This is a genomic window from Rothia sp. HMSC072B03 (assembly GCF_001809565.1).
Classification (GTDB): domain Bacteria; phylum Actinomycetota; class Actinomycetes; order Actinomycetales; family Micrococcaceae; genus Rothia; species Rothia mucilaginosa_A.
Map to the genome: position 1 here is coordinate 59,636 of NZ_KV797969.1, position 41,518 is coordinate 101,153.

Annotated in this window: 36 protein-coding genes and 2 tRNA genes; 26 read left to right on the plus strand and 12 right to left on the minus strand. The window is 63.3% G+C overall.

Features of this window, described 5'->3' with window-relative positions; genetic code table 11:
- On the plus strand, positions 1–444 hold a 444-nt coding region (locus tag HMPREF2630_RS03640), incomplete at its 5' end, for a hypothetical protein (protein WP_168162476.1).
- A gap of 162 nt (positions 445–606) precedes the next feature.
- On the plus strand, positions 607–1,074 hold the full coding sequence (locus tag HMPREF2630_RS03645) for a hypothetical protein (RefSeq protein ID WP_070483442.1): 468 nt from the start codon (positions 607–609) through the stop codon (positions 1,072–1,074).
- Between the two features lie 101 nt (positions 1,075–1,175).
- Here HMPREF2630_RS03645 and HMPREF2630_RS03650 read toward each other — a convergent pair.
- A tRNA-Ser gene (locus HMPREF2630_RS03650) sits at positions 1,176–1,263 on the minus strand.
- A gap of 125 nt (positions 1,264–1,388) precedes the next feature.
- On the opposite strand from HMPREF2630_RS03650, the gene HMPREF2630_RS03655 reads away from it, so the two are divergent.
- The 3 genes from HMPREF2630_RS03655 to HMPREF2630_RS03665 all read left to right on the plus strand — a co-directional run bounded on the left by HMPREF2630_RS03655 (position 1,389) and on the right by HMPREF2630_RS03665 (position 4,229).
- Positions 1,389–2,399 carry an NAD(P)H-quinone oxidoreductase gene (locus tag HMPREF2630_RS03655; RefSeq protein ID WP_070483443.1) on the plus strand — a complete coding sequence of 337 codons (1,011 nt, stop codon included), beginning with the start codon at positions 1,389–1,391 and terminating at the stop codon, positions 2,397–2,399.
- A gap of 232 nt (positions 2,400–2,631) precedes the next feature.
- Positions 2,632–3,171, plus strand: a complete 540-nt coding sequence (locus tag HMPREF2630_RS03660) for a dehydrogenase (protein ID WP_070483445.1) — start codon at positions 2,632–2,634, stop codon at positions 3,169–3,171.
- A gap of 182 nt (positions 3,172–3,353) precedes the next feature.
- Complete coding sequence (locus HMPREF2630_RS03665) at positions 3,354–4,229, plus strand: HpcH/HpaI aldolase/citrate lyase family protein (protein WP_049344249.1); 876 nt, start codon at positions 3,354–3,356, stop codon at positions 4,227–4,229.
- A 107-nt stretch (positions 4,230–4,336) separates the two neighbouring features.
- On the opposite strand, the gene HMPREF2630_RS03670 is transcribed toward HMPREF2630_RS03665, so the two are convergent.
- Together HMPREF2630_RS03670 and HMPREF2630_RS03675 are read right to left on the minus strand one after the other, a co-directional pair.
- Positions 4,337–4,573 (minus strand): hypothetical protein, encoded by a 237-nt coding sequence (locus HMPREF2630_RS03670; RefSeq protein WP_049331448.1) that lies wholly within the window; start codon positions 4,571–4,573, stop codon positions 4,337–4,339.
- Positions 4,574–4,694: 121 nt separating this feature from the next.
- Positions 4,695–4,769, minus strand: a tRNA-Thr gene (locus HMPREF2630_RS03675).
- Positions 4,770–4,986: 217 nt separating this feature from the next.
- On the opposite strand from HMPREF2630_RS03675, the gene HMPREF2630_RS03680 reads away from it, so the two are divergent.
- Both HMPREF2630_RS03680 and HMPREF2630_RS03685 read left to right on the plus strand, forming a co-directional pair.
- A complete protein-coding gene (locus HMPREF2630_RS03680; protein ID WP_049344253.1) occupies positions 4,987–5,760 on the plus strand; it encodes a DsbA family protein in 774 nt (257 codons plus the stop codon).
- Complete coding sequence (locus HMPREF2630_RS03685) at positions 5,760–6,545, plus strand: spermidine synthase (RefSeq protein ID WP_049344257.1); 786 nt, start codon at positions 5,760–5,762, stop codon at positions 6,543–6,545. Before HMPREF2630_RS03680 ends, HMPREF2630_RS03685 begins: the two co-directional genes overlap by 1 nt.
- 105 nt (positions 6,546–6,650) lie before the next feature.
- Here HMPREF2630_RS03685 and HMPREF2630_RS03690 read toward each other — a convergent pair whose 3' ends face one another.
- Both HMPREF2630_RS03690 and HMPREF2630_RS03695 read right to left on the minus strand, forming a co-directional pair.
- Positions 6,651–7,085 carry an EamA family transporter gene (locus HMPREF2630_RS03690; protein ID WP_239663124.1) on the minus strand — a complete coding sequence of 145 codons (435 nt, stop codon included), beginning with the start codon at positions 7,083–7,085 and terminating at the stop codon, positions 6,651–6,653.
- 88 nt (positions 7,086–7,173) lie between these two features.
- On the minus strand, positions 7,174–8,235 hold the full coding sequence (locus HMPREF2630_RS03695) for an EamA family transporter (RefSeq protein ID WP_049343130.1): 1,062 nt from the start codon (positions 8,233–8,235) through the stop codon (positions 7,174–7,176).
- 299 nt (positions 8,236–8,534) lie between these two features.
- Between HMPREF2630_RS03695 and HMPREF2630_RS03700 the strand changes: the two genes are divergently transcribed.
- Positions 8,535–9,446 (plus strand): hypothetical protein, encoded by a 912-nt coding sequence (locus tag HMPREF2630_RS03700; protein ID WP_049343131.1) that lies wholly within the window; start codon positions 8,535–8,537, stop codon positions 9,444–9,446.
- Between the two features lie 116 nt (positions 9,447–9,562).
- Here HMPREF2630_RS03700 and purB read toward each other — a convergent pair whose 3' ends face one another.
- Positions 9,563–10,996, minus strand: coding sequence for an adenylosuccinate lyase (purB, locus tag HMPREF2630_RS03705; protein ID WP_049331463.1), 1,434 nt, complete (start codon positions 10,994–10,996; stop codon positions 9,563–9,565).
- 426 nt (positions 10,997–11,422) lie between these two features.
- Here purB and HMPREF2630_RS03710 point away from each other — a divergent pair, with 426 nt between their 5' ends.
- The 6 genes from HMPREF2630_RS03710 (at position 11,423) to HMPREF2630_RS03735 (ending at position 19,763) form a co-directional block, all read left to right on the plus strand.
- Positions 11,423–12,028, plus strand: a complete 606-nt coding sequence (locus HMPREF2630_RS03710; RefSeq protein WP_049343132.1) for a hypothetical protein — start codon at positions 11,423–11,425, stop codon at positions 12,026–12,028.
- Positions 12,029–12,078: 50 nt separating this feature from the next.
- Entirely contained in the window at positions 12,079–14,361 is a 2,283-nt protein-coding gene (locus HMPREF2630_RS03715; RefSeq protein WP_053090102.1) for a hypothetical protein, read from the plus strand.
- A 119-nt stretch (positions 14,362–14,480) separates the two neighbouring features.
- Positions 14,481–15,608 carry a histidinol-phosphate transaminase gene (locus HMPREF2630_RS03720; protein WP_049343133.1) on the plus strand — a complete coding sequence of 376 codons (1,128 nt, stop codon included), beginning with the start codon at positions 14,481–14,483 and terminating at the stop codon, positions 15,606–15,608.
- A 373-nt stretch (positions 15,609–15,981) separates the two neighbouring features.
- Positions 15,982–17,148, plus strand: coding sequence for a thiamine pyrophosphate-dependent enzyme (locus HMPREF2630_RS03725; RefSeq protein ID WP_049343134.1), 1,167 nt, complete (start codon positions 15,982–15,984; stop codon positions 17,146–17,148).
- Between the two features lie 2 nt (positions 17,149–17,150).
- Positions 17,151–18,137, plus strand: a complete 987-nt coding sequence (locus HMPREF2630_RS03730) for an alpha-ketoacid dehydrogenase subunit beta (RefSeq protein WP_049343135.1) — start codon at positions 17,151–17,153, stop codon at positions 18,135–18,137.
- A gap of 147 nt (positions 18,138–18,284) precedes the next feature.
- Positions 18,285–19,763: a dihydrolipoamide acetyltransferase family protein gene (locus HMPREF2630_RS03735; protein ID WP_070483447.1), complete on the plus strand. Its 1,479-nt coding sequence runs from the start codon at positions 18,285–18,287 to the stop codon at positions 19,761–19,763.
- A gap of 119 nt (positions 19,764–19,882) precedes the next feature.
- Here the strand turns inward: HMPREF2630_RS03735 and HMPREF2630_RS03740 are convergent, their stop codons facing one another.
- The 3 genes from HMPREF2630_RS03740 to HMPREF2630_RS09180 form a co-directional block, all read right to left on the minus strand.
- Positions 19,883–20,998: a hypothetical protein gene (locus HMPREF2630_RS03740; protein WP_070483449.1), complete on the minus strand. Its 1,116-nt coding sequence runs from the start codon at positions 20,996–20,998 to the stop codon at positions 19,883–19,885.
- 77 nt (positions 20,999–21,075) lie between these two features.
- Complete coding sequence (locus HMPREF2630_RS03745) at positions 21,076–21,738, minus strand: sugar O-acetyltransferase (RefSeq protein WP_070483451.1); 663 nt, start codon at positions 21,736–21,738, stop codon at positions 21,076–21,078.
- The gene (locus HMPREF2630_RS09180; RefSeq protein ID WP_168162477.1) at positions 21,738–21,887 is read right to left on the minus strand and encodes a hypothetical protein; all 150 of its coding nucleotides are present in this window, start codon (positions 21,885–21,887) and stop codon (positions 21,738–21,740) included. The genes HMPREF2630_RS03745 and HMPREF2630_RS09180 overlap by 1 nt, the downstream gene beginning before the upstream one ends.
- A 144-nt stretch (positions 21,888–22,031) precedes the next feature.
- On the opposite strand from HMPREF2630_RS09180, the gene HMPREF2630_RS03750 reads away from it, so the two are divergent.
- The 4 genes from HMPREF2630_RS03750 to HMPREF2630_RS03765 all read left to right on the plus strand — a co-directional run bounded on the left by HMPREF2630_RS03750 (position 22,032) and on the right by HMPREF2630_RS03765 (position 26,902).
- On the plus strand, positions 22,032–23,810 hold the full coding sequence (locus tag HMPREF2630_RS03750) for a long-chain-fatty-acid--CoA ligase (RefSeq protein ID WP_143131589.1): 1,779 nt from the start codon (positions 22,032–22,034) through the stop codon (positions 23,808–23,810).
- Between the two features lie 315 nt (positions 23,811–24,125).
- Positions 24,126–25,001, plus strand: coding sequence for a MetQ/NlpA family ABC transporter substrate-binding protein (locus tag HMPREF2630_RS03755; RefSeq protein ID WP_070483453.1), 876 nt, complete (start codon positions 24,126–24,128; stop codon positions 24,999–25,001).
- Between the two features lie 146 nt (positions 25,002–25,147).
- On the plus strand, positions 25,148–26,206 hold the full coding sequence (locus HMPREF2630_RS03760; RefSeq protein WP_070483456.1) for a methionine ABC transporter ATP-binding protein: 1,059 nt from the start codon (positions 25,148–25,150) through the stop codon (positions 26,204–26,206).
- Positions 26,207–26,902: a methionine ABC transporter permease gene (locus HMPREF2630_RS03765; RefSeq protein WP_005504487.1), complete on the plus strand. Its 696-nt coding sequence runs from the start codon at positions 26,207–26,209 to the stop codon at positions 26,900–26,902.
- 136 nt (positions 26,903–27,038) lie between these two features.
- On the opposite strand, the gene HMPREF2630_RS03770 is transcribed toward HMPREF2630_RS03765, so the two are convergent.
- The 3 genes from HMPREF2630_RS03770 to HMPREF2630_RS03780 all read right to left on the minus strand — a co-directional run bounded on the left by HMPREF2630_RS03770 (position 27,039) and on the right by HMPREF2630_RS03780 (position 30,362).
- Entirely contained in the window at positions 27,039–27,803 is a 765-nt protein-coding gene (locus HMPREF2630_RS03770) for an HAD family hydrolase (RefSeq protein ID WP_049343140.1), read from the minus strand.
- 172 nt (positions 27,804–27,975) lie between these two features.
- Positions 27,976–29,397, minus strand: coding sequence for an FtsX-like permease family protein (locus HMPREF2630_RS03775; protein ID WP_070483458.1), 1,422 nt, complete (start codon positions 29,395–29,397; stop codon positions 27,976–27,978).
- Positions 29,397–30,362 carry an ABC transporter ATP-binding protein gene (locus tag HMPREF2630_RS03780; RefSeq protein ID WP_070483460.1) on the minus strand — a complete coding sequence of 322 codons (966 nt, stop codon included), beginning with the start codon at positions 30,360–30,362 and terminating at the stop codon, positions 29,397–29,399. The genes HMPREF2630_RS03775 and HMPREF2630_RS03780 overlap by 1 nt, the downstream gene beginning before the upstream one ends.
- A gap of 239 nt (positions 30,363–30,601) precedes the next feature.
- On the opposite strand from HMPREF2630_RS03780, the gene HMPREF2630_RS03785 reads away from it, so the two are divergent.
- From HMPREF2630_RS03785 to HMPREF2630_RS03820, 8 genes are all read left to right on the plus strand, one after another.
- Positions 30,602–31,888 (plus strand): histidine phosphatase family protein, encoded by a 1,287-nt coding sequence (locus HMPREF2630_RS03785; protein ID WP_070483462.1) that lies wholly within the window; start codon positions 30,602–30,604, stop codon positions 31,886–31,888.
- Complete coding sequence (locus HMPREF2630_RS03790; RefSeq protein ID WP_246822751.1) at positions 31,878–32,426, plus strand: VanZ family protein; 549 nt, start codon at positions 31,878–31,880, stop codon at positions 32,424–32,426. Before HMPREF2630_RS03785 ends, HMPREF2630_RS03790 begins: the two co-directional genes overlap by 11 nt.
- A 339-nt stretch (positions 32,427–32,765) precedes the next feature.
- Complete coding sequence (locus tag HMPREF2630_RS03795) at positions 32,766–33,557, plus strand: DeoR/GlpR family DNA-binding transcription regulator (protein ID WP_049331499.1); 792 nt, start codon at positions 32,766–32,768, stop codon at positions 33,555–33,557.
- Positions 33,557–34,507: a 1-phosphofructokinase family hexose kinase gene (locus HMPREF2630_RS03800; protein ID WP_049343142.1), complete on the plus strand. Its 951-nt coding sequence runs from the start codon at positions 33,557–33,559 to the stop codon at positions 34,505–34,507. Before HMPREF2630_RS03795 ends, HMPREF2630_RS03800 begins: the two co-directional genes overlap by 1 nt.
- A gap of 134 nt (positions 34,508–34,641) precedes the next feature.
- Positions 34,642–36,660: a PTS fructose transporter subunit IIABC gene (locus tag HMPREF2630_RS03805; RefSeq protein ID WP_049343143.1), complete on the plus strand. Its 2,019-nt coding sequence runs from the start codon at positions 34,642–34,644 to the stop codon at positions 36,658–36,660.
- Between the two features lie 98 nt (positions 36,661–36,758).
- Complete coding sequence (gene ptsP / locus HMPREF2630_RS03810; protein ID WP_049345860.1) at positions 36,759–38,453, plus strand: phosphoenolpyruvate--protein phosphotransferase; 1,695 nt, start codon at positions 36,759–36,761, stop codon at positions 38,451–38,453.
- A gap of 240 nt (positions 38,454–38,693) precedes the next feature.
- A complete protein-coding gene (locus HMPREF2630_RS03815) occupies positions 38,694–38,972 on the plus strand; it encodes an HPr family phosphocarrier protein (RefSeq protein WP_005504506.1) in 279 nt (92 codons plus the stop codon).
- Between the two features lie 266 nt (positions 38,973–39,238).
- Positions 39,239–41,449, plus strand: a complete 2,211-nt coding sequence (locus tag HMPREF2630_RS03820; protein ID WP_049343145.1) for a threonine/serine exporter family protein — start codon at positions 39,239–39,241, stop codon at positions 41,447–41,449.
- The last annotated feature ends 69 nt before the right edge of the window (positions 41,450–41,518 follow it).

The following is a 41,518-nucleotide window of genomic DNA, read 5'->3' on the forward strand; positions in this document are numbered from 1 at the left end:
GAATACGCCAAGCTCTACCAGGAAGATGACAGCGTACAGTCCGACGCTGATGATATGGACGACAAGCTGCTACGTGCAAGCGAGCCCCCTTCCAATGTGCGGAGGGCGCAAGCCGGTGAAAGAGCAGCGAACTTCTCCCTGCTTTTCGGTGCCCTCGGCCTGCTATCTCTCTTCATAGGGTTTTGGTGGTCTGCCGATGGCATTGAAATCGGTATACTCCTGGTCATCGTCGCACCATTCCTGAGTATCTTAGGTCTCCGACAGGCATTCGTGGCACGACGGCACGGTAAGCACGCCATCGGGGGCATGATTCTCAGCGCGATGGGTATAGTCGTTGTCCTTGCTATCGTCGCCCTCATCATAATGATTCTGAGCGCCTTGTCCGGATTAAATGATGCAGGCCCGTCGAGGAGCCTGAACGCTCTTATGCTGTACTGGAACTAGCCTCGAGATAAATACAGAAAAGTCCTGCCCCTCATTGTGAGGAGCAGGACTTTTCTGTGTATATGCCGTATGTTTCGGCAGGTGGAGCCTGACATGCTTGTTCCCTCTGATGGAAAGGTCTAGGGTGAAGGTAACACCCGGTATTGAAAGGTTGTGGATGCGATGTCGCAGCTACCCCAAAACAACGAAGCCTTCGATTACAACCCCGAATACGCCAAGCTCTACCAGGAAGATGACAGCGAACAGTCTAGCCCGGATGCTTCTGACGAACAGCTACTATCCGCAAACGAGTCCCCGGATGACTCTTCGGATGGTTCTCCGGATGAGCCCGCAGATCAAGCGGTCGGTAAGGGAATGGCGAACTTCTCCATACTCTTTGGCTTCCTCGGTCCCCTGTCTTTCTTCCTAGGGGGTTGGCTAATTGTCCAAGGTTTTGGAGAAAATGGTACGCAGGTAGTTATCTTTTCACCGTTGCTGAGCATCCTGGGTCTCTGCCTGGGGATCTCGGCAAGACGGCACGGTGCTCGTGCCACCGGTGGTCTGGTTCTTAACGGTCTGGGGATATGCTTTTTCCTCTGTATCGCCTTCCTCATCATGATAATTGCGAACGCGTTGTCGGGTATTAACTAACGGCGCCTCCGGTAACTTGAACCGGTATATGTAAAAGCCCCGTTCCTCGAATTGAGGAACGGGGCTCTTCGCGCTCCACACGTGGAGCAGAAGCTAAAACGCGGATGGTAAGGGATTTGAACCCTTGAGACGGGGTTACCGCCTACTGGTTTTCAAGACCAGCTCCTTCGGCCGCTCGGACAACCATCCATACGCACCAGAGACCGGCATTTTATGGCAATACCGTGCCGCAGGGCACTACGAGATTATCTCACGATGTATGCTTTCTGTAAATCGAGTGCCGATGAGGGCACATCCGCTCAGGAGGAGGGCTCATGCGAGCAATTATTGAGGAAAACCACGGCGGTCCCGAGGCGCTTCGGGTCAGCGAGATTCCCGCCCCCGTTCCCCGCTCGCGTGAGGTGCTCATCCGCGTTCGCGCCGCCGGAATCAACCGTGCGGATGCCCTGCAACGCCGCGGATTCTACCCGCCCCCTCCTGGATCAAGCTCCATCTACGGCCTGGAAGTGGCCGGGGAAATCGAAGCCGTTGGCGAGGGGGCATCCGTTGAGAACTGCGGTCGCCCCGTGATGGCTCTGCTCCCCGGAGGTGGGTACGCCGACTACGCGACGGTTCCGGTGGATCTGCTGCTGCCGAAGCCCGAGAACCTGAGCTTTGAAGAGGCCGCGGCGCTACCCGAGGTGGCCGCCACGGTCTACTCCAACCTAGTACTGACCTGCGGCATGAGCATGGATCCCGCCGAGAACCTGCGCGAGGACGGGCAGAGCGCCACGGTGCTGGTGCACGGTGGCACCGGGGGCATCGGGGTGCACGCCATTCAGGTGGCCCTGGCCGCGGGAACCCGCGTATTCGCCACGGTTGGGACCGAAGAGAAGGCGGAGTACGTGCGCTCGCTGGGTGCTGAACCCATCGTGTATCGGGAACATTCGTTCCGGGATGTCGTTCTGTCGGAGACCGGAGGACGCGGCGCGGACTACATCCTGGACGTCGTGGGCGGGCGGTACTTTGAGGATAACCTGCACACCCTCGCCGACGGTGGGCACCTGTGCATCATCGGGTTGCAGGGCGGACGAAAGGCCGAGCTGGACCTCGCGTACGCACTCACGCACCGGCTCTCAGTGCACGCCACGAGCCTGCGCAGCCGCCCCGAGGCCCAGAAAGCCGAAATTCTGCGCGGCGTGCGCGAGCAGGTCCTCCCGCTGGTCGAGTCGGGTCGCATCGGCGTGGGTCTTGACCGGGTATTCCCCCTGGAGGCCGCGGCCGAGGCGCACGAGTACTTTGATTCTGGTCTGCACCGCGGCAAGGTGGTGCTACGGGTCGATTAGACAGGTTTCCGTGGGGTGCGGAGAAAACCTTGTTGCCGCGCTCCGCGAAACGTGACATAAATGCTCATATTTCCCTGACGATCCGTCACCAAAAGAAGATTTAGGGTAACCTAAGTATAGATGGGTTTGTAGCTCGCCGCGGAAGGTGATGTACGCATCCGACGCTCACCGGCCGCGAGCGACTCCCACCCGATAACCGTTCACGGCACACACCTAACGTAGAGGAGGACTCATGGGACTCAAAAGCTACCTGCAATCGCGCCGAGACGACGCCGAGCTCGGCAAGGGCATCTGGCGGCGCTCCCACGACCGCTTTATTCGCGGCATCGACCGATTCCACCAGGTGCTCGAGCGTCTGGCGGGCACCGAGTCCTCTGCCTCCATGATTGAGCTCATCGTGCCGGACGCCAACGAGCTTGCCGACCTCATCCCCCGGGTGCGTGCCGTGGCCATGGAGGCCCACCGCCTCGCCCCCAGCGACGGCGATATCCCCGCCTCGCAATTCGGCACCTACTCCGACCTCAACCGCGCCCTCTCCAAGGCCGGCAACGCCGTGGCCCTCTGCGCCGAGGCCCTGGCCATGGCCCGCTGCTTCGGCGAGTGCACCACCGGATGCGACCGCCAGGTGAGCGTGCACCGCCGCGTTGAGACCGTGGTGCAGCACGTGCAAGAGGCCGAACGCCTCATCCAGCGCGCCCAGAAGGAAGCGGCCGGCGAGCTGACCTTCGACGACGGAATCCCCGTGGGACGGACCGAACTCGTCGAGGCCTAGTGGTGCGTCAGTTTGATGCTCCACCGGGCACACGATACGCTTAAAAGAGAGGTGCATGACACCCCGCAAGCGGTTCAGTCACAATGGATGTGACGATGGTACGCAATCGAGAATCGCAGCTCGGTCCAGGCCCTCTACGGCACAACCAATGCATTAACGATTGACGGAAGAAGTCACACACCATGTTTGAATTCCATCGGAACGAGCGCGCGCGCCAGCTGCGCCCCAGCCTCTCCCGCTCCTGGTTGCTCGTTCGCGCCAACGCCAGCGAAGACGTTTTTGAGCAGGCCTTCGAATCCGAGGCCGATTCCATCATTATTGACCTCGAGGACGGTTGCCCGCCCGAAGAGAAGGACGCCTCCCGCGAACAGGTCGTCCGCATGCTGAACTCCGGCGTGGTTGCCTGGGTTCGTATCAACGCCATCACCACCGAGCACTGGTGGAAAGACGTCAAGGCCCTCAAGAACGTGAAGGGTTTGCGAGGCGTCATGCTCGCCACCGCCGAGCACGCCACCGACATCGACCGTACCTCAGCTGAGCTGCCCGCCGGTACCCCCATCATCGCGCTGATTGAATCGGCCCTGGGTGTGCACCACTCGGTCGAGATTGCTCGCGCCATCGGTACCTTCCGCCTGGCCTTCGGCGCGGGCGACTACCGCCGCGACACCGGTTCCTCCGCAACCCCCATGGCCCTGGCCTACGTGCGTTCGCAGCTGGTCATCGCCTCCACCCTGGGTGGCCTGCCCGGCCCCATCGACGGCCCGACCCTCGGCGCCTACGGCGGGGACCTCTCCAAGGCCTGCGGCTTCGCGAGCGACCACGGCATGACCGGCAAGATTACCCTGGATATCCGCCAGGCAGAGACTATCAACGCGGCCTTCTCGCCCAGCGAGGTTGAGATCGAAGAGGCCCACCAGATGCTCGACGTGCCCATCGACGGCCCCCGCGACGGTTCCTACCTGCCGCGTTACCTGCGCGCAAAGAAGGTCAAGGAACTCGCCAAGGTTTACGGCCTGTGGGGCAAGACCGACAGCGACTTCCAGCGCGCATCCAAGTAACGCGCCGGCCCTATAGCGATGGCCGCGCATCCGACCCCTCGGAGGGATTCGGATGCGCGGCCTTTGGTTTAACGCTCCGGCCACCGACCGGCGGACGGGCTTGGCGACTAGTTGCGCGGGGAACGGCCGCCCGTAAGGGCGTGCGCGGCAACGTAGGACGTCGCCAGGGAAATCACGATGGGCACCAGGAACGAGGTGTCGTCCTCGTAGACGGCGCGGTAGAAGAACCAAACCGCCAGCGAAATCACGAGCGCCAGCACGTAGACGATGGCGAAGCGCACGGTGGGGGTGAACGGGGCGCGCTGCGAGGAGCCCTTGCGGGCGGAGGTGCGGGACGAAGACATGAGGCCTCCCGGGATAGAGCGAGCTGTCGGACGCCTCGGAACGGGGTCGGGGCCTCGCGTGCCGAAGACGATACTAAAAACCGCCGCAACACACCGGAAACCGGCCTTGTTACGGCGGATGTGGAGCCCCCAGTGGGATTCGAACCCACGACCTTTTCTTTACGAGGGAAATGCTCTACCCCTGAGCTATAGAGGCACATACGCTACCTGCCGCGTTGAGACGGGCTTTCCGCGGAACAGTGCATACCCCGCAATAGTACCAAAAAGGCGGGGGAGAGGCGAATCATCGCGTTGCTACGGCGGCTCCGCGCAAGAGCCCCGCGCGGACGCGTCATGCACCCGCCGCGCCGGCGGGATAAGATGAACCTAAGCGTTATCCGTGCGCCCCGGCACCGATTCTTAGGAGGAATACCATGACCTCACCCTTTACCCGCCGCGCCCTGCTCATCGGCGCGCTTCCCGCCGCCGCACTGGGCCTGAGCGCCTGCGGCTCATCCCGGGCCTCCTCTACCGCCTCCGCGAGCGGTTCGGCAGGCGGCTCAGCGAGCGCCACCTCGGAGAGCACCGCCGCAGCATCGGCGAGCGCATCCGCTACTCCCTCGAGCTCGGCTTCGGAGACCGCTTCCGCATCGGCTACCGCGGATGACGGTTACGTCGGCTTCCGCCTCAACCGCGAAGTACCCGGCGCGGGCACCGCAACCCTGTACACCGACTTCCAGTGCCCCTACTGCGCCAAGGCAGAACCCAAGTTCGAGGAGGCCGCCAAGAAGCTCGACGGCGTGCTGAACGTGACCGCCCGCCACATGCCCCTGAGCATGCACGCCAACGCCGTGCCGGCCGCCCTGGCCGTGCAGGCCGCAGAGGCGCAGGGTAAGCACCTCGAAATGGCCGATAAGCTCTTCGCCACCCAGAACGACTGGAAGGGCATCAAGGAGCGCGATAAGCTTCGCACCCTCTTCAACGACTACGCCAAGGAACTGGGCCTGAATACCGAAGAATTCGACAAGGTCCTACTCGCCTCCGACACCGTCAAGCCCATCCAGCGCGACTACGAGCACGCCGTCAAGATTGGCGTGAAGGGAACCCCCACCTTCGCCGTGAACGATAAGGTCATCGAGGGCCTGGATTCTTCCTCCTCGGTGGATGACCTGGTCAGCACCTTCAAGCGTGAAGCTGGCGTGAAGTAGTGGCACACATTCAGCTTTCCGGCGGGCAGCGCGCCGAAATTCACCCCGACGGGTTCAGCGAGCACGGCCACGTCCTCGAAATCGGTGGCGCCGAGCAGTCCCACGTGGATACCGCGGATCCCTCCTACGTGTTCTACGAGTACCTGCGCCGCATCGCGAACGCGGTGGATGCGCTCGCCCCCGCCGGCGAGCCCATTACCGCCGCGCACCTGGGCGCGGGGGCGCTGACCCTCGTGCGCTATATTCAGGCGACCCGCCCCGGCTCCCGCCAGGTTGCCGTGGATATTGAACCCGAGCTCATGGGTTTTGTAACGGACCGCCTGCCGCTACCCGCCGGAACCGACTGCCAGCTCGTGGTGGGCGATGCCCGCGAGCAGCTGGCAAACCTGCCCGAACTGCTGGGCGTGCCCGGCTTCGACGCGATTATCCTCGATATTTTCACCGGCATGGATGCACCCGCCCATCTGGCGAACCGCGACTTCTACCGCGAACTCAAGGACGTCCTGAGTGAACGCGGCATGGTCGCCATCAACGTGGGTGACGACGCGGGTTTGCCCTTCTTCCAGCTGCAGGCGGCCGCCATGCTCGAGGTCTTCGATTATGTGTGGTGCCTGTGCGAAAGTTCGATGCTCAGCGGCGAGAACGAGGGAAACCTCGTACTGATCGGTACCTCCTGCGAGCTGGACGAGGACACCCAGGACCTACTGTACGCAATGGGACCGCATCCGGCGGAGGTGCTTACCACCGACGAGCTGCGCGACCTGCTGGACAGCCTGGAGGCTTAGGCGCGAGATTTAAACCGTTGAGGCGGGTACCGACCGGGTACCCGCCTCAACGGTTTTCTATATGCCGTGCACCGGCGACCCCGGGCCGTCGCCCGCGGGCGGGGCCTATTCGGGCAGCGGCATGGGAACGGGCTCCTCGCCCTCATCCTGCTGCTTGGAAGAGCCGCTCTGCGCGGTGGTCAGCGTAATGCCCACGCTCGCCGTCATGAGCAGGCAGATCGCCACCCAACGAATCGGGCCCGTCTCCTGGTTTAGCAGCGCCCAGCCGGCAATCGCCGCGATGGCGGGCTCCATGCTCATCAACACGCTAAACACCTGCTGCGGCAGGTTGCGCAGGGCCATCAGCTCCGCGCTGTAGGGAATCACCGAGGCGAACATCGCGGTACCGAAAATCATGAGGAGTAGCACCGGGTCCTGAGCCGCGTTCCACAGCGGCTGGGATGCCGGAACAACCGCCGCCGCCGGGGCAATGAACGCGGCGCCGACCAGCATCGCCACCGCCAGGCCGCTTGCACCCGGAACCAGGGCACCCCCGGGCACGAGATACTATCCTACGTGCTACCCGGGGGTGCGAGAAAGAAGAGACATGCTCTCCAGCGCAATATTCAGCTGGGCTCTCTACGGCTACCTAGAGGCCCTTCGCCTCGCGGTCGGCCCTAATCTGCTCGGCCGATGGAAGCGTAATGGAACTGGTCGCCATCTGTGCGATATCCACCGCGTGCGCATCCACCGCACCAGGGAGGTAGCGATCCATCTCCTCGCTATCACCGCGCTCCTGGGCCCGTTTTTGGGCGCGGGCGTGCGAAATGGAGATGCCGATACTCGCCAGCACCAGCAGCGAGATGGCCAGCCAGCGAACCGCATCCGTCGGCTCGGCCAGCATAATGACGCCCACCAGCGCGGCAATCGCCGGTTCCAGCGAAAGCACCACACTGTAGATGTGCGCCGGCAGCAGGCGCAGGGAAGAGACCTCACCCAGGGCCGGGATGGCCGAGGCCAGCAGGCCCATCAGACAGCCAATTGCCAGCAGGTGAACGTCCTGAGTCACCTTCAACAGGTTATTGCCACTCAGAATAAACGGGAACGGCAGCACCAGCAGCGTGGATACGGCGTTGCCCATCACCATGCCGCCCATACCCGGGATGAGCGCGCCCACCTTCTCCGTCGCCAGGATGTAGGCGGCACGCGAAATCGCCGTCAGCACCGCGAAGAACACGCCCACCAGGGCAAAGTCCTCAGGCTTGGCCTGTGATTCGGCCGTCAGAATCGCCATGCCGCTAAAGGACAGGGCAATCCATACCAGGTCCAGCTTGCGGCGGGACATAACGGTCGCCAACACCAGCGGGCCCATAAACTCGATTGCCACGGCAATCGCCAGCGGAACCTGCTCAATCGCCACGTAGAAGAAGGCGTTCGCGCCGGTGAGGGCCACGCCCAGCACGATGACCGCGGTCCATTGCGCGCGCGTCCACGCGAGAATATTCGGGCGGAAGAACACGTACAGCAGGATGGTGGAAGTCAGCAGACGTAGCGCCACCACACCCCAGGGCCCCAAATCACCCATGAGCTGCTTCGCGAGGGCTGAACCGAATTGCGCGGAAATAATCGCGCCGGTCGCGTAGGCGACACCCAGCCCCTGAGTGGCCAGGGGAGAACGCGCAGCCGTGGGCGTGCTGGCGGAAGAAGTCATGGTAATCCTTTACAGCATGAAGCGTAAGCAAGTATCGGCGGTACAGCCCAACCCGAATCGCCGTGAAACGGGTCACGCATTATGCAGACAATGAATAGTGTGTAACCTAGGACAATTTTACGCGGTTTAAAAAAGGGCGCAAATAAATGGGAAGCGATTTCAGAAGCGCCGCCGCGCCGGCTGGACGACCGCGCTCAAGCCCTCGGTGAACTCAAGCCCTCGGTGAACAAGGCTCTTCCAGCCCGCCGGAAGGCCCGCCCGTTCAGGAAATATTCACCCGACCGTGCTTTACTAAAGACATGATTGACCCGAAGAAGTCTCTATTCGATGAGGACGGCAACCCCCGTCCCGCGCTAACCACCACCCTCGACAACGTACTGCGCATGCAACGACCGCTCGCGCTGTCCATCGTCAAGAAGCTGCGCGAAGCGCACCCCGACGAAACCCCCGCACAGATTCACAAGCGCCTCGACCGCGCCTACCTGCGCGACATCACCGCCATCGGTGGCGTGACCGGCGCATCCGCATTCGTGCCCGGCGTCGGCACCATTACCTCCATGAGCCTCTCGGCGCTCGCCGTGGGCGGTTACATGGAGCGCACCGCCCTCTACGCCCAGGCCGTCGCCGAGCTGCACGGCGTGCACGTGCACGACCCCGAAACCGCCCGCTCCATGGTCATGGCCATCATGCTCGGCGAGGAGGGCTCGCAGCTCATGAACACCGTGCTGCTGCAGACCGGTAAGGCAAGCGGCGTATCCAACAAGTGGGGTATGCTGCTGGGCAATTCCTCCGGCGGCAAGATGTTCAGCGTCGAGCGCACCATCCGAAACATGTTCATCCGCCGCTTCCTCACCCGCCAGACCGGTGCACTGCTCGGCCGTGCCCTGCCCTTCGGCGTGGGCGCAGTCGTTGGCGGTGGCGCGAACCTGACCCTCGGCAAGGACGTCGTGCGCAACACCCGCCGAGCCTTCGGCGACGCACCCGCCTACTTCCCCACGGAGCTCATGATTACCCCGCGCGCACCGCGCGTAAAGTCCGAAGAGGATGAGTCCCCGGAGAGCACCCGCGGCGAACGAGGCCAGCTCGTGGATAAGGCCGGTTCGATTCTCAAGGGTGCGGGCAAGGTCGCTAGTAAGGCTGCCGGAAAGGTCTTCACCCGCGGCAAGGGCCACGACACTGAGACCGAAAACCGCCCCATGCTCGAGCGCTAAAACCCTCGCTGGTTAGCAGACATAGCAAAGCCCCAACACGTTGAAGACCCCGGATCCCTGAACTCAGGGACCCGGGGTCTTCAGCGTTAAGGCCGGCGTTCAGCCGATGCTACCGACTACGCGTTCTTCGCGTGATCGAGCAGCTGAGCCGCAATGCCGTTGTAGGTGTGCGGGGTCAGGTTCGACAGACGCTCCTCGGCCTCGGGGGAAAGGCCCAGGGTTGCCACAAACTCCTTGAGGCGAGCCGCATCCACGCGGTGACCACGAGTCAGCTCCTTCAGACGCTCGTAGGGGTTCTCCATGCCGGGAACACCCGCGATAGCCTCCGCGCGCATCACCATCTGGATTGCCTCGGCCAGAACCTCCCAGTTGGAGTCCAGGTCGGCGGAAATCACGTCGGCCGCGATGTCCAGGCGCTTCAGGCCCTTCACCACGTTCGAGATGGCCAGGACCGAGTGACCGAAGGCCACGCCGATGTTGCGCTGAGCCGAGGAATCGGTCAGGTCGCGCTGCCAGCGGGAGGTCACCAGGGTCGAGCCCAGCGAATCCAGCAGGGCGTTGGAGAGCTCCAGGTTAGCCTCCGCGTTCTCGAAGCGAATCGGGTTAACCTTGTGCGGCATGGTGGACGAACCGGTCGCACCGGCCACCGGAATCTGGCGGAAGAAACCAATCGAAATGTAGCTCCACACGTCGGTGCAGAGGTTGTGCAGCACGCGGTTGAAGTGCGCGATATCCGAGTACAGCTCGGCCTGCCAGTCGTGCGACTCAATCTGGGTGGTCAGCGGGTTCCAGGTCAGGCCCAGGTGCTCAACGAAACCGCGAGAAATCTTCTGCCAATCGGCGGTGGGCACCGAGGCGTAGTGCGCGGCATAGGTGCCGGTCGCACCATTGATCTTGCCGAGGAACTCGGTCGCCTTCACATGCTTGACCTGGCGCTTCAGGCGATAGGCGAGCACGCCCATCTCCTTGCCCAGGGTGGTCGGGGTTGCGGGCTGACCGTGGGTGCGCGAGAGCATGGGAACCTCGCGGCCCTCCTCGGCCAGGTTCAGCAGAACCTCAATCAGCTCCTCGGCTGCGGGGATCCACACGTTCTGCACGGCATCCTTGATGCCCAGGGCGTAGGAGAGGTTGTTGATGTCTTCGGAGGTGCAGCCGAAGTGAACCAGCGGCACCAGGTGGTCCAGGCCCAGGCCCTTCAGACGGCGACCGATGTAGTACTCGACGGCCTTCACGTCGTGTACGGTCACGGCCTCAATCTCGGCCAGCTCGGCCACGGATTCGGCGTTGAAATCGGTCACGATGGCGCGCAAGCCCTTCTTCTGCTCCTCGCTCAGCGGGGACAGGCCCGGCAGCACCTTGTGCTCGCACAGGTAGATGAACCACTCGACCTCGACGTGGATGCGGTCGCGGTTCAGGGCGGCCTCGGAGAGGTAGTTCGTCAGGGGTGCGGTGACGGATGCGTAGCGTCCGTCCAGGGGGCCCAGAGCGAGTTCGCCGGTGCCCAAATCGATACGGCCAGAAGGCAGGATGGTGTTATTGGTGTGAGACATAACTCCATTTTCGCATGGATCGCCGGAAAATGCGGGCGGGGTGCGGGGCGGTGGGCGGTTGGAGGGTGCTCTGGATAGTGGTTTGGGCGAAGGCCCCGACTGCGGTCCGGGTGGTGTCGGGGATGGTCCGGGCGGCGCTCGCCGCGGGCGCGCCGACTCCAACGGGTGGGCGCTTTTTCGGTTCCGAAGCGGTTTCGGAGTGGCTTCGAGGCAATCTTTGCGCGGAAATATGACGGCGGCGGAAGCTGTGGATAAAGCATTTTGCGGGTTCTGCAGCTCAAATCCGTGCGGATTTTTCGTTTTGTGGGGTCGCTATCCACAGGTGGCTAAAAGCCGGGGGGAGCAACGCCGGCCCGCCCATAGGCTGGAACCAAAGTCCACCCGCTAAGCCGGTATCCGTAACCGGCTCCTCCGAAAGGACGCGCCGTGCCTACCTTCGTCGATTCCACACCGCCATCTGCGCCTCCGGGAACCCCCAACCCGCCCAGCACCGCGGATATTCTGCGTGCCGCCGGCCATATGGGCATCGGCTCCGCGGCCGGACGCGCGTTCGCCGCCTCGCTCCTCGCGGCAGCCGCCTTGGCCCGCACCAAGGGTGCCGAGCTTTCCGCACGCATGCGCGCCGAAGCCCACGAGATACAGGGGGTCTACGCGCGCACCGGCGAGCTCGGAACAGAGCACTGGGCCTCGGAGGCGGGCCGCGCCTTCCGCAGACAGCTCGAAAGGCACCGCGACAGTATTCGAGACAGGGCACAGATTGCCGAGAACGCGGCGGCCGATATTGCCGCCGCCGCTGAAGAGCTCGCCGCCGAACTGACCGCCAAAGCCCAGGCCGTTACCGCCGCGGCCGGTGCCCTCGACAGCCTTCTCGGGTCCCTCACGGATACCGCCGCCGATATCCTCGACCCCGGAAAACTGGAGGACCTCGTGGCCCGCCACGCGGGGTCCGCGCAACACGAGCTTGATTCCCTCATGCACGTCACCCTCCCCGAGGGGCTCAACGCGCTCGTTACCCGCCAAACCGGCTATTAGACCGCTACTCACTGCTAGTCGTCGCTAGGAGAACCCATCTAGGAGAACCCATGACCAACGCAACGTACGCCCTTCCCATCGAGGGGAGCGGCTCGGCCCCCACAGGGGCGACCATCACCGTCACACTGGAAGAGATGCCCGCCATCGCCGATTCCCTCGCCCACGCCAGCCAGCGCTGCGCTGAACGTCCGGTGCCCATCTCGAGCATTGGCGCAGAGACGATGCTCTTTCTCGGGGTCAACGCGCGCGCCCGTCTGGCCAGCGGCCAGTGCACCATGTTGGCCGCCGGGATGGGCGAAAGCGCCGCCGATCTGGTGGCCACGGCGGTGGCCGTGCGCCTCGCCCACAGCGCCTACCTGCAGGTCGAGAACATGGTAGCCGGCTGGTTCGAATCGCTCGGTATCGCCCAGGACGGTAAGCTCCCTGACGGGCTGACGGTGCGAACCCACATCCGCGGCGCCCTCGCCGGCGACCCCGACGAGGTCCGGTACCTTATCCGGCTGACGCTGCCCGAGCTCGGGTACTATAGCGCATCAATAGCGATGCCCTATTCACCCCTCGTCGCGGCGGTACTTTTCGGAGCGACAGCCTATCTTGACGCCCGACTCAACCCCGAGATTGCCCGCCGGCGAGTGGCTGGACGGCTGTCCAGGATCACCGGAATCCCCGCGAAAATCATTGAGAAATTCATCGGGAGGGCCACCCTATCGTTGAAGAGAGAGAATACGTGGCGGGACGTGGGCAGCACGGCACACAACGTGCGTACCGCTTCGGCTGATGAGTACGGGGTCGCGGCGCACCGGGGAGAGAAAAATCAGCTTTCCGTAGGCTCCAGCTCGGAACGTTTGCAGGCGGCTGCCAAAGCCCAGGACCAGGAATTCGAGCGTTCTCAGCAGGACCCGACGAAGGGCGAACGCGGCGCCGTGATGGTCACCGTCATGTACGAAGAAGGCCACGAGGGTGACCCCGCCTACGCCCTGTACGTGGTGAGTATTCCGGGGACTAACTTTGACTCCTGGGGCGGCTCTCCCATGGACCCTGCGGGTGCTGTGCGTGAAACGTTAGGTGAAGATACCACGAGGAACCCCGCCTATCGGATGGTTCTTCAGGCTTTGCGTGATGCCGGTGCGCCGCAGGGGGCCCGCGTGTACCTGGAAGGGTTCAGCCAGGGAGCCATGATTGCCTACAACATGGCTAATAGTTTCGAGGTCGCCAAAGAAATCAACATCGTCGGTATCTACGCCCAAGGTGCTCCGCTACGAGGTTTGCCCGCCAAACGCCGAGACTTCGCCGTGGACTATGTGGAAGGCGAAGGCGATATTGTTCCGGATAGTGCACGGCGGGAAGAGGGCGGCTGGCGTCCTGACGACCGTGATACAGCAATTACCATCCAGAACCCTGTACACGATGGCGAAAAATACCGAGAAGCTCTAGAGCGTGAGGGGCATAGTAACGCGGTTTTTGGTGGCATGCGTGCGGCGATGGATGGTAAGGAATACGTGCTGGGGGAGCAGAAGGTTACCTCGGGTTCTGCTATGCCGGACGGATACAGCCTAGCTGAGCGAAGGGACGTAACGATCTCACGTATCGGAATCTACTCGCGACAGGCCTACAAATCGGGGGTTAGGTTTGACGAGAAGGGTGTAGACGAAGCGATTGAACATGGAACAGGTGGAATGATCAAGGGCGTTCAGGACGCCAAAGATAAGGGGGAACGGATCCAAAAAGCAGCCCAAGATACGTGGGAGAGCGCCGAACGGCGTCTCCCTCACCCGGGCCCTAAACCGTCGCAGGAGCCGGGGAGCCCGAAGCCGACCTGGCCCGAGATGCCTGCACCGCAGACGCCCAAAACACCTCCCCTGCAGGGATACGACCCGCAGAATGTTCCGTCCGCCATCAACTTGCCGGCGGACCTGAGCGGCCCGGAGCCTGCCCCTATCAAATTGCCCGCTCGAGTCGAGCCGGAGGGTCCACCACCCCCTGCAGATTTGCTCCCGCCGGACCTTCTACCAGAGCCCGCAGGCTCACAGGCAAACATCGGAAAGGTTATTAATCAGCCAACCATCGATGACCTGCCACTCCCTAAAATTGGTTCTGCGTTTGCGGGCACATTCCTCGGGCCCCGACAGGGCGGGGACTACGATGGTGAGGAATCGCTTACCCCCGACCTACCAGAGCTGAAGCCTGTTCCCATGCCCGTGGCGCCGGCCGAGGACATCGACCCGGGGTTCCACACGCCGATTCCTCCCGAGGAGATCGACCCGGGGTTGATACACCCCGCACCGGAGCCTCGGCGCGCCGTCACCGTTGAGCGGGAGCCGGTATTTGCCTAGTGGGGAGCCCGGCCGGTGAGGTGGCGGAGACCGGCATGGGGATGGCTCGTCCTGTCCCCATGCTGGTCTTCACCCCGATAGCGCTGGCTCCGCGGCGCTCGCAGGCACATACTAAAGCTATGAGCCACTCAGAAGAACCCACCAGCATCCCGGTCCGCCCCGTCTTCGACACCCTGCCCAGCTACGCCGCGGGCAAGCCTCCCGTTCCCGTCGAGGGCCTGACCCGGTACAAGCTTTCCTCTAACGAGAACCCGCTGGGCCCCGTGCCCGAGGTGGCGCGCGTGCTGGCCGAATTCGATGCGGTGCACCGCTATCCCGACCCCCTCTCAACCGCCCTGCGCACCGCCCTCGCCGGGCAGCTGGGCGTGGATGCCGAGGATATCGTGACCGGCGCCGGCAGCCTCGGCGCGCTCAACCAGATTCTCAAAACCTTCGCGGGCGTTAACGCCGACGGCGTGCAGGACGAGGTCATCTACGCGTGGCGTTCCTTCGAGGCCTACCCCATTCTGGTTGGCATCATGGGCGCTCGTAGCGTGCAGGTGCCGAACCTGCCCGACGGCGCGCACGACCTGGACGCTATGGCCGCGGCCGTCACCGACCGCACCCGCCTGATTCTGGTGTGCACCCCCAATAACCCGACCGGTCCCGCCGTGACCGAGAGCCAGATTCGCTCCTTCCTCGCGAAGGTGCCGGCTACCGTTCCCGTGGTCATCGACGAGGCCTACTTCGAGTTCTGCGCGGCCTCCTCCATTCCGGAGGGGGAAGAGCCCCCACTGAACGGCCTGGACATCTACCGTGACTACCCGAACGTCATCATTCTGCGCACTTTCTCCAAGGCGCAGGGCCTGGCGGGTTTGCGCGTGGGCTACTCGATTTCGCATCCGCAGATTACCCGCCACCTGCGGGTTGCCGCGACGCCCTTTGCCGTGTCCGCCCTGGCCGAGCGGGCCGCCGTCGCCTCCATCGAGCACCAGGAGGCCGTCATGGCGCGGGTCAGGCACATCGTGGCCGAGCGTGAGCGCGTCACGGCCCGTCTACGCGAACTGGGCTACGAGTTCCCGGGCACCTACGCAAACTTTGTGTGGCTGCCCCTGGGGGAGCGGACCGGTGACTTCGTTGACCTCATGAACCGGAACGCTCTCTCGGTGCGTGCCTTCGGGTCCGAGGGCGTGCGCGTGAGCATCGGCGAGGTCGAGGCAAACGACCGTTTCCTGTCCCTGTGCGAGCTCTTCGCGCAGGAGGGCTAATCTCGCTCAACATCGCTGGATAAGCTTGAATCGTATAGCGGTCCTGAGCGGATGAAGATGAAGGAACCCTCCTATATATTCTGATTATCGAATATATAGGAGGGTTCCTTTGGCCATTAAACGCAATTGGTAGCGCCGCCGGTTTTCGCCTGCTCATATGCTGAATGACGGGGCGCAATACGCGGTGTTCCAGGCGTGTTCCGAGCGTGCACGTTATTGCCGAGAGCCTGAAATAGTAAACTGGTAGGTATATATGCCCAGTCCTGATGGTGCACCGGCCGTAAATCAGCCTCTCAACCCTCCACCTTTCGTGGAGAATGAGGCTTGGCCCCGGTAGCCCGCAGGCGAAGCCATCGTCACGTGTGGAGGTTAGATGCACGAGAACGACAAGTACCCGGGAGTGCCCGAGCGCATCCAGCTCATGGATGAGAACGGCACCGTCCACGAACACCGCACCTTTAGCCGATACGTCAAAGACGTCGATGGTGATACCCTGCGCGAGGCCTACCGCCTCATGTACACCACCCGCCGCTTCGACGACGAGGCGACCGCCCTGCAGCGCCAGGGCCAGCTCGCCCTGTGGGTTCCTAGCCGAGGCCAGGAGGCCGCGCAGGTCGGCTCCGCACTGGCCTACGCCCCCAACGACTACATCTTCCCCTCCTATCGTGAGCACGCCGTCGCCCTGGCGCGCGGTGTGGATTTCCGCGATCTGATTACCATCTTCCGCGGCACCACCACCCACGGTTGGGACATGAAGGCCCACAACTTCCACACCTACACCAAGGTGCTGGCCGCCCAGACCCTGCACGCCGTCGGCTACGCCATGGGCCTGAACTTCGATGCCGATATCGAGGCTGAAACCGGCAAGCGCCCCACCGGCCAGGGCCAGGCCACCGACCCCGCAACCGACGCGCAGAAGCCCGCCGTCGCGGTCTACTTCGGCGACGGCTCCTCTAGCGAGGGCGACGTTCACGAATCCATGGTCTTCGCGGCCTCCTACGACGCCCCGGTGCTCTTCTTCGTGCAGAACAACCGCTGGGCCATCTCGGTTCCCTTCGAGGTGCAGTCGCGCGTGCCGATTTCGACCCGAGCCGCCGGTTACGGCTTCGAGGGCCTGCGCGTGGACGGCAATGACATCCTGGGCGTGCTCGCCGCAACCCGCTACGCCATGGAGAAGATCCGCGCCGGCGAGGGCCCCGTGCTCATCGAGGCCGAGACCTACCGCCTGGGCCCGCACACCACCGCCGACGACCCCACGAAGTACCGCACCGAGGCCGACCTTGAGGGACCGCTGCACCGCGACCCCATGATTCGCCTCGAGAAGTACCTGCGCGAGCAGGGCTACGCCGACGATGCCTTCTTCGAGGAGGTTGCCGAGTCTGCCCAGAAGGTCGCCTCCGGCGTTCGCGATGCCGTACTGTCCGCCGAGGTGGCAGACTTTGAGCACTTCTTCGACCGCGTCTACGCCCAGGAACACCAGCAGGTTGAGGACGACCGCGAATTCTACCGCACCTACAACGCAGGCTTTGAAGAGGAGTAAAGATGAGCGAAAACATTGAGCGTTTGACCCTCGCCAAGGCCATTACTCGCGGCCTGGAGGATGCCCTGGAGGCTGACCGCACCGTGGTTCTGCTCGGTGAGGATATCGGCAAGCTTGGCGGCGTGTACCGCGTGACCGAGGGCTTGCAGGCCCGCTTCGGCAACCGCCGCGTCATGGATAGCCCGCTGGGGGAGTCCGGCATTATCGGCACCTCCATCGGCATGGCGCTGCGCGGGTACCGCCCCGTTCCCGAGATTCAGTTCGACGGCTTCGTTTTCCCCGCCTTCAACCAAATCACGAGCCAGCTTGCGAAGATTCACAACCGCACCGATAAGCAGTACATCGTGCCGGTGACGATTCGTATTCCCTACGGCGGCGTGATTGGCTCGGTGGAGCACCACTCCGAGTCACCCGAGGCGCTGTTCGCCCACACCGCCGGCCTGCGCATCGTGACTCCCTCGAGCCCGCACGAGGCCTATTGGATGACCCGCAAGGCGATTGAGTGCCCGGATCCGGTCATTATCTTTGAGCCCAAGCGCCGCTACTGGCTCAAGGGGGACGTGGACCTGAACGACACCTCCTTCGACCCGTTTAGCGCCAAGGTCGTGCGCGAGGGTACCGACGCCACGATCGTTGCGTACGGTCCGCTGGTTCCGGTTGCTCTGGCAGCCGCGGAGGCCGCGGTTGAGGATGGCCGCTCGATTGAGGTTATTGACCTGCGCTCGATTTCTCCGCTGGATGTGCCGACCGTGGCCGCCTCGGTGGCGAAGACCGGTCGACTGATTATTGCCCACGAGGCCCCCACCTTCGGTGGCATGGGTGGTGAGCTGGCGTCCGCGATTACGGAGCGTTGCTTCTACAGTCTGCAGGCCCCGGTGATTCGCGTGGGTGGCTACTACATGCCGTACCCGGTGTCCCGTGTTGAGGAGGAGTACGTGCCCGATATTGACCGTATTCTTGAGGCGGTTGACCGCGCTTTCGATTACTAGGCGCGGTTTCGGGGTTGGTATGTGCACCCCGCTTCTTGACGCTTCGTTCTGAGGTGTGTCGCCGGCCCGAAACCGACGGCACGCTCGCGGCGGATAGGACCGCCCATAATATTCCATGTAGGGTATATGCCCTAGTGAGAGGTAAATATGTCCCAGATTTTTTCGCTTCCCGACGTGGGCGAAGGCCTGACCGAGGCTGAAATCCTCAGCTGGAAGGTCGCAACCGGCACCGAGGTCGCCATCAACGATGTGCTGGTCGAGATTGAGACCGCCAAGAGCGTTGTCGAACTGCCCTCGCCCTACGCTGGCACCGTCGAGGCGCTGCTCGTTGCCGAAGGCGAAACCGTTGATGTGGGTACCCCCATCATCCGCATCTCCGGTGGCGACGGCGCGGCCCCGGCCGCCCCCGCCGCGCCGCAGCAGGAGACCGAATCCGGCACCGCGCTGGTCGGCTCCGGACCCAAGGCGGACGCCGTTAAGCGCCGCGCACGTAAGCGCCCCGCCTCCGCGGCCCAGCCCGCACCTGCCGCCCCCGCATCACCCGCGGCGCCGACAGTCCAGGCACCGGTGGCGCACACCCCCTCCGACCCGGTAAACCGCAACCAGGGCCTGCTGAGCGAGCTGGCCGAGCGCGCCTCCCGCTTTGTGGAGAACACCCCGCTGAACTCGGTGGTGCAGCGTCTGGCACCCGAGCCCGCAGCGGCTCCCGCGCCGACTTTGGCTCCCGAGCAGGTTCCGCACCGCCCGACCCTGGCGGCTCCTCCGGTGCGTTTGGCCGCTAAGGAACTCGGCGTCGACCTGGCCCACGTGACCGCCACCGGTGCCCGCGGCCAGGTGACCAAGCAGGACCTCATGAACTACGTTGCCCACCTCAAGGACGTGCAGCACAGCGGTGCCCGCCAGCCCTTCTGGCAGGGTGCAACCACCCCGGGCGACCGCATCGAGCGCATCCCGGTGCGCGGCGTGCGCAAAGCCACCGCGAAGGCCATGGTCGCCTCGGCCTTCAGCGCCCCGCACGTGTCGATTTTCGTGGACGTGGATGCATCCCGCACCATGGAGTTCGTCAAGCGCCTGAAGAAGTCCCGCCACTTTGAGGGCGTGAAGGTCACCCCGCTACTGGTTCTGGCCGCCGCGGTAATTTGGGCCGCCGAGCGCAACCCGCAGGTCAACGCAACCTGGACCGATAGCGAGATTCAGATTAAGCACTACATGAACCTGGGTATTGCGGCCGCCACCCCGCGCGGCCTGATGGTCCCGAACATCAAGGATGCCCAGGAGCTTTCCCTGCGTGAGCTTGCGATTGCCCTGAACAACCTGACCACTCGCGCTCGTGAGGGCAAGACCCAGCCGGCAGAGATGGCGAACGGCACCCTGACCATTACGAATATCGGTTCGCTGGGCATTGATACCGGTACCCCGATTATCAACCCGGGTGAGGTTGCGATTGTGGCCTTCGGTACCATCAAGCAGAAGCCGTGGGTGGTCGACGGCGAAGTGATTCCTCGCTGGGTGACGACCCTGGGCGGCTCGTTCGACCACCGCGTGGTGGACGGCGACCTCTCGGCTCGCTTCATGGCCGATGTGGCGGCCATCCTGGAGGAACCGGCCCTGCTGCTGGATCACTAGGCAATAACCTAAACGGCCCCGAAGGGTCGCTCAACGCGAAGACCTCCGGCGCACATAGCGTGCGCCGGAGGTCTTCGCGTTTTGTATCGGCATCGGTGCGGTGTCCGGTGCTTCGGAGGCTAGCCGTCCTCGCGCTCCACCCGGGTGCTCGGGTACTTATCCACGCGGCGGTGGTATATCTGCCCGCAGGCGCCGCCTATGAGGGCTCCCAGGAAGCTGAGCGCCAGGATGAGCATAATCGCCAGCAGGCCGTTGGAGGTATCCCCGTTCATGAGCCGCTGCATGGAGAACGCGGCGGTGCCGTTCGGGAAAATCTGCGGGACCAGGTAGGTGGCCAGCGAAGCCACAATGAGGCCCATGAGGTGCCACAGCCACACCGCAATACCCTGCTTGGAGCCGGCGAATCGAGCCATGCGTCCGGCGGCGTATCCGCCGACCAGGTAGGCACCAAAGATGAGGACGCTCAGGGCGACCGCCACGGGAACTACGGAGGATTCCCCGGAGAGTAGTCGTCCGATGACGGCGTGGTACTCGAGGGACTGCTCCTGCCCGGTAGAGGTGAGCCAGGCACCGATGCCCCAGCGGCCGCCGTCCATGAGGGTGATGGCCACGAGCCAGCCGAGCAGGCCCGGGAGCACGTGCATGCGGGAGTACCGTTCCTTCTGCATCTGCAGGGCGGTGGCGGCAGTGAGTACCGGTTCGCCGGGCTGGAGGATGGGCTGAGCGGGTTGGCCCGCGGGGACGGCGAAGCCCCCGTGCTGGGTGGGCTGTTCCGGCGCGCGCGGTGCGGTGTTCTGCGGGCTAAAGCTGGGTGCCGTTCCGCGGTCGTTGGCGGTCTGCGCGCCGCGGTGTTCGGACACGCTCGGGGCAGATGCGGCGCTCTGCGCGGGCGCGGAACCCGCGGATGCGCCGCCACCCGAGCTACCCGAGCCGGGGGTGTTGAGCCAGCCGAAGGCGCTTTCCCCGCTGTCCGAGGTGTCCGCGTCATCCTGCGGGCTGGGAGCCGGGATGGGGCTGGGGAAGGCGCGGGTCGCTTCCCCGTCGGTGGTTTGCGACTCGGCGCGGCGCGAGGCGGCCTGCTGCAGGTCCTCGGCGGTCAGCACGACCGTGGGGTCGTCGGAGGAGAAGGCCGCGTCCCACAGATCCTGCTCGCTGGGCGCGGAATTGTCGTTGCCCTTTGCCTGCTGGCTGGCCGCCGGGTGGGACTCCGGCTGCTGGTTGTGTTGTGTATTCATGGCTTCCGATAACGGGGTTCGGGGATCGTCTGGCGACCCGGTGTGTGCGGTGGCTCGCGGGCCGAGCGGGTCTTAGCCTACTCGCTGTGCTCGGACTGGAAGGCTCGGGCCTCTTCGAGGGATTCGGCGGAGTAGGGGTGGGGGTGTGCGGGTCGTTCGTTCTCGTCGAGGGTGCGAACCACGCGTCCGGGGTTGCCGACCACGACGGAGTTTGCGGGGACGTCCTTGGTGACGACGGTGCCCGCACCGATGACGGAGTTCTTGCCGATGGTCACGCCGCCCAGGATGATGGCGCCGCCACCGATCCAGACGTTGTCCTCAACGGTGATGGGTTCGCCGCCCTCCCAGTACGCTGCGCGGTCGACGGGGTTGAGCGGGTGGGTGGGGGTGAGGAACTGCACGTTGTTGCCGACGAGCACAGTGGAGCCAATGCGAATCGGGCAGACGTCCAGGAATACGCAGTCGAAGTTGAAGAAGGAGCCGTCGCCAATGTAGGTGTTCACGCCGTAGTCGAAGCGTGCGCCGGGGCGGATGTGGGAGTGCTCGCCCAGGTGGCCGAGGTTTTCGCGGTAGACGTGCATGGCCTGGGCGTGCTCGCCTCGGGCGTAGTGTTCCTCCGCGAGGACGGTGGCGGCGTGGATGCGCTTAGTCTGTGCCACACATTCGGCGTCGGGCATGTAGGCGGCACCGGAAATCATGCGGTTGAAGACGGCGCCGGTGGGGCGCTGCGGGGTGTGCATTAGTGGGCTCCTCCCAGAAGGTAGACTAGGGCGATGATCGCCAAGCCGATGAGAATGACGACTCCTCCGGCGATGGCGAAGCGCTTGGAAATTTCGCGGAGGAGCTGCTTGAACTGCTCGTCGGTTATGTCTTGCTGTCGCTTACTCATGGTTTAAGTATCCCAGAGTTGCGTCGAGCGCACCCCGGGGAGCGTCGTGGAACGGGTCCCCTTAGCTGGGAGCCTGCCGTGAAGATGGCTTGGAAGGGCGCTGGAAGTTGAGCCGAGGGGTCGTCGGCGGGCACAATCGAAATCATGACTGAGGCTCAGAAGAACACGAACACGGGGGACGCTACCCCCGCGCGCGCCGCGGTGTTCGGCGCACCCGCTACCGAATCCGGTGAGAACCCCCTGGCGCACCGCCCCTGGCTGAAGAACTATACCCCGTGGACCGCGCGCGATATTGAATTACCCGAAACCTCTCTGAGCCACCTCATCGATGAGGCGGTGCGTAGCGTCCCGCAGAAGGTCGCCCTGGAGTTCTTTGGCGCGACCACGACCTACGCTGAGCTGGGTGAGCAGATTGAGCGCGTCGCTGAGGGCCTGCGCCTGGTTGGCGTGCAGGCCGGCGACCGCGTGGCCCTGATTATGCCGAACTGCCCGCAACACATCGCCTCCTTCTACGCGGTGCTGCGCCTGGGCGCGATTGTGGTTGAGCATAACCCGCTGTACACGGGGGCCGAGCTGCGCCACATGTTTGAGGATCACGGCGCGAAGGTCGCGATTGTGTGGGACAAAATTGCCTCGCACGTGACCGAGATGCCGGCCGATATCCGCCCCACCCACGTTTATTCGGTGAACCTGATTTCGGCGATGCCGCGCCTCATGCGTACCGCGCTGAAGCTGCCCGTCAAGAGCGCGCGTGCCTCGCGTGAGAAGCTGACGGGCCCGGCTCCGGGTACGGTGCCGTGGTCGCAGCTGCTTAAGAGCGAGCGTATTGATCCCGCGCATCGCCGCCCGACCGCGCACGATATTGCGCTGCTGCAGTACACCTCCGGCACGACGGGTCTGCCCAAGGGCGTGATGCTCACGCACCGCAACCTGGAGTCGAATGGCCGCATGGGTGAGGCGTGGATTAACCCGGGCGATGACGAGGTGATTTACTCGGTTCTGCCGCTCTTCCACGCGTACGGCATGACCCTGGGCGTGACGATTGCGTCGCTGTGCCGTGCTCGTCTGGTGCTGTTCCCGACCGTGGACATGGACCTGATTTTGAAGGCGATGAAGAAGACCCGCCCGACGATTCTTCCTGCGGTTCCGCCGGTGTACCGCCGTCTGATGGATGAGGCGAAGAAGCGCGGCGTGTCCTTGGAGGGTATCCGCTACGCGGTGTCGGGCGCGATGAACCTGCCGCCCGAACTGGTGGCCGAGTGGGAGGAAGCCTCCGGCGGTTTCATGGTGGAGGGCTACGGCCTGACCGAGTGTGCCCCGCTGGTCTCCTGCAACCCGCTGAACGACACTCGCCGCGCCGGCTCGATTGGTGTGCCCTTCCCCTCGACCGATATTCGCGTGGTGGATCCGGAGACGGGTGCGGATGTGCCTCTCGGTGAGGAGGGCGAGCTGTGGGTCAGCGGTCCCCAGCGCTTCATGGGTTATTGGAAGCGTGAAGACGAGACCGCGAAGACCATCACCCCCGACGGCTGGTTGCGCACGGGCGATATTGTGCGTCTGGACGAGGACTTCTTCATCCAGATTGTGGACCGCATCAAGGAGGTCATTATCACCGGCGGCTTCAACGTCTCCCCGACCGAGGTGGAGGTCGCCCTCAAGCAGCACGATACGGTCGCGGATGCGGCGGTGGTCGGTATCCCGCTGCCCGGCGGCGGCGAGATGGTCGTGGCCGCGGTGGTTCCCGCCCCCGGCCGGGTGGTGGAGGAGCACACCCTGCGCGAACACTGCTACTCGAAGGTGACTCGCTATAAGGTGCCGCGCCGCATCGTGGTCGTGGACGACCTGCCGCGTTCGATGCTCGGCAAGGTGCTGCGCCGTAAGGTGCGGGAGCAGCTGATTGCCTCGGGCGATTTTGAGCAGTAGTGTCGGTTGGTTTGCCGCCCGCCCGTAACGGGCGGGTACGATGAGCGCCGGCTCGGGTTTTAGGCCCGGGCCGGCGCTTTGCGTTGACGCCGACGGACGGCTGGTGGGGGAGTGGAATTGGCGAATAATCATCGTGTGACGAAATATGACGAAATATGACGAGCTTGACGTTCTGTGTCTCATGATTGACCCTTAACTTCCACCGCCGCCCCTGTGCGTGCTGTAATTGTCCCATCATCATTCGCATCGGCTTGTCGGCGCTCTATGCCCGTACCCGGTGAAGCACGTCATCATTCAACAGAAAGATTCATAGCCGTGAAGAAGTTTGCCGCTGCTCTTGCAGTCGTCCCCATGATTTTCAGCATGGCCGCTTGCGGTTCCACCTCGAACTCCTCCTCCGCCTCGAAGAAGGTCACCATCGGCGTGGTCGGCTCCGAGAAGTTCAACAAGACCCTGAAGGAAGAAGCCAAGAAGCAGGGTATCGACATTGAGTACAAGGAGTTCAGTGCTTACACCGAGCCGAACCCCGCACTGGACGCCGGCGACATTGACATGAACCGCTTCCAGCACATCGCCTACCTGTCGAACTACAACGTCAGCGCTAACAAGGACCTGCAGATCGTGGGCCCGACCGTCATCTACCCGATGGCTCTGTTCTCCAAGAAGCACACCAAGCTGGCCGACATCCCCCAGGGCGGCGAGATCGTTATCCCGAACGACACCGTGAACGAGGCACGCGCGCTGAAGCTGCTGAAGACCAACGGTCTGGTCACCTTCAAGAACGCTGACGTGGACGCCCCCACCATCGACGATGTTGACACCGCTAACTCCAAGGTGAAGGTCACCCCGGTCGACGCAACCCAGACCGTGGTTGGCATGGAGTCCGCTGACGGTGCAGTCGTCAACAACGACTTCCTCAAGGACGCAGGCCTGAAGCCCTCGGACGCACTGGCTCAGGACGACCCCAAGACCGACCCCTCGGCCATCAAGTACGTGAACCTCTTCGTCGCCCAGAAGGACAAGGCTGACGACGAGACCTACAAGAAGATCGTTGAAATCTTCCACACCAAGCCCGTCATGGACGCTGTTCAGGAAGAGACCCGCGGCACCGCCGTTGAGGTCAACGTGAGCACCGACGAGTTGCGTCAGTCCCTGGCCAACGAAGAGGCCAAGCTGCGCGCCAAGAAGTAATCTCCTGACAACACGCCTCTCGTAGGCACACGTAAGGCGGTAAGCCCGGGCACCCGATGCGGGTTAGAAGGGCTTACCGTCCTTTGCGTACCGGCGCCAAGTCCTCCCCGGCGCCCCAACCACGACATTTAACGGATACAAATACTATGAGTGAACAGCTAGAAGAGGTTGTAGAAAGCCTCCCCCAGCCCATGGTGATTCTGGACGGCGTGTCCAAGGTCTTCGGTAACGGCCCCAAGGCTGTCCCCGCCGTGGACAACGTCTCCCTCACCATCAACCGCGGTGAAATCTTCGCGATTATCGGCTACTCCGGCGCCGGCAAGTCCACCCTGGTGCGACTCATCAACGGCCTGGAAAAGACCACGAGCGGCACGCTAATCGTGGACGATTTCGAAATCTCCGGCAAGCGCGACTCCGAGCTGCGTGAGGCCCGCACGAACATCGGCATGATTTTCCAGCAGTTCAACCTCATGAACTCCCGCACTGTGCTCGGTAACGTTGAGTTCCCCCTCAAGGTGGCCGGTTGGCCCAAGGCCAAGCGCCGCGAACGCGCCCTGGAGTTGCTGGAATTCGTGGGTCTGAGCGACCGCGCCGGCCACTACCCGAACCAGCTTTCGGGTGGTCAGAAGCAGCGTGTGGGCATCGCCCGCGCGCTTGCGACCAACCCCTCGCTGCTGCTGGCTGACGAGGCCACCAGCGCCCTGGACCCCGAAACCACCCAGGAGGTGCTCGCCCTTCTCAAGCGCGTGAACCGCGACCTGGGTATCACCGTTGTGGTCATTACCCACGAGATGGATGTCGTGGCCAGCATCGCCGACCGCGTGGCGGTCATGGAGTCCGGCCGCGTGGTGGAAGAAGGAACCGTCTACGACGTCTTCTCTAACCCGCAGACCGATGTGGCGAAGCTCTTCGTGGCGACCACCGTCAAGCTGGCCCCCACCGGCCAGGAGGCGGAGGATCTGCGCGCATCGCACCGTGGCTACCTGGTCAACGTCGAAATCGTGGAGGGCAATCAGGAGCTCGGCAAGGTGCTGTCCTACCTGGGTGCCCGCAACGTCCGTTTCAACATCGTGGGCGGCGGTATCGAGACCCTGCAGGGCAAGGCCTACGGTACCCTCACCCTGGAACTCCTCGGCGAAATCACCAGTATTGATGCCGCCGTTGCCGAACTAAAGACCGTTGCCCGCGTGCAGGAGGTGCGCTAAATGTTTGCTACTACTCTTCCGCTGGCCGCTTCGAAGACCGACTGGGGCGAGTTCCTGCCCGAGAAGCTTATTCCGGCTATCGGCGACACCTTCTACATGGTGTCCATTACCATGCTGTGCGCCGGCCTGGTCGGCCTGATTGTGGGTGCCCTGCTGTACACCACCCGCGCCGGTAATATCTTCCAGAACCGCTTCGTGTACACGGTCCTGAACATTCTGGTGAACATCATTCGCCCGATTCCGTTCATCATCCTGATTGCGGCCCTGGGCCCGCTGACCAGCGCCGTGGTGGGTACCCGCCTGGGCGTGAATGCCGCGGTCTTTGCGATGAGCTTCGGCGCTGCGTTCGCTATCGCCCGCATCGTGGAGCAGAACATGGTCTCCATCGATCCCGGCGTGATTGAGGCGGCCCGCGCTATGGGCGCCTCGAAGCTGACCATCCTGTTCACCGTGATGATTCCCGAGGCGCTCGGCCCGCTGATCCTGGGCTACACCTTCCTCGTCATCGGCGTGGTGGATATGTCTGCAATGGCCGGTTACGTGGGTGCCGGTGGTCTGGGTAAGATCGCGATTGTGGACGGCTACCAGCGCTTCAACGACGAGATCACCTGGGCCGTTGTGGCGATTATTATCATCCTGGTCCAGCTGGTTCAGTTCATCGGTAATGCACTGGCCAAGAAGGTTATGCGCCGATAGGCTCGTGCCGCTATAGGCGCAGCTGATAAGGCATAGAAGACCCCCCGGTCTGCTCCTTGAGGAGCGGGTCGGGGGTCTTTCTTGATGCTACCTATCAGGCGAGGCTGTGGGGCGGTGAGGCGTCTGCGGTACGTGCTTAGTTCTGCGCTGCCTCAGACTGCTGCGCCGCCTCAAGCTTGGCGATCCAGGTGTGTGCCGCCTCCCAGAGCTGCGGGTCATTGAACGAATCGAAGCGCCCAAAACCGGCCGGTGCCTTTGCCGGGTCGGTGCCTTCCGGAACGTAAATCATGACCTTTGTACCGGCGTCACGTGCCGCCTGCGCGCCCGCGGGGGAGTCCTCGAATGCCAGCGCCTCGTGACCTTCAAAGCCGAGGCGACGTGCCGCCTCCAGGTACATGTCCGGGGCGGGCTTACCGGCCGGAACGTCGTTACTGCTGACCCAGGTGCGCACCAGCGGGGCGTAACCGTAGCTTTCCATTTTCAGGGTCAGAATGTTCGCGGTGGAGTTCGACGCCACCGCAACCGGCATGTGCTCGCTCAGGAAGCCCAGGAACTTCTGCGCACCCTCAATCAGGTCCACGCCGGAGCTGATGACCTCGTGCTCGGTGGTGAGCAGATCCTTCATCACGCGTTCATGGTGTTCGGCGTACTCTGCGGAGGCGGTGTCCGGCTTCTGGCCGTTCTGCGCCTCGTAGGAGAGCAGGGCAAGCTCCTGCGCAACGTCGGCTGCCGCCAGGCCGGTGAGGCGGTGCTCGACCTCTTCGGTGAAGGGAACAGACCAGCGGGTGAAAAGCTTACGCTGCACATCGTTCCAGACGGTCTCGGAGTCGAGGAGGATGCCGTCGCAGTCGAAGATAGCGCAGCGGGGGAACCAATCGGAGGGTACGGTGTGTTCAAACATAATGTCAGTCTCTCACAGGGTTTTAGGCTATGGAAGCGGCGGCTCGGTGCGTGAGAAAACATACAGGGTACAAGCCGGGTCGGGACACAAAAGAACGCAGTACAAGCGCGCACATCAAGAAACCCTCCCGCCGCGTCCGGAGAACGCAACGGGAGGGTAGACGCCGAGCAGCCTAGAGAGCGGATACCGGCTTATGGGCCACCTGGCGCATAAACGGAATGGTTGCCAGCAGACCCACGTAGACCAGGACCAGACCCAGCGCAATAGCGCCGAAGGTCAGGCCGAACATCTTCGCCAGAATCTCACCGGAAAGGCCCTGCGCCGCAATCAAGGCCGTCAGCGGCAGACCCAGCAGGGCAGAAATTACGCTGATGAGCACCAGCGGACCGAAGACCACGGTAAGGCGCGAAGCCTGCAACAGCCTCGTGGGGGTACCCATCATATTCAGCGAAGAATACAGGGAACCACGCTCGTAAATCGCGGCGCTCTGATTCAGCACCGCAGAGAGAGTGACCAGCAGGTACGAGAAGAACAGCATGAGTAGCATGCCCTGGAACATATCTTCCATGATGGTAACGAAGGTGCCGGCGGCGGGACCCGCTTCCTTCGCCGTTTTGTTCATCTCACCCGCCAGAATCAGGATGGGCCCGAAGAAGGTCACCAGGAAGGTCGACAGCGCCACACCCGAAACCTGACGCCACGCACCGCGCGGGGACTCCAGCACCGCGCGGTAACCCAGCAGAACCGACGCCTTCTGGGTCATACGCACACGAATCTTTGCGTACGCCCACACCAGGAAGGTGCCGATCAGGTCGATGGCAACCATCATCAGCAGACCAGGCAGAGCAATGAAGATCGCGAGGTTCTTGATGGCGCTATCGGCGCCGCCGTCCTGGAAGGGCGAGAACATGCTGAAGCCCGTAGAGGTCGACGCCAGAATCATCACGGCGATGACCAGAACAACACCGATACCCAGGGCAATGTAACCGGCAGAACCAGCCTTCGCGCGGGTACGCACACCCAGGGGGCTAATGCTGACCTTCGCCAGGCCGAAGAGAGAGCTCAGCGCCGCCAGGGCCATACAACCCAGGAAGCAGTAGAAAATCATGCTTACCGGCAGGAGCATATTCTCGGCACCGAGCGGAACGTTCATGAAGTGCAGGGCGCCGAACGGGAAAATCAGCACCAGGTAGAGCAACAGGCCAAGAATGAAACCCACAAGGGAGTACACCAGCGCGTCTGCAACCGACAGACCCACAATCAGGGTCGTGGAGGCACCAATCAGGCGCAGGGAAGCCAGACGCTCGTCACGGCGGCGGGCACTCAAACGAGCAGCCGAAGCGCCCAGGGTAAAGAGCGGAACAACCAGTACCAGAGCGGCAACCCACGCCAAACCCATGTAGAGCTTCTGAATGCCCATCAGGTTCACCAGTTCGTGGTCAACGTTGGAGGCGTGGTCAAGCCAGGTGCTCAGTGCCTGAACACCACCGGCAACCGTCAAAAACAGCGCCGATGAGGCCGCAAAAGCCAGCACGGGAAGAATCGCCTGCGAACTCCATAGGGTTCGCTTGGCGAGCAGAGCATAGATTTGCATTATGCACCTGCCTGAGACTGAGCGTCAGGGTTCTGGGTGCCGTTCTGCGCGGGTACGCCGCCCTGGCTATTGCGCTGATCGCTCACAATCTGGCCGTCCTGCAGGTACACCACGCGGGAGCACGCGGCAGCCACGTTCGGATCGTGGGTGACCACCAGTAGAGTCTTGCCCTGCTGCGGAATCATGGTCAGCAGCAGCGCCATCACCTCGCGCGCGGTCTTCGAATCCAGCGCGCCGGTCGGCTCATCCGCAAAGGTCACGGGGGCGCCGTTCACCTGCGAACGGGCAATAGCCACGCGCTGGGCCTGACCACCGGACATCTCACCCATGCGGCGGTCCAGCATCTGGCCCAGACCCAGGCGGTTCAGCAGGTCAGCAGAAATGGCGCGCGCCTGCTGGCGGGGAATACCCGCAATCATCGCGGCGAGGGAGACGTTCTCCTCCGCGGTCAGCTCGGGAACCAGCAGACCCTGCTGGAACACGAAACCAAAAGAGCTAGCGCGCAGGGAGGTGCGCTCGCGCTCGCTGAGAGACTCGACCGCCACCTGACCGGGGGGGGGGTTGAACAGCACGGAACCGGCATCGAGCTTAATAATGCCCGAGAGCGCGTGCAGCAGGGTGGTCTTACCGGAACCGGAAGGACCCATAATCGCCACGGATTCGCCGGGGTAGATATCGAGGCTCACGTTACGTAGAACCGGGTTATTGCCGTAGGACTTGTGCAGGTTGCGGGCAGAAATAATCGCACCGGGCGCGAAGGGTGCCTGCTGCATCTGCTGGGGCATCTGGGGTGCCTGAGCGGGGTAACCCGGCTGGCCCTGATAATACCCCGCCTGGCTCGGCTGACCCGGCTGGGTGGAGTACTGGCCCGCAGGCTGCGCCGCCTGCGGAGGGGTCATCGAGTACGGGTTCTGGGACGTGGGAGCCTGGAACTGCGGGTTCTGGGGTTGAGGATTCTGCGTCATAGCAACCTTCATCGGATATGAACTAACGGAAGTACCCGTCTATCATCTCAGCTTCTCGGCGGCTCGGCCCTCCATCTGAGGGCTGAAAAATATGGGAATACGCTGAGAAAAAGGGCCGACGCGGCGCGGGAGGGAGCTATTCGCCTCATCCTCCGGTATGAGGTTGGCACCGCGGGCGGCGTGCAGGCGGTGTGGCTTCGACCCCTTGAACTCGCGGAGACGAGTGGGATACTAGAAAGATGACCGACGCACAGAACACCCCCATCATCACCCCCGTCGCGCCCGAACCGCACGGAACCCGCATCATTCTTATGCGCCACGGGCAGACCGATTGGAACATCGACCACCGTTTCCAGGGCGGCACCGACATTCCCCTCAACGACACCGGCCGCGACCAGGTGCGCACCGCCATCGACGCGCTGAAGCAGGCCCGTGACGAAGGCACCGTCGTCGACCTGGTGCTCTCCTCGCCCCTGAGCCGCGCGGCCGAAAGCGCCGAGATTGTGGCCGAAGGCCTGAACGTGCCCTACCGGGGTGCCGTGGCCGGGTTCCAGGAGCGCTCCTTCGGCGAGCTGGAGGGGCAGATCGCCACTCGCGAGCTGGTGCTCGCCTCCCGCGAATCCGGTGAGGAGTACGGCGTGGAACCCACGGAGGAATTCGTCGCCCGCGGCCTGGCGGCCCTGAACCGCGTGCGCCGCGAGTACGACGGCAAGACCGTGCTGGTGGCAACCCACGGCATGTTCATCGCGCTGATGATGAACGCCCTGCTGGGGGAGCGCCCCGACTGCCTCACCGAGGAGGGTTTCTACCCGATTCCCGTCAACGCCTCCCTGACCGAGGTGCCCCTGCAGTACCTGGACAGTACCATCGACCGCCTGCTCGTGCGTCAGAACGAACCTGACCTGGGACCTGAGCCCCTGCCCGCCGGCGCCGAGAACACCACCCTCACCCTGATTCGCCACGGCCAGACCGATTGGAACAAGGCGAACCTCATGCAGGGCGTCACGGACATTCCGCTCAACGACACCGGTCGCGAGCAGGCACGCACCACCGGCCGGAAGCTGGCGGAGATGGGCCTGGACTTTACGGTGCTGGTGTCTTCGCCGCTGTCCCGCGCCCACGAGACCGCGCAGCTGGTCGGCGAGCACTTCGACCTGCAGGTGGACAAGACCTACCCCGAGCTGGTCGAGCGCGCCTATGGTGACGGCGAGGGCCTGGACATTCCCGCCCCTGAACGCCGCGCCCCCGAGCGCTACTACCCGAACGTGGAATCCGAACGCGACGTGTACATTCGCGCGGTACGCGTGCTGCGCCAGATTGTGCGGGACTACGCGGAGCGAGGCGGAGAACAGAAGATTATCGCCGTCAGCCACGGCAGCCTGATTCGCCGCGCCCTCTCCGCCGCCGCGGGTGAGGAGTGGACCGTAACCGTGCCGAACGCCGAGCCGCTGGTGGTGGACGTCCCCGGCCTCTTCGCGTGGGACTCCTCGCGATACACCGACGAGGTGGGTCGCATTGTCTGGTAGCGCGCGCCCCGCGGGCGAAGTCCTTGAGCGTTCGGCGCAGGGGGCATCCGTTGCGCCCGAGGGGGCAGCTGAGTCCTCGGCGCGTCCCCTCTCCCGGGGGATGCGCGTGCTCCGCGGCGCCCTCTGGGCCCTTACCGCACTGTACTGCCTGGTCGTGGCGAGCATCGTGTTCGCCCCCGTCCACGTGGACGACAATGAGATGGGTGGCCGCCTCGCAGCCCTGCTGGATGCGGGCCACGCCGCCGGCTGGCTACCCGAGTTTGTGACCTACTCCAGCATCGAGCAGCTCTCAAACGTCATCATGTTTGTGCCTGGAGGCTTCCTCTTCGCCCTGCTCCTGGGACCGTCTGCGCGACGCCATGTGCTGTACGCCGGGTTCGTGGTGAGCGCGTGCATCGAGACGATTCAAAGCTTCATGCCTAACCGCACGGGGGATTTCGTGGATGTGCTCATGAACGGTACGGGTGCCCTGCTGGGAGCGGCCTGCGCTTTCTGGATGCACCGGGTGCTCCGCAAACGCCGGGAGCGCCGGGCGTAGGGACCGGCCCGCCGCCCGACCGGTGGTGCTGGCGGTCCATTGTGTGGCCCGCGTTATGTGTGGTCCGCGGAACAAAACCCAACGCCTCATCGAGTCAAACAGACATAATCACTCACACGGGGTGGTAAAGGGTGTGGTTTCTGTAGGGAACACAGGGTAATATTCCGGTGAATACGGTGGTTTATATTGACCTACCCACAAAAACCCACATAAAATCAAGTATGATAATGGATGTTCTGGGGCGCACTGCGTTTGCTTCCCGCGGGAACGTACCCGCACTGAGAACACGCCATAGATACGCACAGATTTCCTACCCACTACCGAAAGAACACCGAATTTATGTTCGCAGAAGAACGCCGTGCCGAAATTGCAAAGCTCGTTGCCTCCGCACGCCGCGTGAACGGCGCAGACCTTGCGCGCCGATACGATGTGACCATGGAGACCGTGCGCCGTGACCTTGCCGCCCTGGAAGAGGCCGGCAAGCTTCGCCGCGTCCACGGTGGCGCGGTGACCATCGAGCAGTCCACCTCTCTGGAATCGTCTATTTCCTCCCGCCAGGGCATGAACACCCCGGAGAAGCGTCGCATCGCCACCAAGGCGTACCAGATGCTACGCGATTCTGAGTCGGGTTCCATCGTGCTGGACGCGGGTTCCACCATCGAGATTCTCGCCGACCACATCGGCGCCGAGAACTTCAGCCTCAAGACCGGCAACGACCGCATCATCATCACCCACGCACTGCATATTGCAGTTAAGCTCGCCGAGGCCGAGGGCGTAACCCTCGAGCTGGTGGGCGGTCAGCTGCGTAAGATGACCTGGGCCGCCGTCGGCGCCCGCGCGGCCGAGCACTTCGGCACGATGCGCCCCGATATTGCGTTTATCGGTGCCAACGGCATCGAGCCGCACTTTGGCATCTCCACCCCCGGCATGAACGAGGCAATCGTTAAGACTGCAATCTGCAAGTCCGCCCGTCGCGTGGTCCTGCTCTGTGACTCCGCGAAGTTTGGCCAGGAGTCCCTGGTCCGCTTCGCTGGATTTGAGGATATTGACACCCTCATTACCGATCGCGAGCCCGAGGGCGCCCTTCGCCAGGCGCTCGAGGCCGCCAATGTTGAGATTGTGATTGCCTAATGATTATTACTCTGACCGCCAACCCCAGCCTGGACCGCACGATTGAGCTCGGCGCGCCCCTGGCCCACGGCGCCGTGCAGCGTGCCGTCGGTGCCGTGCAGGATCCGGGCGGCAAGGGCGTGAATATTTCTCGCGCGCTGCAGGTTTCCGGTGTTCCGACCGTGGCTATTGTGCCCGGCGAGTCCACCGACCCGGTGCTGACCGCTCTGTCTGCGGTGGATGTCGAGTTTGCGAACCTGCCGACCGGTGAGCCGATTCGCTCGAATATCACCGTGGTGGACCCCGATGGCACCACCACCAAGCTGAACGCTCCCGGCACCCACTTTGATGCGCAGCTGCGCGAGAAGCTGGACGCCCTGGTGGTTGAGCGTTCCAAGGGAGCCGAATGGGTGGTCCTGGCCGGCTCTCTTCCGCCGGGTCTAGAGCCCACCTACTATTCCGAGCTGGTGGCGGCCCTACGCGCCTCCGGTTACGCGGGCAAGATTGCTATTGATACTTCTGAGGCGCCACTGATTGCGACCGTTGCGGGTGAGCACAAGCCCACGCTGATTAAGCCCAACTCCGAGGAGCTAGCCCAGCTGACCGGTAGCGATAATTGGGAGGAGCTGGAGGCCAGCCCCGAGCTGACCGCCCGCACCGCTCAGAAGCTGCTTGGCGACGGCATCGAGTACGTGTTGGCCACCCTGGGCGGCGGCGGCGCGGTGCTCGTGACCGAGGAAGGTATCTGGCACGCCGTGCACGAGCCGATTCAGGTGCGTAGCACTGTGGGTGCCGGTGACTCTTCGCTCTCGGGCTTCTTGATCGCGCATACTCGCGGCGCGGATGCGCCCGGTTGCCTGGTTCAGGCGGTGGCCCACGGTTCTGCCGCGGCGGCCCTGCCCGGTACCCGTATGCCCTCGCTGGAGCAGACTACCCCCGAGAAGGTTACTGTCCGTCAGATTCAGCTCTGACGAGGAGCGAAGCACTGCCGAAGTAAATATTCTAATTTGAGAATATTTACCCGGGGCTCTGCACACACTTAAAACACAGGAGGAGGGCGTTCCCGCCGGAGCATCCCGCCTCCACTCCAATCCGAGGAGAGAACATGTCCGATCTGATCACCGCGGATCTCGTCCTACTGGACGAGAATCTCGGCGACACCCGATTCGACGTCATCGCCAAGCTTGCCGAAGCTGTCGTCAAGGCCGGCCGTGCGACCGACTTCGAGCAGCTCTACGCGGCTGCCGAGGCTCGCGAGTCCAAGACCGACACCGGTATTCCCGGCGGCATTGCCATCCCGCACTGCCGCAGCGCCGCTGTCACCGAGCCGACCCTGGCCATGGCACGCCCCAACCCCGCCGTTTCGTTCGGCGCTAAGGACGGCCCCGCCGACCTGATTTTCTTCATCGCTGCACCCGACGGTGCCGACCAGGCCCACCTGAAGCTGCTGTCGACCCTGGCACGCTCCCTCATGAAGAAGAGCTTCACCGCCGCCCTGCGTGAGGCTTCGTCCGCCGATGAGGTCGTGGACCTGGTGAACGGTGCGCTGGGCGTGGGCGAGAAGAAGGCGGAGGCTAAGCCCGCCGAGGCTGCACCTGCCGCCGCACCTGCCGCCTCCGAGAAGGAAGCCCCGAAGGCTTCTGAAAGCGCGCCGGCCGTGAAGAAGATTGTCGCGGTGACCGCGTGCCCCACCGGTATCGCCCACACCTACATGGCCGCCGACGCCCTCAAGTACGCCGCCGAGGAACTCGGCTACGACCTGAAGGTTGAGACTCAGGGCTCCTCGGGCAACGAAATCCTGAGCCAGGCCGATATTGACGCCGCCGACGCCGTGATTTTTGCCGTGTCGGTGAACGTGCGTGACCGCAACCGCTTCGCCGGTAAGCCCTTCGTTGAGTCCCCCGTCAAGCGCGGTATCGACGAGCCGAAGGAAATGATCGCTGAGGCCTTGGCCGAGGCCGAGAACCCGAACGGTGCCCGCGTAGCCGCCGCCGCATCCACCTCCGATGACAGCGCCGGCGCCTCCGAGGGTGCCTGGGGCTCGCGCATCTACAAGGCCGTGATGACCGGTATCTCCTACATGATTCCGTTCGTCGCCGCCGGCGGTATTCTGGTGGCCCTCGGCTTCGTCTTCGAGGCCATCACCATGCCGAACCTTGGCGACGTGGACACCAAGGCAATTCTGGGTTCGGCAACCCTGTTCAACCTGGGTGATGTGCACTGGACCCTGTACCTGGGTGCCGTGCTGCAGACCATCGGTGGCTTTGGTCTGAGCCTGATGGTTCCGGCCCTAGCCGCGTACATTGCGTACGGTCTGGCTCAGCGTCCCGGTATCGCACCGGGCTTCATCGCAGGTTCCGTGGCTCTGGCCGTGAACGCGGGCTTCCTCGGCGGTATCGTCGGCGGTATCCTCGCCGGTCTGATTGCATACGCCCTGGGCACCCTGAAGCTGCCCCGCTGGTTGGGTTCCATGATGCCCGTGGTCATCACTCCGCTCGTGACTTCGCTGGTGACCGGCCTGGCAATGTACCTGCTGCTCGGTGCGCCCCTGGCTTGGGTTATGACCACCCTGCAGGATTGGCTGACCTCCATGTCCGGCGGTTCCGCTCTGCTGCTGGGCCTGATCTTGGGTGCCATGATGGCTTCTGACCTGGGTGGCCCCATCAACAAGGCTGCTTACCTCTTCGCAACCGCCGGCCTGTCCTCGGGTGCGACCGTGAACCAGGAAATCATGGCCGCCGTCATCATCTCGGGTATGGTCCCGCCGCTGGCCATGGCCCTGGCCACCACCCTGCGCCCCAAGCTCTTCAGCGAGGCCGAGCGCGAGAACGGCAAGGCCGCCTGGCTGCTGGGTGCATCCTTCATCTCCGAGGGTGCTATTCCCTTCGCCTCGGCTGATCCCGCCCGTGTCATCCCCTCGACCATTGTGGGTGGTGCCCTCGCCGGTGCCATCTCGATGAGCGCTCACGTGGCCTCTCCGGCACCGCACGGCGGTATCTGGATTATTGGTCTGGCGCAGAACCCGCTGATGTTCTTCGTGGCCGTGCTGGCCGGTACCGTGCTATCGGCTCTGGTGTACGTTGTGCTGAAGTCCATGGGTGCCCGCTCCAAGGCATCCGCCTAAACCGTAGACCTCATCTTCTGATTGACTCGTAACTACAGAGGACAGCGCGAATAGAACGCGTTACACTGTAGAGAACCCACAGATAGGATATGAATTCCATGACTACCTACAAGGGCGTCGGCGTCTACGCCGGTCGCGTGATTGGCCCGGTTCTTCAGATGCCCAAGCCCATTGAAGAGCCCAAGGACGGCCTGCGTCTGAGCAGTGAGACCGCCGAGGCAGCAGCGCAGCGCATCAAGGACGCTTCGGTCCGCGTGAAGGAAGACCTGCTCGCTCGTGCAGAGCACGCTAGCCGTGACGGCAAGGCTGTTCTGAAGTCCACCTCTCAGATGGCTACCGACCGTGCACTCATCAAGAGTGCTATCAAGCTGGTTGAGACCCAGGAGATGGCCCCCGAGCGCGCTATTTGGGAGGCGGCAACCTCCTTCGCTGACCAGATGGCTGCCCTGGGCGGCTACATGGCTGAGCGCGTCACCGACATCCACGACGTTCGTGCCCGCATCGTCGCCGAGCTGACCGGCCAGCAGGCCCCCGGCATCCCCGTTTCTGATGAGCCGTTCATCCTGGCCGCGATCGACCTGGCACCGGCCGACACCGCAACCCTGGACCCCGAGAAGGTTATCGCCCTGATTACCTCTGACGGTGGCCCCCAGGCACACACCGCTATTCTGGCTCGCGGCCTGGGCCTGCCCGCTATTGTGGCGGCCAAGGGCGTGACCGATATTGCCGACGGCACCGTCGTGTACGTGGATTCCAACGAGGGCATCGTTGACACCGAACCCACCGATGCTGACCGCGAGGCAGCCATTAAGTACGCAAACCGCAAGCCCGTCGCCGACTTCGACGGCAAGGGCGTGCTGGCTGACGGCACCCGCGTTGAGCTGTATGCAAACGTTGGTGACGGCAAGTCCGCTGAAAAGGCTGCAAGCCTGAAGGCCGAGGGTGTTGGCCTGCTCCGCACCGAGTTCGGCTTCCTGGGCCACGACGCTGAGCCCTCCATCGAGACTCAGGCTAAGACCTACAAGTCCGTGTTTGACGCATTCCCCGGCAAGCACATCGTGGTTCGTACCCTGGACGCCGGCGCTGACAAGCCCCTGCCGTTCCTGAACGTGAACCCCGAGGAGAACCCCGCACTGGGTGTCCGCGGTTTCCGTACCGACTGGACCGTGCCGGGCGTTCTGACCCGCCAGCTGCAGGCTATCAAGGCCGCTTCGGAGGATTCCGACGCCGACATTTGGGTTATGGCCCCGATGATTTCAACTACCTCCGAGGCTCGCAACTTCGCGAACATGCTCAAGGAGATTGGCCTGCCCGTTCACGGTGTGATGGTTGAGACCCCCGCAGCCGTGATGAACGCCGAGGCAATCCTGGGCGAGGTGGACTTCGTGTCCATCGGTACCAACGACCTGACCCAGTACACCATGGCGGCTGACCGCCTGCTGGGCGATCTGGCTCACCTGAACAACCCCTGGCAGCCCGCAGTGCTGAAGATGATCAAGATGACCGTTGAGGGTGCTCAGCGTGCATCGGTCACCGCCGGCAAGAAGAAGTACGTGAGCGTCTGTGGTGAGGCTGCGGCCGACCCGGCTCTGGCTGTTGTTCTGATTGGTCTGGGCGTTGATACCCTGTCCATGAACGCCGGCGCTATCCCCGCCGTGGCCGCCGTGCTGAAGTCCGTCACCAAGGAGAAGGCACAGCAGATTGCCGCTATCGCCCTGCAGCAGATTTCCTCTGCCGAGGCGAAGGAGAGCGCACGCAAGGCTCTGCCGATTCTGGACGAGCTGGGCCTCTAATCAAGAGTCGCTAGGGTTCGCGGCTTCCTCACCGTCGGATGGTCGCTGAACCGCTCGGCCCATGAGCCGACACACCTACAATGCCGGGTGCAGAGATTATTTCTGCACCCGGCATTTTTATGTTTGTTAGCGCAGGGCTAACCGGTACAATTTATAGGGTAAGGGCGGGTCCTAACGCGCCCCGTTCATCTAGAATAGGTTCCGAGATTATTTCGGTTCCTGAATCAAAGGAGAAACATAATGGCAGAGCGCGAAGCCACTATCGCAAGCCGTGTCGGCCTGCACGCACGTCCGGCAGCAATTTTCGCTGAGGCAGCTGGCGACCTCCCCGTCGAGGTCACCATCGCAGCTAAGGGCGAGCCCGCCGATGAGGCTATGGATGCAGCATCCATCCTGTCCCTGATGTCCCTGGGCGCAAAGCACGGCGATGTTGTCGTTCTTCGTGCTGAGGGTGAGGGTGCTGAAGAGGCTCTGGACTCGCTGGTTAAGATCCTCGAGACCGACCACGACGCTGAGTAATTAACCTCGGCCCCGGCCGGGTTGCCGTATTCCGTCGCCCACGGGTGCGGAAACGAGCACACAATGCGTAAATATCCCGTCACTGAGGTGGCGGGATATTTTGTTGCCCGCGTTCTTCACCGAGGGGAGGCAGACCGCGAACAGCCGAAGAAAACGGGCCGGGCGGAGGGGTGGAGAATTTGATTTCGGGACCTGCTCACGAGGGTGTACCCCTTGCGTCGCTCCCTTGTTAGACTATAGGGGCACTGTCTAAACGGGAGGGGACATTGGCAGAATCGAGGAATACTCCCGCGCCTTCGGAGGTACGAGCCGGAGCGCGGAACGCGTCGCATGCAGGCGAGGCGCAGGCTCAGCCGGGAGAGCCGGATAACACCCGGAATAGCGCCTCGGAAGAGGCCGTCCCCACGGTCACAGCGGGTTACGTCGCAGGCAAGGGCGGGTTTCCCCTGGTCTCCCTCGATCAGGTTGCTGACGAGCGCCTGCGCCGCGTTCTGGCGCAGCAGAACACCTCCGAAGAGACGGGGACCGTGCAGGCGTACGCCGTGAGCGATGTTCTGCACGACGTAGCCGCGCAGGTTGGTATTCCTACCGTCCCGGACGAGGTATCCGCCCCGCAGGAGGAGCCTGCCGAGCTCGACCACGGTGCCCGTACCCTCATTGACCCGTCCCTCACCCCCGAGGATGAACTGGACGCATACCGCGGCGAAGCGCATCCCGTAACTGCCAGCAACGTGGTGACTGAGGCGGCTCTGACGCGCCCCTCCCAGCCGGTTCCCATGACCGGCATGATTCCTCAGGTTCCGAACTCCCAGGCCGCGCAGCGTTACGGCCTCGATACGGCCTCTGCCGCGGTGCCCAAGACCGGCCCCGTCTCGGTGGCGACGACCGCCGTGCCCCTCGTGGGCCGGAACGTACGAGGAGCGCGAGGCCGCGGTACCGGCGGTCGCTGGGGTACGCGCCACCTACGTTCTTTTGTGCGTACCGAGGAGGCGGCTCCCGGCGCACCGCGCGGTGCCGCTCGCATCGCCCAGCGGCAGTTCGTGCCGACCATTCGTACTCAGGAGCACGAGCGCCGTGAGGCCTTCCGTCGCGAGAAGGAATACGCTCGCGATACCCTGAACTTCACCCTGCGTTTGGCGGAGGCGATGTTCCACTACGGTGCCGACGCTATGGACGTGGACTCGGCCATCATCGCGGTCTCTTCCGCGTACGGGCTGGATTCGGTGGACGTTGATATTACCAACCAGTCGGTGACCATCAACTACACCTCGGACCCGGATATCTACATGGAGTCCCGCATTGCCAAGCGCAACGCGAACGCGGACGAGCGCTTTACCCACACGCTTGTGCGCGTGGTGCGTTCTTCTACGGAGAACTATGAGGCGCTCTCCGAGGTGTACGGCCTGATTTACAAAATTACGCGAGGCGGCATGACCCTTGAGATTGCCGACCTAAAGCTGAGCCAGATTACGCACCGACCCAAGCCCTTCCCGCCGCTGGTCGTGTGGCTGGCAAACCTGGCCTGCGCCGCGACGCTGACCGCGGCGCTGGGTGCGAGCTTCTCCACGGCTCTGAGCGCGGCCATCATCTTTATTCCGGTGTACTTGCTGATTCAGTGGCTAAGCTCAATCGGTATCCCGGCGTTCTTCCGCATGGCAGCCAGCGCGGGTCTGATGACCTTCCTGGCGATTTGGCTGGGTGGCGATGGTTCGATTCTGCAGCGTCCGGGGGAACCGATTTCGGCACCCCTGGTGGTTGCAGCGGGCATGATTATGTTTTTGCCAACCCCCCGCCTGGTGGGTGCCGTGCAGGACGCGATTAACGGTTTCCCGGTGACGGCCGCGGGCCGCTTCGTGTCGACGGGCATGAGCTTCTTGGGCCTGGTGGTCGGCATCGCGACGGCTGTGAGTGCCATTAATATTTTCAATGGCCCGACCCTGGATATTGAGCAGCTGCGCTTCCAACCGACGACCCCGCTCGTTGCGTCGTTTTTCTTCCTGATTGCGACGGCGACCTTCGCGATTACCCTGCAGACGAAGCTGGTGAAGGTTGGGTGGCTGATGCTCATCACCACCTGTGGTCTGGCGGCTTATTACAGCTATGACATTCTGGCCGGCCCGAGCACGGGTCGCGGTCCGACGGCGTGTGCGGCGGTTGTGATTGGTGCGTTGAGTACGTATTTTGCGTACCGACTGCACGTGCCGCAGGCCATCTTTTCGATTCCCGCGATTACGTTCCTGCTGCCGGGTCTGTCGTTCTTCCGCGGCATGTACCTGCTGACGGTTGAGACCGACGTGATTCTGGGTATGCAGAACATGATTACGGCGGCCTCGATTGCGGTGGCGATGGCCTCGGGTGTGGCGCTCGGTAATTACACGATGCAGTATCTGCTGCAGCGTTTCACGAAGCCGCGTAACGTTGAACCTTTGGACGCTGTGGCTCCCGAAGCAGCGGATGCGGAATCCACCCCGGCTTAACATGCCTGACGGGATTATATAGCCAATATAGAATATGCGTGGCGGCCCGTGAACCTCAGTTCACGGGCC

What these genes read in the sequence shown, in the direction of transcription:
- HMPREF2630_RS03735 (WP_070483447.1), top strand. Translation starts at nt 18,285, where the DNA reads ATGTCCCAGATTTTTTCGCTTCCCGACGTGGGCGAAGGCCTGACCGAG.
- ptsP (WP_049345860.1), top strand. Translation starts at nt 36,759, where the DNA reads ATGACTACCTACAAGGGCGTCGGCGTCTACGCCGGTCGCGTGATTGGC.
- HMPREF2630_RS03680 (WP_049344253.1), top strand. Translation starts at nt 4,987, where the DNA reads ATGACCTCACCCTTTACCCGCCGCGCCCTGCTCATCGGCGCGCTTCCC.
- HMPREF2630_RS03745 (WP_070483451.1), bottom strand. Translation starts at nt 21,738, where the DNA reads ATGCACACCCCGCAGCGCCCCACCGGCGCCGTCTTCAACCGCATGATT.
- HMPREF2630_RS03775 (WP_070483458.1), bottom strand. Translation starts at nt 29,397, where the DNA reads ATGCAAATCTATGCTCTGCTCGCCAAGCGAACCCTATGGAGTTCGCAG.
- HMPREF2630_RS03780 (WP_070483460.1), bottom strand. Translation starts at nt 30,362, where the DNA reads ATGACGCAGAATCCTCAACCCCAGAACCCGCAGTTCCAGGCTCCCACG.
- HMPREF2630_RS03720 (WP_049343133.1), top strand. Translation starts at nt 14,481, where the DNA reads ATGAGCCACTCAGAAGAACCCACCAGCATCCCGGTCCGCCCCGTCTTC.
- HMPREF2630_RS03715 (WP_053090102.1), top strand. Translation starts at nt 12,079, where the DNA reads ATGACCAACGCAACGTACGCCCTTCCCATCGAGGGGAGCGGCTCGGCC.
- HMPREF2630_RS03740 (WP_070483449.1), bottom strand. Translation starts at nt 20,998, where the DNA reads ATGAATACACAACACAACCAGCAGCCGGAGTCCCACCCGGCGGCCAGC.
- HMPREF2630_RS03800 (WP_049343142.1), top strand. Translation starts at nt 33,557, where the DNA reads ATGATTATTACTCTGACCGCCAACCCCAGCCTGGACCGCACGATTGAG.
- HMPREF2630_RS03750 (WP_143131589.1), top strand. Translation starts at nt 22,032, where the DNA reads ATGACTGAGGCTCAGAAGAACACGAACACGGGGGACGCTACCCCCGCG.
- HMPREF2630_RS03760 (WP_070483456.1), top strand. Translation starts at nt 25,148, where the DNA reads ATGAGTGAACAGCTAGAAGAGGTTGTAGAAAGCCTCCCCCAGCCCATG.
- HMPREF2630_RS03700 (WP_049343131.1), top strand. Translation starts at nt 8,535, where the DNA reads ATGATTGACCCGAAGAAGTCTCTATTCGATGAGGACGGCAACCCCCGT.
- HMPREF2630_RS03815 (WP_005504506.1), top strand. Translation starts at nt 38,694, where the DNA reads ATGGCAGAGCGCGAAGCCACTATCGCAAGCCGTGTCGGCCTGCACGCA.
- HMPREF2630_RS03665 (WP_049344249.1), top strand. Translation starts at nt 3,354, where the DNA reads ATGTTTGAATTCCATCGGAACGAGCGCGCGCGCCAGCTGCGCCCCAGC.
- purB (WP_049331463.1), bottom strand. Translation starts at nt 10,996, where the DNA reads ATGTCTCACACCAATAACACCATCCTGCCTTCTGGCCGTATCGATTTG.
- HMPREF2630_RS03645 (WP_070483442.1), top strand. Translation starts at nt 607, where the DNA reads ATGTCGCAGCTACCCCAAAACAACGAAGCCTTCGATTACAACCCCGAA.
- HMPREF2630_RS09180 (WP_168162477.1), bottom strand. Translation starts at nt 21,887, where the DNA reads ATGAGTAAGCGACAGCAAGACATAACCGACGAGCAGTTCAAGCAGCTC.
- HMPREF2630_RS03765 (WP_005504487.1), top strand. Translation starts at nt 26,207, where the DNA reads ATGTTTGCTACTACTCTTCCGCTGGCCGCTTCGAAGACCGACTGGGGC.
- HMPREF2630_RS03670 (WP_049331448.1), bottom strand. Translation starts at nt 4,573, where the DNA reads ATGTCTTCGTCCCGCACCTCCGCCCGCAAGGGCTCCTCGCAGCGCGCC.
- HMPREF2630_RS03695 (WP_049343130.1), bottom strand. Translation starts at nt 8,235, where the DNA reads ATGACTTCTTCCGCCAGCACGCCCACGGCTGCGCGTTCTCCCCTGGCC.
- HMPREF2630_RS03660 (WP_070483445.1), top strand. Translation starts at nt 2,632, where the DNA reads ATGGGACTCAAAAGCTACCTGCAATCGCGCCGAGACGACGCCGAGCTC.
- HMPREF2630_RS03805 (WP_049343143.1), top strand. Translation starts at nt 34,642, where the DNA reads ATGTCCGATCTGATCACCGCGGATCTCGTCCTACTGGACGAGAATCTC.
- HMPREF2630_RS03655 (WP_070483443.1), top strand. Translation starts at nt 1,389, where the DNA reads ATGCGAGCAATTATTGAGGAAAACCACGGCGGTCCCGAGGCGCTTCGG.
- HMPREF2630_RS03795 (WP_049331499.1), top strand. Translation starts at nt 32,766, where the DNA reads ATGTTCGCAGAAGAACGCCGTGCCGAAATTGCAAAGCTCGTTGCCTCC.
- HMPREF2630_RS03725 (WP_049343134.1), top strand. Translation starts at nt 15,982, where the DNA reads ATGCACGAGAACGACAAGTACCCGGGAGTGCCCGAGCGCATCCAGCTC.
- HMPREF2630_RS03785 (WP_070483462.1), top strand. Translation starts at nt 30,602, where the DNA reads ATGACCGACGCACAGAACACCCCCATCATCACCCCCGTCGCGCCCGAA.
- HMPREF2630_RS03730 (WP_049343135.1), top strand. Translation starts at nt 17,151, where the DNA reads ATGAGCGAAAACATTGAGCGTTTGACCCTCGCCAAGGCCATTACTCGC.
- HMPREF2630_RS03770 (WP_049343140.1), bottom strand. Translation starts at nt 27,803, where the DNA reads ATGTTTGAACACACCGTACCCTCCGATTGGTTCCCCCGCTGCGCTATC.